Here is a 40,741-nt window from a genome sequence, read left to right as displayed (position 1 = left end):
GGCAATGTCTACGGCATGGCCGGCATGGGGATCGCCATCCTCACCACGCTTCTGCTCGCCACGCCGAGCTTCGGAGGCTTCATCCTGATCGTGCTGGCGCTTGCCATGGGCGGCGGGGCAGGGGCCTATATCGCCCGCACCATTCCGATGACGGCGATGCCGCAGCTCGTCGCCGGCTTCCACTCGCTGGTCGGCCTTGCCGCGGTGATGGTGGCGGCGGCGGCGCTTTACGCACCCGATTCCTTCGGCATCGGCGCGATCGGCGACATCCACGGCCAGGCGCTGATCGAAATGGCGCTCGGCGCGGCGATCGGGGCGATCACCTTCACCGGTTCGATCATCGCCTTCCTGAAGCTCGACGGACGCATGTCCGGCAAGCCGATCATGCTGCCCTACCGGCATGCGATCAATATCGGCCTTCTGGTGCTGATCGTCGTCTTCGTCTTCGGCCTGGTGCAGACGGAAAGCCATTTCGACTTCTGGCTGGTCGTCATCCTGGCGCTGGCGCTCGGCGTGCTGATCATCATCCCGATCGGCGGCGCGGACATGCCGGTCGTCGTGTCGATGCTGAACTCCTATTCCGGCTGGGCCGCGGCCGGCATCGGCTTCACGCTCGGCAATCTCGCGCTGATCATCACCGGCGCGCTGGTCGGCTCGTCTGGTGCGATCCTGTCCTACATCATGTGCAAGGGCATGAACCGCTCCTTCATCTCCGTCATCCTCGGCGGCTTCGGCAGCGAGACGGCGGCAGCGGGCGCGGATGACGGCGTGCAGCGGACGGTCAAGCAGGGTTCGGCGGACGACGCGGCCTTCCTGATGCAGAACGCGTCGAAGGTCATCATCGTGCCGGGTTACGGCATGGCGGTCGCTCAGGCGCAGCATGCGCTGCGCGAGCTTGCCGATACGCTGAAGGAGCATGGCGTCGAGGTGAAATACGCGATCCATCCGGTCGCCGGCCGCATGCCGGGGCATATGAACGTGCTGCTCGCCGAAGCCAACGTGCCGTATGACGAGGTCTTCGAGCTGGAAGACATCAACGCCGAATTCGCCCAGGCCGACGTCGCCTATGTCATCGGCGCCAACGACGTCACCAATCCGGCGGCCCGCGACGACAAGTCCTCGCCGATCTACGGCATGCCGATCCTCGACGTCGACCGCGCCAAGACCTGCCTCTTCGTCAAGCGCTCGCTCGGTTCGGGGTACGCCGGCATCGACAACACGCTGTTCTACAAGGACGGCACGATGATGCTGCTCGGCGACGCCAAAAAGATGACGGAAGACATCGTCAAAGCCATGAAGCACTGAGATTGATACGCCCGGCAAGGCGATGAAGCGAAAAGGGCTCCACCCATTCCAGGCTTGCTCATTCCAGGGCGGCGCGGTCTGCCTTTGCGGCTAAGAGATCCTTCGTCCTCCGAAGCCGCACAGCCTTCTGGTTTGGCGCAGCATTTCCGGGGAACCGCCGGATCCGGAATTGTACGTCAGGCAGACCGCGCTGCGGGCTAAGCCGACAGGCGGATCCGGAATGCGCAAGCCGGCGTCCACTGTGCTCAAGGGTCAAGTGCGACAGGTACGTTCAATGAACCCAAAGCTTACAGACTTACACGCACTCTTGTCGTCCATGGCCAATGCCGGCCTGGCGAGCCACGAGGCTACGCGGGGCCTTTTCGGTGATAACGCGGCCTCGCGAGCCTCCGACCTCCACCGCCTGATCGAAGCGCAGATCGTCGACGCCGATGCGCTGGCAGGCTTCCTGTCGTCCTATTATGGTGTGCGGCTTCTCGACCGGCAGCAACTCGCTGACTACAGGCCCGTCGCGCAGAATCTCTCAAACCGATTTCTTGTGGAGAATTGGGTGGCGCCGCTCACGGCGCCGGACGGGAGTGCCGTCATAGGTGTTCTCCACCCCGGAGACGCAGACCCGATAGAGGCGCTGCGATCCGTTCTCAACGGTGACGTCGAAGTCTGCGTAGTTCCCGCACCCGACCTAGAATCCTGCCTGGAACGTCTTTCGGGCGCCCAGGATGTTGCCCAGGCCACCGGCGAAGGAACAACCTCCGAAGCAGCTATCGCAAGCCTGCGGGATCTCGCAAGCGGCGCGCCGGTTGTGGTTGTCGTTGACGACATCTTCCGGCGCGCGCTCGACCTGAGAGCAACCGACATCCACCTCGAACCGATGCGCGGCCGGCTCGTGATGCGTTTCCGCATCGACGGCATCTTGCGGATCATGCCTTCACCGCCGCACGAAATGGGCGATGCGATCGTGTCGCGAATCAAGGTTCTCGCCGGCCTCGACATCACCGAGCGCCGCAAGCCTCAGGATGGTGCGATGCGCCTTCCCATCGGCGACCGGGAAGTCGAACTGCGCGTTGCAACCCTCTCCTCCATCCATGGCGAGACCGTCGTCATGCGCATCCTGCACCGCGACAGCGTCCTTTTGGATTTCGCGGGCGTGGGCCTGGATGACCAAGAACGGCAGACGCTGAACCGGCTCCTTGAGCACACCCACGGAATGATCGCCGTCGCCGGCCCGACCGGCAGCGGCAAGACGACGACGCTCGCCGCAGCGCTCTCGAAACTGAACGATCCGGGCCGCAAGATCGTGACCATCGAGGATCCCGTCGAGTACCAGATCCCCGGCATCGTGCAGTCGCAGATCAACTCGGCGATCGGCATAACTTTCTCATCCGCGATCCGGACGTTCGTGCGACAGGACCCCGACGTGATCCTGGTCGGCGAGATACGCGACGGCGAGACGGCTCGGGCCGCCGTCCAGGCAGCGCTCACCGGACACCTCGTTCTCACCACCGTCCACGCGAACACCGCGGCGGCGGCCTTCACGCGTATGCGCGACCTGGGTGTCGAGACCTATCTGCTGGTCGGCGCCGTACGCGGTATCGTCTCCCAGCGCCTGTTGCGGCGGCTCTGCGATCACTGCAAGCAGGAAGGAATTCTCTCGTCCGAGACCTTTTCCTCGGACTCCCGTTACCAGGCCGTCGGGTTGTCCCCGGGCCAGAAAGTGTTCAACGCGATTGGCTGCGGCCGTTGCAACGGCACCGGATATCGAGGCCGCATCGCCGTCTTCGAGATCCTGGTCCTAGACGAGGCCATCACCGAACTCGCTTCACAAGGGGCAGACCACGCCAGGATCGAGGCGCTCGCGCTGAAACGGGGGATGAGCACCATGTCGCACGATGGCGCTAGGAAGGCAGGCCAAGGGCTCACCTCGCCGGCGGAGGTGCTCCGGGTCACCGGGTTTCGCTGAGCGCGCCCGTCGGTGGATGCGCTGCGTCGGATCTGCGATCGGCGGCTGGACGCTCCTCCGCAGCCATCGGCCGCTATTGCCCGCCTTTGTCACCCTCATAAGGCACGATGCTCTCGCCCTCCAGAAGGTAGCCCGAGGCAACATCGCCCGAGCCGTCCATAAAGGAAAGGTTCTTCTTCTCGGACTGCACGCGCATCGTGCCGGTTGTCATGACGGCGTCAAACAGAGCCTTCGGCGCGTAAGGAGCGGAGGATTTCAGGTAGATCACCTGGTTCGGCGGCGGTGGCGGCTCATGGATGCAGGCGCCGAAATAGGGGACGAGCAGGAACTCTGTCGTGCCGCTTGGAGCGAAATCCAAAGGCAGCAGATAGCCGGCGATGGATACGCGTTCTCCATCATACTTCGTCTCCGTCAGAGTTCCACGCCGCTCGACCTCTGTAGCCCAGGCTACGTATTGGTTATAAAGCGCATCGAGATCGACGCCTTGCGCCGCGAGTTTCTCCCTGTCTTCGTCGACCCTCTTCTTGGCTTCCGCATGTTGGAGAGCGAACTCCTCGCTCAGTTCGCCCGACGGGTGACCTTTCCAGTAGAGGACGCTTCCCAATGCCTGCTGCTGCTCGAGAGGAAGATCATTCGGGGAAAATGACAGCGCTTCTGCCGGCGGGATCAGCATCTCCCATTTTAGCTGCGTGGCGCCGGCGCTGAATGCAGCGCTGCTGCCGAGGCTGAAAATAGCCAAAATGAGAGCAATGCCGCGGAGTATCGATATCGCATTACCGAGGAATCCTGCGTGTTTCATGTTCTCACCATCATGCCGTCTGCAAGGGACATCCTGTAGGCGCGGTAGGCAGGCAGAAAGCCGGCAGCCATTCCGCCGATCGATATTGCCAGAAGCAACAGGGCATCGGTCGCGGATGGAGGCTGAATGCCGATGTCGATGCCAAACTCTTTATCGACAATCGGGCGGGCCACCACGAGGACTGCGTAGAGTGTGGCCATGCCAATCGCGATGCCCGCCACGGTCAGCACCGTCGCCTCTCCGACAAGCAGCCCTGCAACCGTCCGGGGTCTCGCCCCAAGCGAGCGCAAGATCGCAATCTCGCGCCGCCGCTCGTTGAGGGTCGACAGGATCATCGCCGACAAGCCCAGCATCGAGGTCACCACGACCATCGCGGAGACACCAAGCAATGCGGTCTCGGCGGTGGCGACCAGTCCCCACATCTCCTGCAAGGCGACCCCCGGCAGCACTGCTGAAAGAGGCTCGGCTCTATACTCGTTCACAGCGCGCTGGAACCCTATGACTTGCAGGCGCGCCTTCAAGCCGATGATCGCGGCAGTTATCGCCTTCGGAGGAAGCGACATCTGCCGCAGACGGTCGGCCGGCGTAACTTGTCCCGGAATCCGCGAACCGGACCGCCAGTCGACATGAATGGCCTCGATAGCCTTGAGACTGACATGGAGAGACTTGTCCACCGGCGTGCCGGTCCGTGCCAGAATACCGGACACGCGAAACGGGAGGTCGTCATGCCGTGGCCCAAAGGAGCCCGCACTGTGCGTGACGGTGATCTTGTCGCCGATGGAATAGCCAAGCCGACTTGCAACGTCCGAGCCAAGGACTACATCGAACAGGTCGTCGAAGGGCGTACCTGCGGCAAACTTCAAGGTCTGGCCGCCGCGGTACTGCAAGTGCTCGAAATAGTCCAGAGTGGTCCCGATGACGCGAAAGCCGCGGTGACTGTCGCCAAGGGAAAGAGGGATCGCCCAGGCTACCTCCGCGCGCGAAACGATGTCCTGGTAACTGCGCCAAGTGACGTTGTTGGTTGCGTTTCCAATCCGGAACACCGAATAGAGAAGGAGCTGCATGGCGCCTGACCTTGCGCCGATGACCACATCCGCGCCCGACACCGTGCCTGCGAAGCTGTCCTTCGCCCCGCTGCGCACCTTTTCGACTCCGAGCAGCAGCACGACGCTAACGGAGATCGCTAGGACCGTCAGCAAAACCGTGATCCACCGATTGAGCAGGGATTGCAGGGCGAGGCGCGCGACGATCATGTCGCGGCGCCTTCGCGCTGCGACGGTGCCAGGATGTCGGTGAGCTCGATCACCCTGGTAAAATGTCGCGCCAGGCGCCTGTCGTGACTGACCATGATCAGGGTCGCATTCGTGGCATCGACCTGGCCGAACAGAAGGTCGAGAAAGTTCTGCTGCCGATCGTCGTCGAGAGCCGATGTCGGCTCGTCGGCAACGATGATTTCGGGTGAACCGATGAGGGCTCGCGCGGTCGCGACGCGTTGCTGCTGACCGACGCTCAGCGTGGCCGCCGTTCGCCGCCCGATATCCGCCGGGAGTCCCAGCGCCGACAGGAGGCGCCGCGCTTCGCCCTCAGCGCCGCCCGCGGCCGTCGCGCGGGTGCGACGCGCCGGTGCGAAGCTGAGCGGCAGCAGCACATTGTCAATGACGTCGCCGTAGGGAAGAAGATTGAACATCTGGAAGATGATGCCAAAGTGTTCAGCGCGAAACCGATCACGCCCGCTGCTGCCCAGTGCATCAAGCCGTTGCCCCAGGATTTCCAGGCTCCCGGCCTGCGCCAGCGCGATGCCGGTCAGCAGGCTGAGCAGTGTCGACTTTCCACTGCCGGACGCGCCGAGCAGAAGGAGACGCTCGCCCCGGGAAACCGCGAATTCGCCGACCGAGAGGCCAAAAGCGTCACGCGCATTCCACTTGAATTCGACGCTGCGCAAGCTCACGGCGTCCGTCGGTCTTTGCGCGTTCATCACTACATTTCTTCCAGACGGCGCACCTCGCGCGTCACCTCGTAGGAGGACTGCCCATTGTCTGTGATGGTCGTCACGGCAAGCATTTCGGAACCGGAGAAGCGGTTGAAAAAGGGGAAGTAGATCGACGTGATCGAAGCGGTGTCTGCGCAGGCGAGGGCGTAAGATGCTCGGAATTCAGTGTGACGGCCCTCCTTTTCGTCGGTTTCCGCGGTCTTCTCAGCTCCCGCCGCTTCATCATGATCCTCGTGGTCTTTAACGGCGATACTGGCATCGGCGGAGGTGACGGTGCACCCCGCAGATTCGGGCAACGTGATTAGTTTCAACGGTTCCTTCAGGTCGGCGAGGGCGTCCTCCACGGCTTTCCTTTCCCTGGCGGTTTCGGGTTCATATTCAAACCCGACAATATCCATACCCGGTGCGGAGAGTTCCATCTGAAGATTGTTGTCCTCAACGACGATTACCAGCGTCCCGTGCCCGTGTACATGTGGGCCAAGCTCTCTTCGTTCTTCTTCTGCGTGCACGGCCGAAACGACGATAAGCATGCCGGCGGCAAACAATGTCCGGACGTGGTGATGCAATCTCATTTCCTATTTCTCCAACTCGGTATGATTTGTAGCCGTCATCGACAGGCCGTACCTCGACTATGGCGATACGCGATGCCGATCTTTCCGGGGGCATCCGCGCTGATCTGCAGCACCGCATGAACTTCGAGAAGGGGACTGCGTCCTGCACGTGAATCGGCGAGCTCTCGGTGTGTTTTGTTCTGGAGTTGAATGGGGTTGATGGTGCATGTGCTTGCGAGCTTGACAATGGGACATGATGAGAATACACATCTTTGGGCAGATTGTCCATATTGTAGTCAAATTGCCGTTTCGGTTATTGCCGCGTGATCGAGGAGGATCAAAGGCAACTCGTGTGTTCCGAATGTGAACGCATCGGGCCACCCATACCTTCCGCGAGAGGGGCCGGGGATTTGTGTAGGGAGAGGGAGTAGATGACAAAAAAAGGCTACTGGGTTGCAATGGTCGATATTGCAGACCATGAGGGGTACAAGCAATACATTGCCTTGAACAAGGCAGCGTTCGACAAATACGGGGCGGCCTTCGTCGTTCGCGCGGGAACGAGCCAGGTCATGGAAGGCCCACACGCGAACCGCCTGGCAGTCATCGAGTTCAAGGACTACGAGACCGCCCTCGCTTGCTACAATTCTCCCGAGTATCAGACGGCGATCAAGGCCCGCGAGAAGCATGCCAAGGTACATCTGGCTGTGGTGGAAGGCGTCTGACACCGCAAGCTTTGCCCGAGACCTCTGCCATGCCGGTTTGAGGGATCATCGTCTCTACCCCTTGCGCGCTGATCGACCGCATCAGCAGGGCCTGCCTTCATCAGCGGCCGGGTGTCGCGCCCGGCCGGCAGCTGGAAGCCCGGCTGACGGTCGCCCGATCCTTGTCAGAGTGCGGCGAAGGCCGTCGCAGGCGCGCACAACCTTCTGGGAGCAGTCATGTCTTCTCCGTTGCGGTGGCTATTCAAGGCTTTCGACGTCTTCGTCGTCGCCGGCATGGTCGTCATCAGCCTCCTGATCTTTACGAATGTCGTGCTGCGCTATGGCTTCAGCTCGGGCATTCCGTTTGCCGTCGAAGTATCCCGTGTAGTCCTCGTCTGGGTCATCTTCATGGGATCCGTGGTGGCGCTGGCCAAGGGCGCGCATCTCGGCGTCGAGTCTTTGGTCGTCAGGTTGCCTCGAGGGGCGCGCTTCGTCTGCTTCCTTCTTTCATACGGCCTGATGCTGTGGTGCTGCTGGCTCTTGGGGGTGGGCAGCTGGGCACTCACCGTCATCGAGTGGGGCAACGTCCAGGCGCTGTCGGGAATTCCCGTGGGCGCCATCTACGCCGCAGGGCTCGCCGCGGCCATCCTGATGGCGCTGATTCTCCTGCTTGATCTCTGGCGCTCGCTGCGCGGCATCCTGCCCGCCCCCTGGTCGGGGGTGGAGCATGTCGAGCCGCTGCCCGTCGTGCCCCCCGCGCTTATTTCGGAGAAAGCACCGTGAGCGGTTTGGTCTTTATCGTTTCCCTCCTTGGTGCGATGGGCATCGGGGTCCCCATCGCCTTCGCTCTGATGCTGTCGGGCATCGCGATGATGATGCTGATGGGTAATCTGGATGCACAGATTCTGGCGCAGCGGCTGGTCAATGGCGCTGACAGCTATCCGCTGATGGCGATCCCGTTCTTTCTCATTGCCGGCGAGCTCATGAACGCCGGCGGCCTCTCCCGCCGCATCGTCAGCGTGGCGTTGGCGTTTGTCGGTCACCTGCGTGGCGGCCTCGGTTACGTGGTCATCGGTACGGGCCTGGTGCTTGCCAGCGTCTCCGGCTCCGCAATCGCGGATACAGCGACGCTCGCGGTCATGCTGGTCCCCCTGATGCGGGATGCGGGCTATCATATGGGTCGAGCCTCGGGCCTGATGTCGGCTACAGGCATTATCGCCCCTGTGATCCCGCCGTCTGTCGGGTTCATCATCCTGGGCGTCACCGCAAACATTTCCATCGTCGGCCTGTTCTTCGCCGGAATCGTGCCAGGGCTCCTAATGGGGGTGAGCCTCATGGCCGCCTGGTGGTTCCTCTCCAAAAAGGAAGCGACGGCGATCCGGCCCAAAATACCGCGCAGGGACCTCCCGAAGACCATCATGACCGCCGGTTGGGCGTTGATGATGCCGGCGATCATCCTGGCCGGACTACGGTTCGGCATCTTCACCCCGACCGAGGCCGGCGTCGTTGCCGCCGCCTATGCGCTGTTCGTCGGGCTGTTTGTCTATCGGGAGCTCACACCGCGGCTGCTCTATGACGCGCTGCTCGCCGCCGGGCGCTTGACGGCAGTGATCATGCTGTTGGTGGCTGCCTCCATGATCTCCGGCTTCATGCTGACGATTTCCAACATGCCCGCCCAGCTCGTCAGTCTTCTCGGTCCATTCATCGACTCGCCGGTCTTGCTGATGGGCATGATCGTTCTGGCCGTCTTCATCGTCGGTACGGCGCTCGATTTCGCACCCTGCATAACCATTCTGGTGCCCATCCTCATGCCGATCGTCAAGGCCGCCGGTATCGACCCGGTCTATTTCGGGGTCATCTTCATGATGGTCAACGCGGTCGGAATGATCACCCCTCCCGTCGGGACGGTCCTCAACACAGTCTGCGGCGTCAGCGGCGTTTCAATGGAGGAGGCGACAAAGGGTGCCATGCCTTACCTTGCGGCCCAGATGACCCTCATCGTGCTCCTCGTCCTCTTCCCCGCCCTGGTCACCGTGCCAGCACGATGGCTCCATTGAAACCCAAATCAATCCGGAGAAGGTGGGCATGAGTAGGTTTCCGGACATTGCTGTCACCGAAGTAGTGTCGATTCCCAGCGTGGGGTGGGGCGTGTAGGTGAGGACAAGTCAACGATGCAGCGCTCTAAACGCTTACACCGTGTGGTTCCGCAGAAGTTTGGCCGCGGGCGCTTTGGTGATAGTGGCTGCATGTACATCCACTGGTTACCAATTTGAAGACATCACTGCGAGACCGGATCCCCTGGAAAAGGTCACAAACGCAGATTTGAGTGCACGCCAGTCATCAGGCGGCGGTTTTCTGTCGAGCCTCGGTTTCGGCCGTACGCAGAACAACCGGCAAGGTGCAGTATATTATGGCTACGGACAGCCACTGACGGCGGGCGAACGCAAGTCGCTCGAACGGCTGGGCGACGAAGAGTTTGAGGTCAAACTCGAGGAAGCCGAGATCAAAGTCGCGGCCCGGACAGTTCTGGGCGAAGTGCTGGGCATCAGTTATTCGATAGATCCGAGAGTCACGGGCAAGGTTTCAATCACGACGTCGACGCCAAAGCCGGCCCGCGAAATTCTCACAATGTTCGAGTCCGCGCTGCGCAGCAATGGCGTGGCTATGATGCGCGAAAGCGACCGGTTACGGCTGGTGCCTGCGAACGAAGCGTTTGGAAACGCCGAGCTCGATCGGGGCACAACTATCCAGCCAGGCTACGGCGTCACGGTGTTCCCATTGAAAAACGTGACTGCCAGCACGATTCTGCCACTGCTCGAAAACTTTGTGACCCGTCCTGGCATGGTGCGCGAGGACCCCGGCCGCAATGCGCTCATCCTCCAGGGAACGGCGGCGGAGCGGACCGCGGCGGTCGAAGCCGCGAACTCATTCGATCAGGATTGGCTGGCAGACCAGTCGGTCGGCATTTTCCCCGTCAACAATTCCAGAGCAGCGACCATCATGCCCGAACTGACCCGTGTCCTCGACATTGGAGAGGGCGGACGCGGACGCAACACGATCAGAGTCCAGCCGATCGATCGCAGCAATATGATTTTGGTGGTGGCGAAGACGCGCAACCAGTTACAGCGCGCGGCGAGCTGGATCGAGCGGCTCGACCGGATCGACGGGTCTGCCTCCAATCTGCGAGTGTACAAGGTCCAGCACCTCGAAGCACGACGTCTCGCATCGATGGTCAACGAGATATTCAACGGTATCCCGGCATCGTCCGCTTCGAATGATCCGGCCGCACAGTTTCCGCCCGGCTCCCAAGCCGATGCCACCAGCTTCGGCGCGAATTCTGCGGATAGTACGAGCGCGGCGACGCCTGCAGAGCGGATGGCCGATAACCAGCCGGCCGCCAGTGGGGACACCTCCCAGCCTGCCTCGGGAGCTGTTGGCGGCGCCGGGTCACAAAGCGGCGTCCGCATCACCGCAAATCCCGAAAACAACACGATTCTCATTTACGCGCGCCCCGACCAGCAACGACTGATCGAACAAGCGATTACCGCCCTCGACCGACGGCAAGAGCAGGTTGCCATCGAAGCGACGATCGCCGAGGTCACTCTGACCAACGATTTACGTTATGGTGTGCAGTTCTTCCTGAACTCCAACGATATAGGCCGTGGCCGCAACAACGGATCGGTAGGTCTGTTCGGCGAAGCAGGCCAGGCCGTGCTGTCACGGACACTCCCGGGCTTCAACCTTTTGCTAGGCCCTGAGACCGAGCCGCGCGTCGTCATCGACGCCTTGCGCGGTATTACCGAGGTCAAGGTGCTGTCATCGCCGTCGGTCGTCGTCCTCGACAATAAGCCAGCCGTTCTACAGGTGGGCGATGAAATCCCTATCGTGACGCGCACGGCACAATCGGTGACCGACCCGGAGGCGCCGGTCGTCAACAATGTCGAGTTCCGCAATACCGGCGTCATTCTGAAGGTCCTGCCGCGCATCACCGGCAACGGCACGATTAGCCTGGTCATTGAGCAGGAGATCAGCTCCGTGCAGAGAAGTCAGGCGCAGTCACTGACGCCAACGATCTCGCAGCGACATGTGAGTTCGACTGTGTCGGTGACCAGCGGCCAGACGGTGATGCTCGGCGGCCTGATCAGCGAACGCCAGCAGCGCGGTCGCGACGGCGTGCCGATTCTCGGCGACCTTCCGCTGATCGGCGACGCGTTCCGCTCCAACCAGAATTCCGCGTCGCGCAGCGAACTCATCATCCTGATCCGGCCGCAAGTCATCCGCGACAGCTTGGATGCGCAAAATGTGGCTGAGCAGATGCGATCGCAATTGCGGCTGATAAATCAACAATCCGGAACCGTTCCGCTGCGGCGACCGACCAAGACGACGATTGAATGAAGCTTTTGAAGGCACGGCGGCGGTCTATCGCCATCATCGCATTCACGCAAGCCATCGCTATCGTGCCCTTCGTGGCCGGCAGCCCCTCGTTCTTCGTCGCATCAACGCTTGTGCTGTGCCTTCTGGCGGCGGCAATCGCAGTCCATGATCTTGCGTCTTTGCTCATTCCAGACCGCTACACGGCCGGCATACTGGTCGTCGCGCTCGTCGATTGGTGGTTCGAGATGGGTGATTTCGCCGCGCTGGGCTGGCGCATCGGGTCGGGAGCAGCGCTCATGTGTCTGCTGTGTTTGTTCAACGTTGTGTATGGAGGGCTGCGGGGCCGCGACGGCATCGGCTTTGGCGACATCAAGCTGATTGGTGTGTCCGTCGTCTTGGCGGGGCCAGCCGGCGTTGGCGCCCAGATCATACTTGCTTCGGTCGCCGCTTTCATCTTCAGCGTCATCCGCGCGGCTCGTCTGCAACGCCCGCTCCGAGCTGCGGCGCGGATTCCGTTCGGAACGTTCCTCGCGCCGGCACTTGTGATTGTCTGGACATGGATGCCCCCCGCATGGTGAACATATCTCCTGGTCGGGCATGCAAGATCTTGTCCGGAGACCGGGCCGTGTCGCGATTTTCATCGAAACATAAGACAGAATGGGTTTCGTAGTGAACATAAGCTCGGCAAAGAGCCGGCGGGGTACAATTCTCGTCAGCGTCTTGTGGATCCTCATTTTTCTGGGGTTCCTTGCCGTTACCCTTCGCATGCAAATGTCCGGAGTCGTGGCGAGCGTGCGCGTCACGGAGGACAAGGTGGCGGCGCGCATTCTGGCGGAAGCCGGCCTGGCGCAGGCTGCGGCCGATATCCGCGCTGGCCCGCCAGACGGCGCGATCAAGCTGAGAGACCAAATATCGTCCACCATTACCCTGCCGGCCGGAGTCGCTTCCATCTCTGCGACGAATGAAGCCTTGCGGATCGACCTCAACACGGCCGAGCGGCCGCTGATCGTTGGCGCATTGCGCGCCGCTGGCGCCGCTCCAGGAATTGCCGACGACTTGGCCACAAAGATCGTGGGCCGCCGCGCCAAGCCTTCTCAGCCGAACGGACAGACATCCGGTTCCGCTCCGCAGCAGGATAAAAACGACACAGGGCTATTTCAGACGGTTTCGGAACTCGCCGCGCTCCCAGGAATAACACCTGACATTGCCATTGCCATCGACTCCTATGTCACCGTCTCCTCTGGCTTGGCCGGCGTTCGCCTCGAAGCGCTCGACAATAAAGTGCTGGGCAACATTCCCGGCTTGCCATCGTCGGCGCAAAACGCGATCAGGAACTTTCGTGCCGGCCGCCTGTCGCGCACGCAACTCGACCAGTCACTGGCTGCAGTAACCTTTAACACGCCAGAGCAGGCATCAAGTTGGCGCGTCAATCTCAGCACAACCCTGCAGTCAGGTTACAGCGAATCTTTCGAGGCATTGATGCTTGTATTGAACGCGGATGAGGCACCCTACAGAGTGCTTGACTGGCGTCGCGTGGCAATTGAGCTGGAATGAATGCGTGGACGCATTATCATCGCGGGGGTCAGGGCTGAACGATCGTAAATATGCCTTGGTCTGAGGACTTCAGCATGGCTTCGACCTTCGCCGCCGCGGAGCGTCTGCCTGAAGGGACGCCGTACGACGGAGATGCGATGCAACCAGCTATCATCGGCAACGAATCGCTTCAAAGCTTCCGGGATTTTACCAGTGCGGAGCAGCGGCACGCCTGCTCAGGTTGACAGGACGGGTTCATCGAATTGAACGGTCACGCCAGGCATGGCGCGCAGCCGCATAATCCCTTGGCGATCGTCACTAAGCACAATGGATGAGGAGCACTGAGGCCGCATCGCCATCTTGTATGGCAACCCCTTCAGCGCGCGCAGAATGGGACGTTCCTCCGCCGCGCTCTTGCCGCGGCCACACTGATGAGGGATGCGATTGTCTCAGCAAGTGTGCCAGACCATCCTGTCATTCCTTTGTGGGATACCCCGACTGCAGGGCATCAGAGCTCTCCGGCCACCGTGATTAGGGTGCCTGTCATGAAACCCGGAACCGGGAGACGCGGGCCACAGGGCCGCGCGCGCGATGTCGTCAGGCTCCGCGATGCGCCCCATGGGGGTCGTCACCGCTCTCCTCATCCCGCCATTGTTAACGAGGCAGGTAATACCGAGGATCGATGATAAGGACCCATAGGATAGGCTCAATCATCGATTCTCGATATTCCGCGCCCAAGTTCACGGTCGCAGGCGCTGAACAGCGCCTGAACGTCTTGTCTCTTGTCCACGTTTCCCTGCACCGCGATGGCGCGGCCGCCCGCGGCCTTGCAGGCCTCGACGACTTCGGACGCAGCGGCGGTGTCTGAGAAGTAGTTTATTCAGACATCGTAGCCTTCGGCGGCGAACAGCCAAGCCATTGCGGCAGCGATGCCGTGGCTCGCGCCCGTTACGATCAAAATCGATCTCACGAACTGACCTCCTCGCTCATTCTCTGAGGGTTCACAGCCTAGAAGGCTGCCTCAAGAATCGCAGCGTAGTCTTCCTTGTTCAGCGGACGAGGATTGGTGGGATGGCTGTGATCTGCAAGGGCTCGCTCACAAACCCAATCGATGACCTGTCGGGTCACGCCCAACTCGGACAGTCTGGGCGTAATTCCCAACCTACGGTTCAACTCGTCCAGTGCGTCCGCGAGCGTGGTCCTTTCAAGTTCCGCCAGCCTCTCGAGGTGGCTGACCTTCTTGGCCACGGCTTCAATTTCCACGTTCCACCGAAGGACGATCGGCATTAGGATGGCGTTGAGAGTTCCGTGATGAAGCTTCGCGTCCTTGAGGCCGCCCAGTGCATGGCTGAGGGCATGGACGGCCCCGAGACCCTTCTGGAACGTCATGCCCCCTTCGAGGGCGCCCATCATCAGCTCGGTCCGCGCCTCCGCGTTGGCGCCATCTGCATAGGCGATAGGCAGAGCCTTCCAGATGCGTTTGAAACCGTCGGTGGCAATCGCCTCGGCAGGCGGATTGTAGCGCGGGGAAAGGTATGTCTCGATGCAATGCGACAGCGCGTCGAGCCCTGTCGCGGCCGTCAGACCCGGAGGAAGCCCCATCGTCAATGCCGGGTCGCAGACCGCCCTGCGTGGGATCAGGAACGGACTGATGAAACCAAGCTTCCGGCCGTCATCCAGCGTGATGAGCGCCGCGCGCCCGACTTCGGAACCGGTCCCGGCCGTTGTCGGGATGGCCACGAGCGGCGCCACGGCGCTTGTGATGCGTGCCACGCCGCCGAGGATCGCCGCGTACCGCTCGAGCTCGCCCTCATGCGTGGCCAGCAGCGCCACGCCCTTGGCCAGATCGATCGGAGAGCCCCCGCCGATCGCCACCACGCCGTCGCAGCCACCTTGCCTGTATAGCTGGAGACCAGCGGCTACCGCGCGCTCCGTCGGGTTGGTGGGGACGTCCAGGAAAACCGGCGCCGTCTTCAGGAATGCGAAGCCCGGACGATCCAGCAGGCCGGCAGCCTTGATGCCATGGTCGCTGATCACCAGCGGGTGCGATACGCCGAACTCGCGCAGTATATCTGCCAATGAATCGGACGATCCAAGTCCGAAATTGATGTTTGTAAGGTAAGTTATAGTATCCACGTTGCCACTCTCCTTGATATTCCACCCACCTGCACCGCTGCAGCTACCGTCTGACATTCGACACGTTTCAAGCAACCGCCGCACACGAACACGCGGCCGCGTCACTATCTCGTCCATATATTGGGCATAATGCCCAAACATCTGTAGACGGAACATTACGCTTGTCAAGCTCCACCTTCTGGTTGCGTTGCGATGTCCACCTTGACAGGGAGGGCACGTGTGCCTATTGACAAATAGTGGACATAATGACCACAATCTGGTCAAACGGGTTGACCGTCGGAAAATAGGCAGCGACCGTCGACTTGTCTTTCGTGGGGGAAATTGACCGGCGGAGCTGCGAATTTGCGGCCCCAGGGCTTGTTCGACGTCCAGACAGACGATGCAACGCGCAACAGGAGACCATCTCTCCAATGGGACGGTCATCATGCCTGTGCTCCCGCATCTGGCCCATTGTGCAAATTCAGAGTTCTGATGCGTGATAACCAGCGGTTGATATGTGGCAAATCGCATCAGCAGTGACATACCTGCAACGGAAGGAAGAGCCTTGTCGAAATCCGCCGCCACCGTGCTGATACCTGGTTGGATGCACGAACATGCCCGGCGCATGCTCGGAACGCATTGCAACCTAGTCGAAATCCCCGATTGCGACCTACAAGGCCACCTGTCCCAAGAGGTTCGGACTTCGATTCGTGGCGTAGCCTGTCGCGCCAGAATCGATCGGCAGTTCATCGACGCCCTTCCCAACCTCGAAATCATCGCAAGCTACGGCGTCGGTTATGACGCGGTGGATGCCGCCTATGCAAACACCAGAAACATCGTCGTCACGAATACCCCTGATGTCCTGAACGAGGAGGTCGCCGATCTTACACTGGGGCTGCTTATCAGCGTCATCCGGGAGATACCCCAAGCCACGACCTTCGTTCGCGAGGGCCGATGGAAATCCTCGGAGTATCCGCTCAGCCGGCTGACGCTGCGCAACCGCAAGGTCGGCATCTACGGGATGGGGCGGATCGGGCGCTGCATCGCCCGGCGGATCGAAGCATTCGGACTTCCCGTCTCCTATTACAGCCGGCGCCCGGCGGTCGGAGTGGCATACGACTACTTTCCCTCGCTGGTCGGACTCGCCAGCGCTGTTGACGTGCTCATCTCCATCGTTCCCGGCGACCCTTCGACCGCGAAGAGCGTGAATGCCGAGGTGCTGTCCGCGCTTGGGCCTGACGGCGTGTTCATCAATGTGGGTCGCGGAACCGTGGTTGACGAGGACGCGCTGATCTTTGCTCTGCGTACAGGAACCATCGCGGCGGCCGGTCTCGACGTACTAGCGGATGAACCCAATGTCTCCGACGACATGCTGGCGCTCGATAACCTGACGATCCTGCCGCACATCGGTTCGGCGTCGGTCAGCACGCGCACCGCAATGGCGGACCTGGTGGCACAGAACGTCATCGCCTGGTTTGAGAGTGGAGCGGCGATAACGCCCGTGCAATAGCCGAAATTCGGGCTGCCGCCGAGGTCTCTACGTCCTCAACCGAAGGCGTCAGCCATGACGTTAACCCAACAGGAAGCATCTGATCGCCGGGTTCGGAAGTGCGGCAGTAAGGCGTTGACAATCCGTTAATTGTCTGCCCATCATATGTCATTGGACATCGTGCCCATATTATAGACTTTATGATCGGTCGGCTCTTGGGAGGGTTGGGTCAAAGTCGCGATGTTTCCATCGATCAAGCATATTGAGGAGGAGGAACTGTCATGAATTTATGGAAGAATGGATTGATCATGGCGGCCGCGCTGGCGATCGGGGCGGTATCGGGAACCGGCGCGCTGGCACAGACCGTATTCACCTGGACGCCTAAGCCGGTGGCGCTGGCTCCATACAAGGCGCCGAACAAGCCGCGCACGACCATCGCCGAAGTCCGCGCCAAGATTTCTCCCGCCAACCAGTCCAAGACCTGGCACGAGCAGGTCGTCAGCGACGCGCACCTGCAGGCTTCGTGGGTGCAGTTGGCGGTCGGTGACCAGTCGCCGGCCATGTTCATATCGGACACCCGAGCGGCCTTCATCGTCTGGGAGGGCGAGGTCGAGTTCACGATCGGGAATACGACGGCTACCGCGAACACGTTCGTCGCCACCAAGGGCTCCATGGTCCAGGTGCCCGCGCGCACGCAGTTCCAGATGAAGAATGTCGGCGCGGTGCCATCCCTGACTTTCGAGGTTTTCACCGCGGATGCGAGGATCACCTACCCGGAGGCATCGTCCACCCTGCCGAAGCCGCAGTCGGGCTTCACCTGGCAATTGACGCGGCAGGATCCGGGAGCGGAGGCTCTTAGCAACTATTCCACGAACGGCACTGCACTGGTGACCAACGTGCAGCACAGGAATTTCGTCGCTCAGCCCGGTGCGTTCCAGTTCGTGACCTCTCCTGGCCTGTTCGTGAACGCAATCCGCGGCCAGGCGTTCAACTGCAATATGCAGCCCCCCACGGCGCTCGGCCACAGGCACATCAACTATGGTGAGTTCTGGTTCATCATGGAAGGCCAGATCCAGTACAACCTCGAAGGTGTGGACCCCTTCGTCTCGGAAGTTGGTGATATCGTCTATGTCCCGGCCGGCCGCTGGCATTCTGCAGCGAACTATTGCCCGGGGAACGACACGCGGATTGCCATTAATCCCTTCCCAGCCGGCACGCATAACTGGCCGCCGACTCCGTCGCAGCCCAATCCGCCGGTACCCCCGATCTCGGGCAAGGGCTGGCTCGATTGAGCTTGCCGATGGCCCGTCCTCATCGAGGGCGGGCCGCTGGTCCCGTCCACCTGCGCAGAAGTCGCACGCGTCGTCCGGCGCAGCGCTCAACGCGGTCATCAACTCAGCAGCATACCTTTCGCTTCGATGGTTAAGGGTGAAAGTTCGTATTGCCGGTCCTGTTCCTTCGATTGGTGACAGTTCCTGCATCCTGGTTCGTGTGAACCATTCTTTGGGAGGAGAAACTTATGAAAGCATTGCTTCTAACTGCAGCACTTCTGGGAGGCTTTTTGGCCGCCGCTCCGGCCATGGCTCAGAATCCGCGCCTGGGCTATGTGCCTACAGAAGACCATCCGGTCGGACAGGCTTCGCGCCATTTTGCGAAGCTGGTGGAAGAAAAGACCGGCGGGCGCATTAAGATCGATACTTTCGGCAACGGCGTGCTCGGCAGTGAGCCCGAGATGCAGGCGTCGGTGCAGGCGGGCTTTATCGACATCATGGTCGGGCCTACGCCGAACTTGGTTGGCGTCGTTCCGCAGTTTATGGTCTACGACCTTCCGTTCTTCTACAGGGACTTCGCCGCGGCGGATGCCGTCATGGACGGCGCGGTCGGCGAGCAGCTGTTTGCAAGGCTGCAAGAGAAGACCGGCATTGTTGGTCTAGCCTGGTGGGACAATGGCTTCCGCCACATGACCAACAAGGTTCGCCCCATAAACACGGTGAAGGATATGGCCGGGATCAACATCCGCGTCATTCCCAACCCGTTGTTCATTGCGACCTGGACGGCTTTGGGGACCAATCCGACGCCGCTTCCCTGGCCTGAGCTTTACAGTGCCCTCGAAAATGGCGCCGTCGATGCCCAGGAGACGCCGTACGCTCTGATCGATACCGCAAGGTTCTACGAGGTGCAGAAATATCTGGCCAAGACGGGTCACGTCTATACGCCGTTTGTTCTTCTCGCGAGCAAGAAGTGGTTCGGAAGCTTGTCCGACCAGGACAAGGCACGCGTCATGGAAGCTGCGAAGGAATCGGCAGCTTTCCAGCGTGATATTTCCCGCAAGGCGGCAGACACCCTGGAAGGGGCGCTCGAGAAGAAGGGTTTCCAGATTACCCGCCCCACGCCTGAGGCGATCGCAGCCATGGCCGAGCGCGTTGCTCCCGTGGTGAAAGAGTACAGCGAAAAGATCGGGGTTGACCTGGTCGAGCAAGCGCGCTCGGCCATGGCTACAGTTGCCAAGTAAAGGTCATCTCGTGGAGCCGGAGCTTGGTTCGCCTGCTCCGGCGAAACTTCAGAAGGACAGTGCGTCTGATCTGGTTCGAAGCCGCAGCCAGTGCGCGTGCAGGGTTCGTCGCAGACGACACGGTTCAAACATGGACGTTGCTCCTGCGCTCCAGGCCGGCGGCGTCCGGGTGCATCGCCACCTCTGAAACCTCAGTTGGGGATACTCAAGATCATGAAAAAGAACGCTCTCTTCTCATCGAAGCGTTTCGCTTCGACACTACTAGGCGCGACGGCCATGACGTTGGTGTCCGCGCCGACCTGGGCCGATGACAACTTCGCAAACGTCTCCCAGTCGGGCAGCGGCAACTCCAGCATGGTGTCGCAGGCAGCCGGCGACGACAACGAAGTCGGCACCGCGATGAATGCGGCCAGCCAGAACGGTTCGGGCAACAGTTTCGACATTGAACAGTCTGGCAATGGCAACCAGGTGGGTACCCGCGGTACCGGCCTCGACCAGATCGGCAACGACAATCTACTGGTCATCAACCAGTTTTCCGATGGCAACCGCGTCAACCAGATCAATCAGAGCAGCGGAACCGGCTCGGGGACGCTGAACAGCGCAACCGTCACCCAGCAGACCGCTCCGGGCGGGCTTGCAGGCGAGTCCACGGTCACCGCAATCACACAGACGCATGTCTCGGGTGCTGCCAACATTGCGGACATCACCCAGACCAGCGAAGGCGCGGGCGGCAACATCATCGGCCTCGGCGCTGCCGATTCCGTTAGTGGGGGAGTGAGCCAGACTGGCGGCGGCAACGAGGCCATCCTGAGCCAGACCGGTGAAGGCAACCGCATCGGCACCTCGCTCCAGAACGGCCAGGGCAATGCGACGGCCATCAGCCAGAACGGCAACGGCAACGCGATCGACAGCTCACAGGTCGGCGATGGCAACATCGCGGACGCGTCGCAGGTCGGCAACTCCAACGGCAATGCCGGTTTCGGCTCCTTCGTCGCCACCAGGTCCTCGGTCACGCAGGGCCTGCTCAAGCAGGCGGGCAACGGCAATAGCCTGCAGATCGACATCATCGGCGACGACAACCAGTCCGGCATCGACCAGTCCGGCGACTATAATGAGGTGACTGTGCGGGTGACCGGCGACGCCAACGAGGTCGCGGTGGGCCAGGCAGGCGATGGCAATATCGGCGAGATCGCGATCGGAGACCGGAGCTTCGGCAGCGACGGGAACCTCGTGGTCTTGAACCAGGATACCAGCTCCTTGTACGGCAATGAAGCTGAGATCCTCGTCGATGGAGACGACAACGAGGTTTCCGTCAGCCAGCTCGGCGTGGTCGGGTATAACGAGAGCTCCGTCGATATTCAGGGCGACGCGAATGAGATCGCGGTCGACCAGAACGACAGCCATGTGGGCAATGTGCTCATCGTTGGAAACGACAATGCCGCAACGGTCGTTCAGGAGGGCGCCGTCAACAACGCGCTGGTCGAGATCTACGGCAACGACAACGGCTTCGAAATCGACCAGGACGGCACCTATAACGAGGCGGCAGCGCGGGCGACCGGCGACGGGAACGAGGTGACCCTGGACCAGATCGGCGGCACGAATATCGGTCAGATAGTGATTGGCGACCGGTCCGTCAGCGACGACAACGTGGTGAACTTGGCGCAGAACAGTGGGCTCTCGCTCGGCAACAACGCCGAAATCCTCGTCGATGGAAGCGCCAACGAGATCACCGTCGACCAACTCGGCGTGTTCGGCGGCGACTACGGCAATAACCTGCTCGTCGACATCTACGGCGACCAGAACAACCTGGCGGTCGGCCAGGACGGCCGCAATAACGGCACAGTGCTCGTCACCGGCGAGCTCAACGGCGTCTCGCTCGATCAGAACGACTCGGACAACAACGCTTACGTCGAAATCCTCGGAAACGGCAACCAGCTTGGCATTGCCCAGTCCGGCACGTTGAACGACGCGCAGGCGCTGGTGATCGGCAACGACAATAAGGCGCTGATCGACCAGATCGGCAACTTCAATACGGTCAACATAAGCTTCCAGGGGGATTCGAACGGCGGTGGCAGCATGACCGGTGCTGCGGGACTGCTGGTCAGCACCTCTGGCGGTCAGCTCGTGGCGGGCAGGGCGCTTCAGGACTCGTCCTCGTCGCTGTTGGGCAATAGCCTGACCTATCACGTCGTCGGCAATATGAACCAGTTCGCCTTCGCCCAGATCGGCGGCGGCAACTCCATCACCGGCCTGGTCGGCAATACCGGCGCCTCCAATGGAAACCAGGCTGCAGTGTTGCAGAGCGGTTCGAACAACGTGACGTCATTCACTCAGGATGGCAGCGGTTCGAACAACCTCTCCGTCTCGCAGTAACCACGACCGGCCGGTCGCGAAATCGGCCGGCCCACCTCTCCGAGCGACATTCAACCGCGTGACAGGAGTTACGGGATGACATTCAAGCTGACATTAGCGACCACCACGGCGGTCGGGCTTCTCATCGGGACGGCACTCGCAGGCAGCGAGAACGAGGCCTATATCGACCAGATCGGCAGCGGCAACTCCGCTTCCATCGTCCAGGGCCAGTCCAACGGCTCGGCCGTCGGCAACAGGGCCGGTTATACGACCCAACGGATCCGGCAGGACGGTACCAACAACGAGCTGATCATCAACCAGACGCATAATTCGAGCGTCAACAGCCCACCGCGCAACCAGATCAACCGGGCAGGAGCGCCGGGCGACCAGGCGGGCCTTGGCATCGACCAGATCGGAAACGCCAACTATCTGCGAATCGACCAGAGCGGCGCCAACCAGGCCGTTTTCGAGGTGCAGCAGAATGGCGGCACGTCTGCGACGACCTCTTCCAACAACGCAACGATCACCCAGGACGGCGGCTGGTCGGCGCGCGTCTCCAATCTGCGGCAGACCTTCACCGGCGGCGCCGCGGACGGTTCCAACGACGTCATCATCAACCAGACCGGCCAGTCCTCACGCGTGGGCAACACCAGCAGCGGCCCACGCAATGACGGCAGTGGCGCGCACCAGACCGGCTTCGGCAACCAGCTGACCATCAACCAGACCGGCAATTCCCAGCTTGTCTACACGGCGACGCAGACCAATAGCGCCTCAAGCGGCGGCACGAACATCGCCTCGGTGACGCAGGGCGGCGGCGATGGCAACCAGATCCGCGAACTGAGCCAGGTCAACACTGGCTTGCAGGACAACACTGCGACGCTGACATTCTCCGGGAACGGCAATGGTGCGATCTCCGGTCCCCTGACGGGGCCTGCCCTCGGAGTAGGTGTGGCTCAGTCGCGCATTCGCCAGACCGGGGAAGGCAACGACCTAAGCTATGTCGCGACCGGCGACGGCAACCTGTTCGGCTTCGTCCAGTACGGAGTGAGTAACTGGATCGTCGGTACAGTGGACGGAAGCGGCAATCAGATCGCGGTATCGCAGGACGGCGACGTCAACAGCGCCGAACTCGATATCCTGGGAGACGGTAACCAGTTCGGCATTTCCCAGATTGGCGAGGGGAACGAGGCGTTGGCGTTTGCGAACGGCAACGCCAACGAACTCGCGCTGAGCCAGATAGGAATCGCCAATCTCGGCGAGATCTGGGTCGGGCACCGGATCCCCGGCAGCAGCGACAACGTGGTGGTCCTGAACCAGGACAGCCTCGCCTCGTTTGGCAATGTTGGCGAGATCTACGTTGACGGGAACGCCAACACGGCTTCGCTCGACCAGCTGGGCGTGATCGGTAGCAACTACGGGACCGTCGACATCCTCGGCAACGAGAACGACGTGGCGGTCGACCAGAACGGCAGCAATGAGGGCGAGGTGTCTGTCACCGGAAACCTCAACGTCGTGTCGCTCGACCAGGACAGCCTCGCCTCGTCCGGCAACGAGGCCGGGATCATCATCGATGGAAACGGCAACACGGTGTCCCTCGCCCAGCTCGGCTCGAACACGGCGGCTGTCGATATTCAGGGCGACGCGAACGACGTGGCGGTCGACCAGAACGGCAGCAACCAGGGCGACGTATTCATCATCGGAGCCGGCAACGCCGCAACGCTCGACCAAGAGGGCGACTTCAACAGCGCCCTGATCGAGATGTACGGGGATGGCAACGACTTCGACGTCGATCAGAACGGCACCTTCAACGATGCGGTGGCGCAGGCGAACGGCAATGCCAACCAGGTCACGCTGAGCCAGACAGGAGACGTGAATACCGGCTCCATCATGATTGGAAGCTCGACCCCCGGCAGCGACGACAATGTGGTGGTCCTGAGCCAGGACAGCCTCGTCTCGTTCGGCAATGTCGGCGAGGTCTACGTCGATGGAAACGCCAACACGATTTCCGTCGACCAGGTCGGAACGAATGAGGCCGCCGTGTCCGTCAACGGAAACCTCAACGCCGTTACGGCGCTGCAACTTGGCAGCGTCGGTCTGAACAGCCTTACAGCCACGATCGACGGAAGCAGCAACGTCCTCAATGTATCCCAGACGAACTCGGCAGTGTTCGGGGCGGCACTGAACTCGATCACGGTCGGCATTCACGGTAACAGCAACAACTCCGCGGCGGCCTTCTCGACGGGATGGTCGTCCGCCACAGTGGCCGGTGGCCTGCTGGCGCCTGGCGATCTTGTCCAGTTGGGCACCGGGAATTCCATCGCGCTGCAGGTCGGGTCAGCTCTGTCGCCGAATTCCAACGACAACCAGTTCGCCTTCGCGCAGCTCGGCGACGGCAACACGATCGACGGGTCGATCATGGGAACCGGCAACGAGGTTGCGGTCGTCCAGGCGGGGAACGGCAACGCCGCGTCGTTCAGTCAAATCGGAAACTCAAACAGCATCGGCATCTCGCAGTAGGGTTGCCGGGCAGCCCGCCCTCACTGCCCGTGAAAAAGGCAGTGAGGGCGGGCGCGGGCACATTGGCTGTCTTGACATGCCGTTCCGGGAAAAACGGCAGGGAAGAGGAAACAGTGCCCGCAAGTGTTTGCAGGAAACGCCGTTATGGTGTGTCTCATTGGTAAGGTAAGGGGAAAAGGGATAATGAAGAGTACTTGCTCGGCGCTTCTGGCCGGTAGCGTTTTCCTGGCCGCCGCGAGCGGTTTGGCCGCTCAGGATATGATCTACACTCCGATCAATCCCTCTTTCGGTGGCAACGCGCTGAACTCGTCTCACCTGATGGGCCTGGCCAACGCCCAGCGTACAGCCACGGCGCGCACCCCTCCCGCGGATACGAAGCCGACGGATCCAGGCTCGAGCTCCAGCGACGCGGACCTCTTCGTCCGCCAGCTCCAGAGCCGCCTGCTCTCGGCGCTCGCAAGCCAGGTTACCGAGGCGATCTTCGGCGAGAATCCGCAGGATTCGGGTACTGTCACATTCGGCGACACGACCGTCACGTTCGAGCGGAGCCTCGATTCGATCCGGCTGATCATTACCGACCCGACAGGCGTCACCGAGATCGTGGTACCCGTGCTGGTGACAGCCAACAACGGTCTGAATGCCCGAATGCAGAGCGGAGGCGCCCTCGGATCGAGCAACGGTCTTTCCGGCGGATTGAACACCGGCGCCCTGAGCGGCGAGCTCACGACGAGCACATCGCTCAGCCCGCAGCTCAATTGATTTCGACGCGGAACGTATCAGTGCGGGCAGCGGCATCACGGGAGGGCGACATGCCGAAAGGCCGGCGCTTTGGGACAACAATCTTAAAGGCAGCCTTGGTAGGCGTACTGGTGTCTGTGCTTGGCGGATGCGTGGCGGTGCCGACAGAAGGCGTTCTACAGCCAGTTTACACGCCTGTGACGAAGCAAAGCCACAGCCTGCGCACGATCCCGGCTCCGTCGAAGCGGATTACCGTCGCCGTCTACGATTTCCCCGACCTTACCGGCCAGTACAAGGAACGCGAAAACATCCAGACCCTGTCGCGGGCTGTCACCCAAGGCGGCGCTCCGATGCTGATCAAGGCGTTGCAGGATGCTGGCGAGAAACGCTGGTTCACGGTGCTCGACCGCGCTCGTCTAGACGACCTTCTCAAGGAACGGCAGATCGTCACCGAGATGCGGCGGCTCTACCGCAACGAGCAGCGTATCGACGCGCGCGTCCTGCCGCCGCTCGATCACGCGGGCATCATTCTCCAGGGCGGAATCACCGGTTACGATACCAACACCATGACGGGCGGCATCGGCGCGCGCTATCTGGGCATCGGCGGCGATGCGAAATGGCAGCAGGACACCGTGACCGTCACGCTGCGAGCCGTCTCGACGAACACGGGCGAGGTGTTGTCCAGCGTCACTGTCCACAAGATGATCGCCTCCCACGCGCTTCAGGGCGGTGCGTTCCGCTACATAGCCCTCGACAAGATCCTCGAGGCTGAGGCTGGCATCACCCAGAACGAGCCCAAGCAGATCGCCGTGCAGCAGGCCATCGAGAAGGCGGTGATGGGCATAATCATCGAGGGCGCCGAACTCGGTGTGTGGTCGTTCGAGAACCGGGATGCGGGGCGCGAGGTGATCGCCGACTATCGCAACGAGAAGTACGGCGCCAAGCTGACCGCGGCCGCTGAAATCGTACCACCGCCCAAGACTCGCAACGCCGCGGACGTCGTCGAGACGACAGCCGCTGCGCCGCGTCGCCCGACTCCGGTCTCGGCGCCCGCACCGGTGGCTCCGCCTCCCGCAGTGCCGGACGAAACGGTCGGCTCGCTTGAGCCGGGCGTGGACGGGTTTGTTCCCGAGGCTTCGCCCGCGGTCGCCGCCGCAGCAACGGCGCCAGACCTTGCCGCGACACCGAAGGCGGTCCGGCAAGGTGACCATGTGGCCTCGATAGTGCTTAAGCGATGACGGTGCTGTTCGGATCGACCGTTGGTTGACATGGACCCATGCGATCACGGCTGTGCAATGCAGTCTAGCTGAAACGCAACGCACCAGGCCGGCCGACTAAAGGCCATAGGGCGGGGCCCATGATCCGAGAAGCAATTGGCCTCTGGCCATTTTGCTTGTCGTGCAGGTGATGCGACGCTGGTGCCAAGGTCGGCAATGGCATATCATTCCCGGCAATGAGGTCTGGATCGGCGAGACCGGCATAACCAACTCCATCATCATTGCCTAAGAGCGCTACCGGGCCAGCGTTGGCCAGGCCGACGCGACGAAGATGTCGCAGTTGGCTCAAGCGGGCTCCGCCGCCGCCCCGTTCGCACGCCAGAACGTTCTCTTCGGTCCGACCGGCAAAAGCGACTTTGCTTCGACTTTTATCGAACCCGCGGCCCGAATATTAATCCGCACTTACGACGATCTCCCTATGTCACAAGGAGACCGTCACAATGAAACTGCGTTTTGTCCTTGTTGTCGGCGTCCTGGCGTCGGCACCCGCCCAGGCCAGTAGCGAACTGGTCATCCTGCATCAGGACAGGCCGTCCAATTCGCTTGTGCTCGACGTGAACGGCAGCTTCAATGCGGTGTCCGGTCTCCAGGTCCACAACGGTCTCGGCGCGGCGAACATGATCCACCTCGACATCGAGGGCGATTTCAACGGCGGCCCGCATGGGGCGTCCTTTGCAGGAGTGGCCCTCTCGGTTGGCCTGATACCCGGTTCGATCACCCAGAGCGGAAGCGATAACCACATCACCGCCAGCGTCACCGGGAGCCACAATCTCTTCGCTTTCTCACAGGAGGGCAGCGGCAACCGGCTTACAGCCTCGATTTCAGGCATGGCAAACCAGGTTGTCGTTACCCAAACCGGAAAAAATAACGTCGTGGGGTTTTCACAGCTCGGGATCGGCAATATGTTCAGCGTCTCGCAGACGTCTTGGTGAGGTTTCTAGGAGAGGGGTTGTTCGCATGGTCGGCAAATCCAAGGCTATATTGACCGGCATCCTCTTCTTCGGTGCCTTTCCAGCTTTTGCTGGCGACAACAACGTCCTAAAGATCATCCAGACCAGCCCTCCTGGCGCGCTCGAGGGCAACAGCCTGTCATCAGACCAGTCGCAGGCCACCGGCTCGCTTGTCGCCGGCCCGACGCAGCAGATGATCGAAAAGGCGCTCGCCGGTGCGCTTGATGTCGGCGACCTGTACCGGATGGACCAGGTGACCGCGCCGTCTGCGCTTCAGACAGGCCAGGGCAACACCGCGACGCTGACCATCGAAGGCGGCGTTGGTCAGTTGCTTCTTCTCCAGGACAATTCGGCTGGCGGGACGTTGGGCAATTCGGCTCAGTTGAGCGCATTTGGAGCCGATTCCCTTGGCGCCGTCCTGCAGATCGGCGATGGCAACGATGCATCGCTGACCGTCGGCGGTGGCGCGACCGGCCTGATCGTGCAGAACGGCAGCGGCAATGCCAACTCACTGACCGTGGGTCCTGGCGGGAGCGGCGAGATAATCCAGAACGGCAACGGCAACACCTTCTCCACGTCGGTGGCTGCCAACACCTCCGTGACCATCACGCAGAACGGCAACAATCTGAGCCCGGCCGGCGTGACAGGCATGCAGGTGTTCTCGACGGCGCCGGGAACGGTTGCAATCGCCCAGACCAGTTTCTAGCGACGCGTCGATGCGCCACGCAGCCGCACTCGTTATGGGTCTTGCTGCCGCCTGCGGTGCCACCGACGCGGTGGCGCAGGACGGAGGCGCCGTTGCGGTCCCCTCCATCGCCATCATGCCCACGGAGGCCGGTGTTCAGATCACCGCATCGGCAGTCGGCTTTGACGTTGCCGAGATCGAGGGCTCGGTTGAGATCGACCGTACCGGCCACTCGGGAACAGTGACCACGCGCCAGAACCGCACGCTGAATCTCTCTGCCGGCCAATCCCAGGACATAGCCAGGACCGCGCTGTCTCTTGGCAAGGGCGACCGCATTTCCGTCAGGGTGGTTCTCCGGCATGGCGGCAGGGTCGTCGGCAAGGCTGAGGTTTCGTCGGGCGAGCCCTGGGACCAGTCGTTGCGCCCCTAATCCCCTTTCGTACTCCCCGGGGCTGCCGCTTCGTTTTTGGTGAAACCTCCAACGACTGCTATAGAAATCGCGACGCGTCACTTGACAAACCTCTCCCTGATTTTCCACTTTTCCATAACGGAGGGGAGTCATGAAAATAGCGAGATTTTTGACGGTCATGTTTTCCGTGGCCGGCGCGTTGTCGCTGGCCACGATGGTGCGGGCGCAATCCGTAGACCAGTTCATCCAAGCATTCAACGGCAGCTGGCAACTCGTCGATGCCCGCTACTCCAACCCTCCGTCGACCTGCAATATGGTGCTCGACTCGAAAGCTGATGCAAACGGCCGCTTCGCTGTCGAGGGACGGGGCTGCCGCGGCGAGGCCGCTCTGGTCAAATCCTGGGGCATCAGCGAGGGTCAGATGACCCTGTTCAATGCCGCCGGCGCGGTGATCGCCCGTCTTGGCGGCAGTCAGCGGCGGATTAGCGGAACAAGTGCATCGGGCTCTCCGTTGATCTTAGAGAAGGTAGGTGTTGCCGGCACTGCGGCCATGCTCGAGGCTGCCAGGCGGGCCGGCGGCTGCTTCTATTCGGGCTTTACCAGCAAGTGTGTGGATGCGCCACAAGCCGCGCCTCCCGCGGCCGAACGCGCCAGCGTGCAGGTCGTAGTCAACCTGAACGTCCGTGCCGAGGCGCGCGACGACGCCGAGGTGGTCGGCGTGGTGCCGAGGCAAACCTGCGTCACCACCGAACTGTGCTTGATGGCGACCGACGGCGCTTGGTGCCGCGCCAAGTTCGGCGAGAGGACCGGTTGGATACGAAAGCTGGCCTTGCGCCAGAACCGCTGGGCCATCGTCACCTTCGAAAACTCTTGTCCCAAGCAGGGCAGTTAAGCTTTCGGTTCAGTGGACAACTGTTCCCATCAGGGGAGTCGGAACAAGAGCAGTGCGAAATCGTACGCTGAAGGGCTCTGTGGGAATCTCTACAATAATACCCGCTGAGATTTTTGGTCTGGCGACTTCCTTGATACGATTTTGGCCCTGCAGGCCGCCAATGACGCCGACGAAGATGCAGTCGAGATGGTAAATCGGAAGGTCGGTTGGCATAGGCTGCCGCAGATCAAGCCTGGTCTCGAGGCGATGGTGGAAAGCAGTGACGCTTTGCCTTTGGTGCTGGCCGCTGAGCGGCATGGGAATATCCGCAAGTTCACCGGAGCTTTCCTTCAGGCGTTCACGTTCCACTGGCGTCGCCGGCACGATCCGCTGCTCGCGGCGATCGCGACTTTGAAAAATGCTTTATGTGGAAGGGCGTCGCATCTTGCCGGATCGCGTGCCCGTCGGTCCATTTGGGCGCGAGCGAGAAAAAAGTTGATCGTCGAGGATGGAAAGCCGGATCGGCGGCTTTACGAAATCGCGACGCTTACGCATTTGCGGGACCGACTGAATTCGCGAGACATCTGGGTCGAGGGTAGCCGGTCATTCCGGCCGATAGACGAACATCTCATGCCAAAACCGGCCTTTGTCACCCCAGAGCGCGGCGAGCTCTCGGTGTGTTTTGTTCTGGAGTTGAATGGGGTTGATGGTGCATGTGCTTGCGAGCTTGACAATGGGACATGATGAGAATACACATCTTTGGGCAGATTGTCCATATTGTAGTCAAATTGCCGTTTCGGTTATTGCCGCGTGATCGAGGAGGATCAAAGGCAACTCGTGTGTTCCGAATGTGAACGCATCGGGCCACCCATACCTTCCGCGAGAGGGGCCGGGGATTTGTGTAGGGAGAGGGAGTAGATGACAAAAAAAGGCTACTGGGTTGCAATGGTCGATATTGCAGACCATGAGGGGTACAAGCAATACATTGCCTTGAACAAGGCAGCGTTCGACAAATACGGGGCGGCCTTCGTCGTTCGCGCGGGAACGAGCCAGGTCATGGAAGGCCCACACGCGAACCGCCTGGCAGTCATCGAGTTCAAGGACTACGAGACCGCCCTCGCTTGCTACAATTCTCCCGAGTATCAGACGGCGATCAAGGCCCGCGAGAAGCATGCCAAGGTACATCTGGCTGTGGTGGAAGGCGTCTGACACCGCAAGCTTTGCCCGAGACCTCTGCCATGCCGGTTTGAGGGATCATCGTCTCTACCCCTTGCGCGCTGATCGACCGCATCAGCAGGGCCTGCCTTCATCAGCGGCCGGGTGTCGCGCCCGGCCGGCAGCTGGAAGCCCGGCTGACGGTCGCCCGATCCTTGTCAGAGTGCGGCGAAGGCCGTCGCAGGCGCGCACAACCTTCTGGGAGCAGTCATGTCTTCTCCGTTGCGGTGGCTATTCAAGGCTTTCGACGTCTTCGTCGTCGCCGGCATGGTCGTCATCAGCCTCCTGATCTTTACGAATGTCGTGCTGCGCTATGGCTTCAGCTCGGGCATTCCGTTTGCCGTCGAAGTATCCCGTGTAGTCCTCGTCTGGGTCATCTTCATGGGATCCGTGGTGGCGCTGGCCAAGGGCGCGCATCTCGGCGTCGAGTCTTTGGTCGTCAGGTTGCCTCGAGGGGCGCGCTTCGTCTGCTTCCTTCTTTCATACGGCCTGATGCTGTGGTGCTGCTGGCTCTTGGGGGTGGGCAGCTGGGCACTCACCGTCATCGAGTGGGGCAACGTCCAGGCGCTGTCGGGAATTCCCGTGGGCGCCATCTACGCCGCAGGGCTCGCCGCGGCCATCCTGATGGCGCTGATTCTCCTGCTTGATCTCTGGCGCTCGCTGCGCGGCATCCTGCCCGCCCCCTGGTCGGGGGTGGAGCATGTCGAGCCGCTGCCCGTCGTGCCCCCCGCGCTTATTTCGGAGAAAGCACCGTGAGCGGTTTGGTCTTTATCGTTTCCCTCCTTGGTGCGATGGGCATCGGGGTCCCCATCGCCTTCGCTCTGATGCTGTCGGGCATCGCGATGATGATGCTGATGGGTAATCTGGATGCACAGATTCTGGCGCAGCGGCTGGTCAATGGCGCTGACAGCTATCCGCTGATGGCGATCCCGTTCTTTCTCATTGCCGGCGAGCTCATGAACGCCGGCGGCCTCTCCCGCCGCATCGTCAGCGTGGCGTTGGCGTTTGTCGGTCACCTGCGTGGCGGCCTCGGTTACGTGGTCATCGGTACGGGCCTGGTGCTTGCCAGCGTCTCCGGCTCCGCAATCGCGGATACAGCGACGCTCGCGGTCATGCTGGTCCCCCTGATGCGGGATGCGGGCTATCATATGGGTCGAGCCTCGGGCCTGATGTCGGCTACAGGCATTATCGCCCCTGTGATCCCGCCGTCTGTCGGGTTCATCATCCTGGGCGTCACCGCAAACATTTCCATCGTCGGCCTGTTCTTCGCCGGAATCGTGCCAGGGCTCCTAATGGGGGTGAGCCTCATGGCCGCCTGGTGGTTCCTCTCCAAAAAGGAAGCGACGGCGATCCGGCCCAAAATACCGCGCAGGGACCTCCCGAAGACCATCATGACCGCCGGTTGGGCGTTGATGATGCCGGCGATCATCCTGGCCGGACTACGGTTCGGCATCTTCACCCCGACCGAGGCCGGCGTCGTTGCCGCCGCCTATGCGCTGTTCGTCGGGCTGTTTGTCTATCGGGAGCTCACACCGCGGCTGCTCTATGACGCGCTGCTCGCCGCCGGGCGCTTGACGGCAGTGATCATGCTGTTGGTGGCTGCCTCCATGATCTCCGGCTTCATGCTGACGATTTCCAACATGCCCGCCCAGCTCGTCAGTCTTCTCGGTCCATTCATCGACTCGCCGGTCTTGCTGATGGGCATGATCGTTCTGGCCGTCTTCATCGTCGGTACGGCGCTCGATTTCGCACCCTGCATAACCATTCTGGTGCCCATCCTCATGCCGATCGTCAAGGCCGCCGGTATCGACCCGGTCTATTTCGGGGTCATCTTCATGATGGTCAACGCGGTCGGAATGATCACCCCTCCCGTCGGGACGGTCCTCAACACAGTCTGCGGCGTCAGCGGCGTTTCAATGGAGGAGGCGACAAAGGGTGCCATGCCTTACCTTGCGGCCCAGATGACCCTCATCGTGCTCCTCGTCCTCTTCCCCGCCCTGGTCACCGTGCCAGCACGATGGCTCCATTGAAACCCAAATCAATCCGGAGAAGGTGGGCTGACATTTGACAACGGCTTTTCCGCATATGGACACAGGGTTCCGACAAGAATGGTGACGGGACCTGATAGCACCATGACGCCGTAGCCGGGCGGGATGGTAATGGCCTGATCAAGTACAGCGGTCCGAACGCTTCGTTCACAGACATCAGCCGCAGACGGTCGCTTTCAGCGCGCATGCTGGCGGAAGCCTGCCGCCATGCGTGATTGGATCGCCGTGCCGGCGGCCGCGGCACCGGTAAATTTGCCCGCGCTAGTAAGCACGAGGAACGGCAAGCGGTGGCGTTTGTAGCTGACGGAGGAAATCGGCGCCGGCTTGATCTGTGACCCCAGAGCCGAGGGTAACTTAATACGAGATCTTCGCTCTGCCTTAACACTTGACATCAAGCAAGGCCGATGTCTATCAATAATACGGACAAATTGTCCATATTGTGGTTACTCATTGTCGAGTTGATTGACTTGGGAGGCAAGATCAGGCGGCGTTGACATGCAGCGTCATTCCCCAGGCTTTCGTGGCACCCATACGGTCCGAAACGTGGGCGACGCTGAACCAAGGCATGGCGCCGGATCGGCAGGGGGCTGATCCGGCGTCTCCAGGCTCGAAAACAAGAAAGCTCCTTGAATGGCGACGACAAAGACAAAACTCCGCTCGCGCGAGTGGTTCGACAATCCGGCCGATCCCGGCATGACGGCGCTTTATTTGGAGCGATACCTGAACTTCGGGCTGACGCGCGAAGAACTGCAGTCCGGAAAGCCGCTCATCGGCATCGCCCAGACGGGCTCGGACCTGTCACCCTGCAACCGGCATCATATCGAGCTCGCCAAACGCGTGCGCGAGGGTATTGTGGCCGCCGGCGGCATTCCCTTTGAATTCCCGGTCCACCCGATCCAAGAGACAGGTAAGCGGCCTACCGCCGCGCTCGACCGCAACCTCGCCTATCTCGGCCTCGTAGAGTTGCTTTATGGCTATCCGCTGGATGGCGTCGTGCTGACCATCGGCTGCGACAAGACCACGCCTGCCATGCTGATGGCGGCGGCCACCGCCAACATTCCAGCCATAGCGCTGTCCGTCGGCCCGATGCTGAACGGCTGGCACAAGGGCGAACGCACCGGCTCAGGCACAATCGTCTGGAAGGCTCGCGAGATGCTGGCCGCAGGCGAGATCGACACGACCGGCTTCATGGATCTCGTAGCTTCCTCCGCGCCATCGGTCGGCTACTGCAACACCATGGGCACGGCAACCACCATGAACAGCCTCGCCGAGGCGCTCGGCATGCAGCTTCCAGGCTCGGCCGCTATCCCCGCTCCCTATCGCGAGCGCGGCCAGATCGCCTACCAAACCGGCAAGCGCATCGTCGACATGGTGCATGAGGACCTGAAGCCCTCCGACATCATGACGCGGGAAGCCTTTGAGAACGCCATCGTCGTGAACTCGGCGATCGGAGGTTCCACCAACGCCCCGATCCACTTGAACGCCATCGCCCGCCATCTCGGCGTGCCGCTCGCCAACGACGACTGGCAGAAGATCGGTCATCACGTGCCATTACTGGTCAATCTCCAGCCGGCCGGTGAATATCTGGGCGAGGACTATCACCATGCCGGCGGCGTGCCGGCGGTGGTGGCGGAGTTGATCAAGGCGGGCCTTTTGCCGCATCCAGACGCGAAGACTGTCAACGGCCGCCCCATCGGTGAGAACTGTGCGACGGTGGAAAATCTCAATTCCCAAGTGATCCGCCCGGTCGCGAGCCCGCTCAAGAAGGACGCCGGCTTCATCAATATGAAAGGCAATCTCTTCGACAGCGCCATCATGAAGACCAGCGTCATCTCCGCCGAGTTCCGCGACCGCTATCTGTCGAACCCGGACGATCCCGATGCCTTCGAGGGCAGGGCTGTCGTCTTCGACGGGCCAGAGGATTATCACGCCCGTATCGACGATCCGGCCGAAGGCATCGACGAGCACACGATCCTGTTCATGCGCGGCGCCGGTCCGGTCGGCTACCCAGGCGGCGCCGAGGTCGTCAACATGCAGCCGCCGGCCTACCTCATCCGCAGGGGCATCCATTCGCTGCCCTGCATCGGCGACGGCAGGCAGTCCGGTACGTCGGGGTCGCCATCGATCCTCAACGCATCGCCGGAGGCGGCGGCCGGGGGTGGCCTTGCGCTGCTGCGTACGGGTGACCGGGTACGCATCGACCTGCGCAAGGGCACCGCCGACATCCTCGTGTCGGACGACGAGATCAAGCGCCGTCGCGTCGACCTGCAAAACCAGGGCGGCTATGCATATCCGGAGCATCAGACACCCTGGCAGGAGATACAGCGGTCAATGATCGGCCAGTTGTCCGAGGGAATGGTTCTGAAGCCGGCGGTCAAGTACCAGCGGGTGGCCCAGGAAAAAGGCGTACCAAGAAACAACCATTGAGCGGGCGAACCACCGCTTTCCCCTGTCGAACGTCATGGCTGAACCGTGGAAGGTGACGCACAGAAAGAAGTAAGTCATGCCCGTAAGCGCACCCTTCGCCATCCTATTCCCGACCGTATACAGGAGCATACAAGACAGCGCCTGAGTGAGCGCTTCGAAGTGAATTCCAGGTCACGGGAAATCTTACACGCCTTGGAGCGAAGAGCGCTTTCCATCCGCGGAATTTCGAGCAGCACGCGTGAAAGATCGCCATGGGGCCAGAGAAGGATTTCACTGACAGGACTGGCGGTCTGGTCTCGATCTCGAGCTCGGGGACATTTTCGAACAATGTGATCTTGTCTGCCGAATGCTTTCCTTGGACTTCCTGCGCCAACCATTTGCTGCGCGACATAGCTAACACCAATCGTCTCCAGGATTTTCGTTTACTCGCTGACCCACCACTAACCGAGAGATTTGCGATATGTTGGAACTGCACAGAAACCTCATCGACGGCGAATGGGTTGGGACCGACGCAGTCGAGAACATTAATCCGTCCAATGTCAACGACGTGGTGGGGGTATATGCCCGCGCTTCGGAAGAGGACACCAAGCGGGCGATTGCTGCCGCGAAGGCGGCGTTTCCGGCCTGGTCGCGTACAGGCATTCTCGATCGTCACGCCATCCTGCGCAAGACCGCCGATGAGATCCTGGCCCGCAAGCAGGAACTGGGCGAACTGCTAAGCCGCGAGGAAGGCAAGTCCCTGCCGGAAGGCATAGGCGAGGTGACCCGCGCCGGCCAGATCTTCGATTTCTTTGCAGGCGAGGTGCTGCGCCTCGCTGGCGAGATCTTGCCGTCCGTCCGTCCGGGCCTGGGTGTCGAAATCACCCGCGAACCGCTGGGCGTCATCGGCATCATTACGCCGTGGAATTTCCCCATAGCCATTCCTTCCTGGAAGATCGCGCCGGCTTTGGCTTATGGCAATACCGTTGTCGTCAAGCCGGCTGATCTCGTGCCAGGCTCAACTTGGGCGATTGTCGATATTCTGGCGCGCGCCGGCTTGCCCAAAGGCGTGCTGAACCTTGTGATGGGCAGGGGATCGGTGGTTGGCCAGACCATGGTCGACAGCAAGGACGTGACCGCGATCAGCTTCACGGGCTCGGTGGCTACGGGCAGGCGCATCGCCGCCGCTTCGATCGAGCACAACCGCAAGTTCCAGCTGGAAATGGGCGGCAAGAACCCGACCGTCGTGCTGGACGATGCGGACCTCAAGGTGGCCGTTGAATCGGTGGCGCAGTCGGCATTCTTCTCGACCGGCCAGCGCTGCACCGCGACCTCTCGCGTCATCGTCACCGAAGGCATCCACGACGAATTCGTAAAGGCCTTGGCCGAGCGCACCCGAAATCTGCGCGTCGGCGATGCGCTGGACAAGGACACTGAGATTGGCCCCGTGGTCGATCCCAGCCAACTCAGCCAGGACATTGATTATATTGAGATCGGCAAGGCAGAGGGCGCTAGGCTGGTATCCGGCGGTGAGCGCGTGAAGAGGAACAATGAGGGCTATTTCCTGCAGCCGGCGCTGTTTACGGAAGCCACGAACGCCATGCGCATTGCCCGCGAGGAAATCTTCGGGCCTGTGGCGGCCGTGATCAGGGTCAAGGACTATGAAGAAGCGCTGATAACCGCCAACGACACCGATTTCGGCCTCTCGGCCGGCATCGTCACCACTTCGCTGAAATATGCGACGCACTTCAAGCGCAACTCCGAAGCGGGCATGGTAATGGTCAATGTGCCGACCGCCGGAGTTGACTTCCATGTTCCCTTCGGTGGTCGCAAGGGTTCAAGCTATGGCCCGCGCGAGCAGGGCAAATATGCGGCGGAGTTCTTCACCGTGGTGAAGACCAGCTACACACTGGCTGGTTGATGGGCGAAAGCCGCCAACAGGTTCCATGCCCGAGGGAGAGGGAGTTCAGCACCCGCATGAGGTCCGAAAAAACGATCTACAACAGATCTGACAGACGGCCTGACGCGGGGTCTGGCGAGCGTCATCGCCATCGCCCAAAAGTGTGGGAACTTTCAGCACTGGCGCGTCGGTCAGGCTTGAAGCTTTACCGGAGATTAGACGATAGTCGAAAGCTGTGTGCTAATATCCTTGGCTGCCCGAACAACAAGGCCTGCAATGTGCGCATGCCGCCGAGCATCCAGTCGGTATACCGGGACGCTTATACTAATGGCCCCGATAGGCTCGCCGGACCTGTTGAAAATGGGGCTCCCGACACAACGGATATCGGGTTCGTTCTCTTCGTTGTCCTCTGCGTAGCCTTGGGAGCGCGACTTGATCAGCTCTTTGCGCAGCAAGTCAGGTTCGGTGAAAGTGTTCTCAGTATGCCGCTTGAGCGTCAGTTCAGAGAGAACCTGATTGAGGCGATCCTCGGTGAGGCCCGAGAGCCACGCCTTGCCTACGGAGGTCGAGTGTAGCTCGACCTGGCCACCGATACTGGTCTTCATCTGGACCCTGTTCGAGCCCTCGATCTTGTCGATATAGACCATCTTATTCGAGCTAGGCACGGCAAGATGCACGACCTCGTCCGTTGCATCGCGTAGCGAGATCAGCGAATCGCGCGCTATTGTGCGCAGATCCGAATTTTCCCACGTTTTGTACGCAAGCTGGATCAGGCGCGGCCCAAGGCGGTACGTACCGTCATCTCGCCATTGGATCACCAAGCCTTCTGCAACGAGGGCGGCCACAAGACGGTAAACTGTCCCACGCGGATAAGGCGTGTCCTTGATCAGTTGAGCAATATCGATGCCGCGCGGAGCATCCGCGATCGTCTGCAAGACTGTCATGAACTTGGAGAACGCAGCAGCACCCTGAACTTGGCTGCCGCCGCGAGCGGCATCTCCGTCCAGAGCTAATTTTCCAGCCATTTGAACCTCCATCCGGACCTTGACATCAGCGTACCCTTCAATTAGCAGTAGCATGAACAAAATGTCCATACTGTAGGCATAATTGTCTGCGTACTAGGAAGGACAATAAGTGTCTATATCAGCCAGCAGCGAATGTAACCATCTGGGCACACTGTCGCAGCAGCCTGTGCGGCGCTGATTTATAAAGTGTGCAGTCTTTCGGACATTGCCAATGGAGGAATATGCGTGGCTAAAAAGGGTTATTGGCTCGACAATGGTCGATATTGCTAATTAAGAGGAGTATAAAGATTGCATTGCGTTGAACAAGGCTGCCTTCGATAAGTATGATGCCAAATTCATCGTCCGCGCAGCAGAAGCGGAATAATGGAAGGTCCAGCGGCCAACCGTCTCGCCGTGATTAAGTTCGCAGATTTCGAAACTGCGATGGCCTGATACGTCTCCCGAATACCAGAAAGCACTGGAAGTCCGCGAGAAATATTCTGAGGCGCATTTCACTGTTGTGGAGTGTGTCTAATGCGTCTTTCGTGCCAGCGGTTAGCCACACTTAAAAAGCGAGTTCATGAAGGCGCTGCTCCCGTGGTTGCCCAGTTTGTAGGCCAGATCGACCCCGACTTGATCGAAAAGGCCCGCGCAGCCATGAGTGCTGTAGCCACTTAGTCACAAACCGCCGGAGTCAGGTCGCTGGCGCCGGCATTCTATGAGTGAGACAATGCGACTAATCCAGTTTATCGGCCCGGATGATTCTCGCGCCGTTGGTCTTGTTGACCGTAGCTCAGTGCGCCAGGTGAACGGTCCCAATAGCATTCGTGAACTGGCATTGAAGGCCATTTCTGCAGGGTGCTCCATTGAGGATGAAGTCCAGCAGAACGGTTTGGGCGCGTCGCATGATTATGACCAGTTAATCGCGGGCAGGAAAGTGCTGCCGCCGCTCGATCACCCTGACGATGCCCATGTGATGATTGCCGGCACGGGACTGACCCATATCGGTAGTGCCTCGTCGCGCTCGAAAATGCACGAGAAGGCTTCAACCGGTGACGAGTCCGACATGAACGAAACCATGCGTATGTTCAGATGGGGCCTCGACGGCGGTAAGCCTGCCAGCGGTAACGCCGGTGTGCAGCCGGAATGGTTTTACAAGGGCGACGGCTCGATCGTCGTATCCCCGGGAGGGGCGCTGAATGTACCGGATTTCGCCGACGATGTAGGCGACGAGCCAGAAATCGTCGGTCTTTATGTCATTGGCGATGACAATCGCCCCTATCGCATTGGCTTTTCCATCGGCAATGAAGTCACTGACCATGTAATGGAAAAGAAGAACTACCTCTATCTGGCACACGCAAAGTTGCGGCAGTGCGCTTTTGGTCCGGAGGTCTTCGTTGGCCAACTGCCGGAGAGCATTGAGGGAACGGCACGAATATTGCGCGGTGGCGAGACGATCTGGGAAAAGCCTTTCCCAACCGGTGAAGCCAACATGTCTCACTCGATCGAAAACATCGAGTTTCATCACTTCAAGTACAACCAGCTGCTGCGCTCCGGCGACGTCCACGCGATTTTCCTGGGTACCGCCGTGGCGTCGTTTAGTGACGGGATTAAGGTCAAAGTAGGCGATGTGTTCGAAATCGACATTCCGCTGTTCGGCCGTCCATTGGTCAATGCAACGCGGGTCAGCAAGACGCTGGTTCAGCCCGGTGCGATCAAGTCGCTCTAAGTGTCTGAATCATAATGATATGCGTATTTTTAAGGTCTTACAAACCTTCTGGTGAGGAGGCGGATATCGGCGATGAAGGCCCATGCCTCGGCGGATGAGATGTTTCGCTCGAAGTCTTTGGCGATCTCCTGCATCGGCCGAGTTAGGCGAATGTTCATTCCACCACCCATTGGTGCGGCAAGACCTCGAAACTTTGATGTTGTCCGATCGCTTGATGATTTCCAGCGTGAACTTGCCGACCTTTCGCAGTGCGCCTTTCAACTTCGGCCCGGCATAGCGCCATCGGCAAGGACATGGCGCAACCACGGCCAGCGTTGGAGGATGGATTTCAGGACCGCCGGCGCGCCGTCGGATGACGAGGCCGACCAGCAGGCCGAGCGTGTCGACGAAGATATAGCACTTGCGTCCCATGACCTTCTTGCCGGCGTCAAAACGGCGTATTCCACCGCTTTCGGTGGTCTCAACCGATTAGCTGTCAAAAGCGCCACCCTTGGAGATGCCTCGCGGCCTTCCCTTCCGCGCCGCCATCACGGCGCAGGGCTGCCTGATTGAGGACAAGGTTCCCCAGAAACTCATTGATGCCCTTGCCGGCGAGAAGGCCGGCAGATCAGGATCTATACGGTCGAAGACAAGAACATTGACAATTGACATTACTTTGCCAACGACCGGCGCCAAGCCGTATGGCGGCCAGCCGAATACACATTGACCGCGAAAGGCCGTGTCGCGCCTGAGTGCGCGCACGAGTGCGGCTTTATACTACACACTGCCCCTTCCCAATTTAATGAGAACGGCTCCCGGCCCAAGTGAATAGCCCCGAGATTTGTAGACGCCTTCTTTCTTAATTTTGAGGCAAGAAGAGCATCATGAGCAAATCAAATTCAGTGAAGAGTTTAAGCGTGAGGCGGTACGCCAGATCACGGAGCGAGGCTATCCGGTTGCGGATGTTTCGCAGCGTCTCGGCGTCGGCCAGCATTCACTCTACGAATGGAAGAAGAAGTTTGCGGCGTCGAACGCCAAGGGCGACGACGAGGCTGAGGAGATCAGGCGGCTGAAGAAGGAAGTGGCTCGCGTCACCGAGGAACGCAACCTCCTTAAAAAAGCGGCCGCGTATTTCGCCAGGGATGCAAAGCGAAGTACGCGTTCATTGCTCTGCATCGCTTGCAGTTTCCGGTGCGAACGATGTGCCGTCTTCTGCGGGTTCATCCCAGCGGATTTTACACCTGGCTGAAGAACCCGCTGAGCAGGCGAGCCAACGAGGACAAACGACAGACCGATCTGCTTTTGAAGGCATGGGAAGAGAGCGGCAAGGTC

32 protein-coding genes and 3 pseudogenes are annotated in these 40,741 nt (G+C 60.7%); 28 read left to right on the top strand and 7 right to left on the bottom strand.

Annotated features, from left to right (window positions below):
* Together DMO26_RS31540 and DMO26_RS31535 are read left to right on the top strand one after the other, a co-directional pair.
* On the top strand, positions 1–1,305 hold a 1,305-nt coding region (locus tag DMO26_RS31540), incomplete at its 5' end, for an NAD(P)(+) transhydrogenase (Re/Si-specific) subunit beta (protein WP_162895155.1).
* 274 nt (positions 1,306–1,579) lie between these two features.
* Positions 1,580–3,265, top strand: a complete 1,686-nt coding sequence (locus DMO26_RS31535) for a GspE/PulE family protein (protein WP_162895154.1) — start codon at positions 1,580–1,582, stop codon at positions 3,263–3,265.
* 73 nt (positions 3,266–3,338) lie between these two features.
* Here DMO26_RS31535 and DMO26_RS31530 read toward each other — a convergent pair whose 3' ends face one another.
* Genes DMO26_RS31530 through DMO26_RS31515 form a run of 4 tightly spaced genes read right to left on the bottom strand, consistent with a single transcriptional unit; the run spans position 3,339 to position 6,626 of the window.
* Positions 3,339–4,064, bottom strand: coding sequence for a DUF3299 domain-containing protein (locus DMO26_RS31530; RefSeq protein ID WP_117196251.1), 726 nt, complete (start codon positions 4,062–4,064; stop codon positions 3,339–3,341).
* Positions 4,061–5,317, bottom strand: a complete 1,257-nt coding sequence (locus DMO26_RS31525; protein ID WP_205421291.1) for an ABC transporter permease — start codon at positions 5,315–5,317, stop codon at positions 4,061–4,063. The genes DMO26_RS31530 and DMO26_RS31525 overlap by 4 nt, the downstream gene beginning before the upstream one ends.
* A complete protein-coding gene (locus DMO26_RS31520) occupies positions 5,314–6,039 on the bottom strand; it encodes an ABC transporter ATP-binding protein (protein ID WP_117196250.1) in 726 nt (241 codons plus the stop codon). The genes DMO26_RS31525 and DMO26_RS31520 overlap by 4 nt, the downstream gene beginning before the upstream one ends.
* A 2-nt stretch (positions 6,040–6,041) precedes the next feature.
* The gene (locus DMO26_RS31515; RefSeq protein WP_117196249.1) at positions 6,042–6,626 is read right to left on the bottom strand and encodes a DUF2796 domain-containing protein; all 585 of its coding nucleotides are present in this window, start codon (positions 6,624–6,626) and stop codon (positions 6,042–6,044) included.
* 410 nt (positions 6,627–7,036) lie between these two features.
* On the opposite strand from DMO26_RS31515, the gene DMO26_RS31510 reads away from it, so the two are divergent.
* From DMO26_RS31510 to DMO26_RS34005, 7 genes are all read left to right on the top strand, one after another.
* Positions 7,037–7,327 (top strand): DUF1330 domain-containing protein, encoded by a 291-nt coding sequence (locus DMO26_RS31510; protein WP_117196234.1) that lies wholly within the window; start codon positions 7,037–7,039, stop codon positions 7,325–7,327.
* 216 nt (positions 7,328–7,543) lie between these two features.
* Positions 7,544–8,089, top strand: coding sequence for a TRAP transporter small permease (locus DMO26_RS31505; RefSeq protein ID WP_117196233.1), 546 nt, complete (start codon positions 7,544–7,546; stop codon positions 8,087–8,089).
* On the top strand, positions 8,086–9,363 hold the full coding sequence (locus DMO26_RS31500; protein WP_117196232.1) for a TRAP transporter large permease: 1,278 nt from the start codon (positions 8,086–8,088) through the stop codon (positions 9,361–9,363). Before DMO26_RS31505 ends, DMO26_RS31500 begins: the two co-directional genes overlap by 4 nt.
* Before the next feature lie 265 nt (positions 9,364–9,628).
* Positions 9,629–11,701, top strand: coding sequence for a type II secretion system secretin GspD (gene gspD, locus DMO26_RS31495; RefSeq protein ID WP_162895153.1), 2,073 nt, complete (start codon positions 9,629–9,631; stop codon positions 11,699–11,701).
* Positions 11,698–12,258 (top strand): prepilin peptidase, encoded by a 561-nt coding sequence (locus DMO26_RS31490; protein ID WP_117196247.1) that lies wholly within the window; start codon positions 11,698–11,700, stop codon positions 12,256–12,258. Before gspD ends, DMO26_RS31490 begins: the two co-directional genes overlap by 4 nt.
* Positions 12,259–12,337: 79 nt before the next feature.
* Positions 12,338–13,234, top strand: a complete 897-nt coding sequence (locus DMO26_RS31485) for a general secretion pathway protein GspK (RefSeq protein WP_117196246.1) — start codon at positions 12,338–12,340, stop codon at positions 13,232–13,234.
* 74 nt (positions 13,235–13,308) lie between these two features.
* Entirely contained in the window at positions 13,309–13,458 is a 150-nt protein-coding gene (locus tag DMO26_RS34005; RefSeq protein WP_162895152.1) for a hypothetical protein, read from the top strand.
* Between the two features lie 763 nt (positions 13,459–14,221).
* Here the strand turns inward: DMO26_RS34005 and DMO26_RS31470 are convergent.
* Positions 14,222–15,349: an iron-containing alcohol dehydrogenase gene (locus DMO26_RS31470; protein WP_226951482.1), complete on the bottom strand. Its 1,128-nt coding sequence runs from the start codon at positions 15,347–15,349 to the stop codon at positions 14,222–14,224.
* 544 nt (positions 15,350–15,893) lie between these two features.
* Here DMO26_RS31470 and DMO26_RS31465 point away from each other — a divergent pair.
* From DMO26_RS31465 to DMO26_RS31385, 17 genes and pseudogenes are all read left to right on the top strand, one after another.
* Positions 15,894–16,838 (top strand): 2-hydroxyacid dehydrogenase, encoded by a 945-nt coding sequence (locus DMO26_RS31465; protein WP_404947101.1) that lies wholly within the window; start codon positions 15,894–15,896, stop codon positions 16,836–16,838.
* 260 nt (positions 16,839–17,098) lie between these two features.
* On the top strand, positions 17,099–18,109 hold the full coding sequence (locus tag DMO26_RS31460) for a cupin domain-containing protein (protein ID WP_117196243.1): 1,011 nt from the start codon (positions 17,099–17,101) through the stop codon (positions 18,107–18,109).
* A gap of 227 nt (positions 18,110–18,336) precedes the next feature.
* Entirely contained in the window at positions 18,337–19,329 is a 993-nt protein-coding gene (locus tag DMO26_RS31455; RefSeq protein WP_117196242.1) for a TRAP transporter substrate-binding protein, read from the top strand.
* A gap of 213 nt (positions 19,330–19,542) precedes the next feature.
* Complete coding sequence (locus tag DMO26_RS31450; RefSeq protein ID WP_117196241.1) at positions 19,543–21,702, top strand: beta strand repeat-containing protein; 2,160 nt, start codon at positions 19,543–19,545, stop codon at positions 21,700–21,702.
* A gap of 75 nt (positions 21,703–21,777) precedes the next feature.
* Positions 21,778–24,198, top strand: coding sequence for a beta strand repeat-containing protein (locus DMO26_RS31445; protein ID WP_117196255.1), 2,421 nt, complete (start codon positions 21,778–21,780; stop codon positions 24,196–24,198).
* 183 nt (positions 24,199–24,381) lie between these two features.
* A complete protein-coding gene (locus DMO26_RS31440) occupies positions 24,382–24,957 on the top strand; it encodes a curli assembly protein CsgF (protein ID WP_117196240.1) in 576 nt (191 codons plus the stop codon).
* 50 nt (positions 24,958–25,007) lie between these two features.
* On the top strand, positions 25,008–26,174 hold the full coding sequence (locus DMO26_RS31435; RefSeq protein ID WP_117196239.1) for a CsgG/HfaB family protein: 1,167 nt from the start codon (positions 25,008–25,010) through the stop codon (positions 26,172–26,174).
* Between the two features lie 479 nt (positions 26,175–26,653).
* Positions 26,654–27,145 carry a hypothetical protein gene (locus tag DMO26_RS31430; protein WP_117196238.1) on the top strand — a complete coding sequence of 164 codons (492 nt, stop codon included), beginning with the start codon at positions 26,654–26,656 and terminating at the stop codon, positions 27,143–27,145.
* Positions 27,146–27,194: 49 nt separating this feature from the next.
* Positions 27,195–27,869: a hypothetical protein gene (locus DMO26_RS31425; protein ID WP_205421289.1), complete on the top strand. Its 675-nt coding sequence runs from the start codon at positions 27,195–27,197 to the stop codon at positions 27,867–27,869.
* Positions 27,870–27,879: 10 nt separating this feature from the next.
* On the top strand, positions 27,880–28,278 hold the full coding sequence (gene csgH / locus DMO26_RS31420) for a curli-like amyloid fiber formation chaperone CsgH (RefSeq protein ID WP_117196236.1): 399 nt from the start codon (positions 27,880–27,882) through the stop codon (positions 28,276–28,278).
* 130 nt (positions 28,279–28,408) lie between these two features.
* A complete protein-coding gene (locus DMO26_RS31415) occupies positions 28,409–29,149 on the top strand; it encodes an AprI/Inh family metalloprotease inhibitor (RefSeq protein WP_117196235.1) in 741 nt (246 codons plus the stop codon).
* 126 nt (positions 29,150–29,275) lie between these two features.
* Positions 29,276–29,779 (top strand): annotated as a pseudogene (locus DMO26_RS31410) (Tn3 family transposase); the annotation flags it as partial.
* 267 nt (positions 29,780–30,046) lie between these two features.
* A complete protein-coding gene (locus DMO26_RS31405) occupies positions 30,047–30,337 on the top strand; it encodes a DUF1330 domain-containing protein (protein ID WP_117196234.1) in 291 nt (96 codons plus the stop codon).
* Between the two features lie 216 nt (positions 30,338–30,553).
* A complete protein-coding gene (locus tag DMO26_RS31400) occupies positions 30,554–31,099 on the top strand; it encodes a TRAP transporter small permease (protein ID WP_117196233.1) in 546 nt (181 codons plus the stop codon).
* A complete protein-coding gene (locus DMO26_RS31395; RefSeq protein ID WP_117196232.1) occupies positions 31,096–32,373 on the top strand; it encodes a TRAP transporter large permease in 1,278 nt (425 codons plus the stop codon). The genes DMO26_RS31400 and DMO26_RS31395 overlap by 4 nt, the downstream gene beginning before the upstream one ends.
* A gap of 648 nt (positions 32,374–33,021) precedes the next feature.
* The gene (locus tag DMO26_RS31390) at positions 33,022–34,818 is read left to right on the top strand and encodes an IlvD/Edd family dehydratase (protein WP_117196231.1); all 1,797 of its coding nucleotides are present in this window, start codon (positions 33,022–33,024) and stop codon (positions 34,816–34,818) included.
* A 463-nt stretch (positions 34,819–35,281) separates the two neighbouring features.
* On the top strand, positions 35,282–36,718 hold the full coding sequence (locus tag DMO26_RS31385) for an aldehyde dehydrogenase family protein (RefSeq protein ID WP_117196254.1): 1,437 nt from the start codon (positions 35,282–35,284) through the stop codon (positions 36,716–36,718).
* 194 nt (positions 36,719–36,912) lie between these two features.
* Here DMO26_RS31385 and DMO26_RS31380 read toward each other — a convergent pair whose 3' ends face one another.
* Positions 36,913–37,722, bottom strand: coding sequence for an IclR family transcriptional regulator (locus tag DMO26_RS31380; RefSeq protein WP_162895151.1), 810 nt, complete (start codon positions 37,720–37,722; stop codon positions 36,913–36,915).
* Between the two features lie 709 nt (positions 37,723–38,431).
* Between DMO26_RS31380 and araD1 the strand changes: the two genes are divergently transcribed.
* Positions 38,432–39,430: an AraD1 family protein gene (gene araD1 / locus DMO26_RS31370; RefSeq protein ID WP_117196253.1), complete on the top strand. Its 999-nt coding sequence runs from the start codon at positions 38,432–38,434 to the stop codon at positions 39,428–39,430.
* A gap of 29 nt (positions 39,431–39,459) precedes the next feature.
* On the opposite strand, the pseudogene DMO26_RS31365 reads toward araD1, so the two are convergent.
* Positions 39,460–39,951: pseudogene (locus tag DMO26_RS31365) on the bottom strand (transposase); the annotation flags it as partial.
* Positions 39,952–40,301: 350 nt separating this feature from the next.
* Here DMO26_RS31365 and DMO26_RS31360 point away from each other — a divergent pair.
* Positions 40,302–40,741 (top strand): annotated as a pseudogene (locus DMO26_RS31360) (transposase); the annotation flags it as partial.

It is taken from the genome of Rhizobium terrae (genome assembly GCF_003425685.1).
GTDB classification, from domain to species: domain Bacteria; phylum Pseudomonadota; class Alphaproteobacteria; order Rhizobiales; family Rhizobiaceae; genus Neorhizobium; species Neorhizobium terrae.
Note: the sequence above shows the minus strand (reverse complement) of the source record. Positions and strands in the feature narration are given on the sequence as shown.

Bases quoted from the DNA above. Each gene is read 5' to 3' on its own strand.
- DMO26_RS31535 (WP_162895154.1), top strand. From the start codon at position 1,580: ATGAACCCAAAGCTTACAGACTTACACGCACTCTTGTCGTCCATGGCC.
- DMO26_RS31405 (WP_117196234.1), top strand. From the start codon at position 30,047: ATGACAAAAAAAGGCTACTGGGTTGCAATGGTCGATATTGCAGACCAT.
- DMO26_RS31455 (WP_117196242.1), top strand. From the start codon at position 18,337: ATGAAAGCATTGCTTCTAACTGCAGCACTTCTGGGAGGCTTTTTGGCC.
- DMO26_RS31445 (WP_117196255.1), top strand. From the start codon at position 21,778: ATGACATTCAAGCTGACATTAGCGACCACCACGGCGGTCGGGCTTCTC.
- DMO26_RS31430 (WP_117196238.1), top strand. From the start codon at position 26,654: ATGAAACTGCGTTTTGTCCTTGTTGTCGGCGTCCTGGCGTCGGCACCC.
- DMO26_RS31490 (WP_117196247.1), top strand. From the start codon at position 11,698: ATGAAGCTTTTGAAGGCACGGCGGCGGTCTATCGCCATCATCGCATTC.
- DMO26_RS31440 (WP_117196240.1), top strand. From the start codon at position 24,382: ATGAAGAGTACTTGCTCGGCGCTTCTGGCCGGTAGCGTTTTCCTGGCC.
- araD1 (WP_117196253.1), top strand. From the start codon at position 38,432: ATGCGACTAATCCAGTTTATCGGCCCGGATGATTCTCGCGCCGTTGGT.
- DMO26_RS31400 (WP_117196233.1), top strand. From the start codon at position 30,554: ATGTCTTCTCCGTTGCGGTGGCTATTCAAGGCTTTCGACGTCTTCGTC.
- DMO26_RS31415 (WP_117196235.1), top strand. From the start codon at position 28,409: ATGAAAATAGCGAGATTTTTGACGGTCATGTTTTCCGTGGCCGGCGCG.
- DMO26_RS31435 (WP_117196239.1), top strand. From the start codon at position 25,008: ATGCCGAAAGGCCGGCGCTTTGGGACAACAATCTTAAAGGCAGCCTTG.
- DMO26_RS31510 (WP_117196234.1), top strand. From the start codon at position 7,037: ATGACAAAAAAAGGCTACTGGGTTGCAATGGTCGATATTGCAGACCAT.
- DMO26_RS31380 (WP_162895151.1), bottom strand. From the start codon at position 37,722: ATGGCTGGAAAATTAGCTCTGGACGGAGATGCCGCTCGCGGCGGCAGC.
- DMO26_RS31390 (WP_117196231.1), top strand. From the start codon at position 33,022: ATGGCGACGACAAAGACAAAACTCCGCTCGCGCGAGTGGTTCGACAAT.
- DMO26_RS31520 (WP_117196250.1), bottom strand. From the start codon at position 6,039: ATGAACGCGCAAAGACCGACGGACGCCGTGAGCTTGCGCAGCGTCGAA.
- DMO26_RS31485 (WP_117196246.1), top strand. From the start codon at position 12,338: ATGGGTTTCGTAGTGAACATAAGCTCGGCAAAGAGCCGGCGGGGTACA.
- DMO26_RS31525 (WP_205421291.1), bottom strand. From the start codon at position 5,317: ATGATCGTCGCGCGCCTCGCCCTGCAATCCCTGCTCAATCGGTGGATC.
- DMO26_RS31515 (WP_117196249.1), bottom strand. From the start codon at position 6,626: ATGAGATTGCATCACCACGTCCGGACATTGTTTGCCGCCGGCATGCTT.
- csgH (WP_117196236.1), top strand. From the start codon at position 27,880: ATGCGCCACGCAGCCGCACTCGTTATGGGTCTTGCTGCCGCCTGCGGT.
- DMO26_RS31530 (WP_117196251.1), bottom strand. From the start codon at position 4,064: ATGAAACACGCAGGATTCCTCGGTAATGCGATATCGATACTCCGCGGC.
- DMO26_RS34005 (WP_162895152.1), top strand. From the start codon at position 13,309: ATGGCTTCGACCTTCGCCGCCGCGGAGCGTCTGCCTGAAGGGACGCCG.
- DMO26_RS31505 (WP_117196233.1), top strand. From the start codon at position 7,544: ATGTCTTCTCCGTTGCGGTGGCTATTCAAGGCTTTCGACGTCTTCGTC.
- DMO26_RS31460 (WP_117196243.1), top strand. From the start codon at position 17,099: ATGAATTTATGGAAGAATGGATTGATCATGGCGGCCGCGCTGGCGATC.
- DMO26_RS31450 (WP_117196241.1), top strand. From the start codon at position 19,543: ATGAAAAAGAACGCTCTCTTCTCATCGAAGCGTTTCGCTTCGACACTA.